Origin of the sequence: Lacticaseibacillus absianus (assembly GCF_013407595.1) — a bacterium.
GTDB classification, from domain to species: domain Bacteria; phylum Bacillota; class Bacilli; order Lactobacillales; family Lactobacillaceae; genus Lacticaseibacillus; species Lacticaseibacillus absianus.
In genome coordinates, this window is sequence record NZ_JABEKX010000001.1 from 1,014,477 (window position 1) to 1,072,147 (window position 57,671).

Sequence of the window (57,671 nt, forward strand, 5' to 3'; positions counted from 1 at the left end):
CCGTTTGGCGCAGCTCTCTTCAAGGAGACGGTATCGGCTCGTACAGGTAAACGTGCACCCCTTTTCGGACGCGAGGGGGTCGCTGCATGGAAACCATGTTTACTTTTAGGAGGAGGAATTTATGAGCGACAGTACAGCTGGGACGATGTTGTCAGATGGTGTTACCCTCAAAAGTGAGACAGTGAATCTAGTATAATGACATCAAAGTATGATTACTGGAGGATCTGTTATGGCTAAGAAGTACAACCAAGATTTCAAAGACATGCTCATCGAACTACACGCTGCCGGCAAAGGACCAGGCGAATTAAGTAAAGACTACGACGTTCCCATCGCAACTTTGGGCAAATGGTTCACTGAGCATAAACAAGCATCGACCAAGGATCCTTCAAGTGCAGAATATGCGAAGATGCGAGCCGAATACCTTCAAATGAAGCAGGAGAATGAGATCCTAAAAAAAGCCTTGGGCATCTTCGCGAAACAAAGCAAGTGACGAACCGCGATTTGTATGCCTTTATTGAAACTCACGACTTCCCGATCGTCACAGCCACCGATGCTTTATCCGTACCACGAGGTTCTTATTATCGCTACTGCAATCACGAAGAAACGCCAACCGAGAAGCGTCGGGAAGAAATACGAGCACAACTACACGTCGCCTATAAAGCCGCAAAAGGCCGATACGGCGCACCCAAGCTCACCTTTATGATCAACCAACAACGGGAGGACCACGTTGGTCAAAAATTGATCCAAAAGCTCATGCGTGAAGAAGGATTGCGTTCGATCACTCGCCGAAAATATCGCGCAGCACCAGCAGCAAATCCAGTAGCTGAGCGGAACAACCTATTGGCACAAGACTTTAGTACAACAGCTATCAATCAGAAATGGGCCGGTGATATTACTTACGTTCAAACGGCGAAAGATGGTTGGACTTATTTATGTACCTTCATGGACTTGTTTTCACGCCGTATCGTCGGTTTTGCGTACGGCCGCGATATGACCGAAACCTTAGTTATTAAAGCATTTAGTAACGCATTGATTGATCGTAACGTCTTTGAAGGATTGACCGTACACACAGATCTTGGCAGTCAGTTTACCGGCGTTGCCTTCGAAGAAATCCTGATTTCTGTCGGCGCTAAGCACTCGTATAGTCGTAAAGCAACGCCGTACGATAATGCAATCATCGAGTCATTTCATGCCTCATTCAAAAAAGAGGAACATTACGTTTTCCCAGAGAATTACCGCACTTTTGAACAAGCACGAACAAACATCTTCGAATATATCGAGAAGTGGTATAACCGCACTCGGATCCATTCTGGACTAGAAATGATGAGTCCAGTTCAATATGAAATAACTCACTGGCATGGTCATGCGCTGAATTGTAACGCCTGACTATAAACTCGGAACACACAAATCAAATAGATTCACTGTCTCGAAACTTGACTTAAATCCAAGACAACGATCCCGCACAAAAGAAACGGCATAAGAGACGTCAACAGTTTCGGAAGTCGATCCCACTTTTGTTAATGTTACTCCCGGCAGTCATCATCCTTTTCGTTTTTGCTTATCTGCCTATGTATGGGATTGTCATCGCATTTCAAAATTACTCACCAGCGTTAGGCGTCATGCATAGCCCCTGGGTCGGATTCGCGAACTTTAATGAGTTCCTGCATTCCTATCAGCTTTACCGGACTCTGAAGAACACGCTTGTCATCAGTTTTTACAGTCTGTTTGTCGGATTTCCCCTTCCGGTTATCCTAGCACTTCTGACACACCAACTGCGGACCGGGATGTTCAAGAAGACTTTCCAAGTCATCACGTACTTGCCACACTTTATTTCGACGATGATCATCTGTGGGATGCTTGTGATGTTCCTGTCGCCTAATTCTGGGCTGGTGGCGATGGTGGCGCACCTGTTCAAAGCGACCGCGCCGAACTACTTGGCGATGCCTAAACTGTTCAGTAGTATCGTTGTCTGGTCCGATGTTTGGCAGAACTTGGGCTGGGACAGTATCATCTACCTCGCGGCGCTTGCGGGGATCGATCCCACATTGTATGAGGCCGCGACCATCGACGGTGCGACCAAGTTTGACCAAATGCGGCATATCGATTATCCGCTGCTCATGCCAACGGTGATCACGCTATTGATCCTGCGGGCAGGTGGGATTCTAGGGGTCGGGCTAGAAAAAGTCTTGCTTCTGCAAAATAACTTGAACATTACGGCCAGTGAAGTGATCTCAACGTATGTGTATAAGATGGGGCTGCTGAATTCACAGTTCAGTCTGTCGACAGCGATTGGTCTGTTTAATGCGATCATCAACTTTGCACTTTTGCTCACGGTCAACAAGATCTCGAAACACTACACGGATACGAGTCTGTTTTAGGAGGAGACTATCATGCAACTTGTTAATCAGAAGACGCATAAGCCTCGCCTGAGACAGCGTCCGTTCAAAGAAGTCGCGTTTGACTGGGGGATCAAGATCCTATTCTCCTTGATCATTCTCGGCATCATATACCCCTTGTGGTTCATTATTATCGCTTCGTTCAGCACGCCGGCCGACATTATGTCAGGGAACAGCTTTCTCTGGCCTAAAGTGATCACGTTTGCAGGGTACAAGGAACTGTTCAGTGCCGAGCTGATCTGGCGTGGTTATCTGAATACGATCATCTATACGGTGGTCGGGACTTTCGTTCAGCTGGCGGTGAACCTGCCAGCTGGGTACGCTGTTTCCCGATCGGAGCTGGTCGGTAAAAAATGGATTTTCCTGTTTTTCACCATCCCAATGTTCATCGGTGGTGGCCTGATCCCGAGCTATTTAAATATTCGAAACCTCGGGTTACTGAATAATCCACTCGCATTGATCTTGCCTGGTGCGGTTTCAACCTACAACATATTGGTCATCAGAACATTTTTCAAAACCAGTATTCCCGAGTCGCTATGGGAAGCGTCAATCATGGACGGCTGCTCCTTGTTCCGTTACTTTATCCAGATCGCGTTACCATTGTCCAAGGCGATCATTGCGGTGATCGGATTGTGGGCAGCAGTCGGGATCTGGAACTCCTGGTTCGATGCGATGATCTACTTGGATAACGAGAACCTGCACCCACTTCAACTCGTCTTACGCCGAGTGTTGTTGTCGAATGAGTACCTCGGCCAAAGTGGGGCGAACAACCTGATCTCGCATACTGAACTGTTCAATCGCGCGCAGATGATGAAATACGCGGCGATGATCGTTTCGACGTTACCTATTATGTGCTCATATCCATTCTTACAGAAATACTTCAACCAGGGTGTCATGATTGGCTCCGTTAAGGAGTAAGGAGGAAAAAACATGAAAAAGGGAAAGCTTTTGGCCGCCGGTGTGGCTGCAATGTTACTGACCGTTGTCAGCGGGTGTGGGGGGTCCTCATCTGCAAAGAGCGACAACGACAGCAAGCAAAAAGACTTTGAGGTCTTAGTTGTTCGCTATCCAGATCAGACTGAGAAGTATCATACGGACGGGGTGGTTCCGGACACTGCCAAGGCCGCAGGAGTCAACATCAAGTTTCGTAAGATCGCCGCGCTTTCTTGGAGTGACAAGAAGAGTGTCATCATGGCAGGGAATAAGTTGCCGGATGCATTCATGGGCCTTAGTTCGTTGCAAGACGCCGATATCACGGCGAACAAAGCCTCACTGATCCCGTTGGAGAAGTACATCACCAAAAAGACGATGCCGAATCTCTACAAACTGATGAAAGAAGATAAAAAGCTTCGGGCGATCTCGACCGACGCAGATGGGCATATCTATTCCTTGCCGGCTAAATATCCGGACGCAATCGTGTATTCCGATCAGACGGTGATCAACAAGGCGTGGCTGGACAAGTTGAACATCAAGATGCCAACCACATATAAGGAATATCAGGATGCCATTGTCAAGATGGTCAATGGTGATCCGAACGGTAACGGCAAGAAGGATGAACTGGGGATCAGTGGCTGGTCCAACCTGGTCTTCCTGCCGTGGGGGCTCACGGCCAGCACCAGCCAGATCGGTGGGATGAGCTACGACGGTCACAAGTTGATTTTTGATCCAGTCACCAAAGACTACAAGAAGATCATCACACAACTACACAAGACGTTCCAGCAGGGTGGGATCGATCAGGAACTGTTCACCCAAGGGTTCACGGATATTATCAATAAGACCCAAAAGGGCACGAAGGTTGTCTCCACTGTTGCACAATTGCCAAATGGTGTCGGCGATGACTATGTTGCGACCCCTGCGATCACTGGCGTTGATGGTAAGAAGCATGCCCACAACAACAACCCGTCATACGCCCGTAATGAATTTGAAGTGACGACGGCTTGCAAGAACCCGGCTAAGTTACTGAACTGGATCGACCGCTTTTACGAACCAGAAAACTCTGTTCAAGCCGTCTTTGGTCCGATCGGTGACGAGTTTGTTAAGAAGAACGCCGATGGTTCCTACCAGCTTCTGCCAGATCCGACGCACAAGTTCAGCCAGGTCGACTACGAACTGAAGAACGCGTTCCGCACGTATGCGCCCGTTTACTTTGATGATGCGCTTAACGCCAAGATCAAGACGATCCCAACGGAAGGTGACGGGCTCAAGCAGAAGATCCAAGCACCAGTCGTTAAGTATCAAGATCCAGAATACCCGATCCTCAGCTACACGGACGCAGAGTCGAAAGAGCTGAGCAAGCTGAATACCGACATTAGTGGCCTCACGGGTCAAAAAGAAGCCGAATGGATCACTAAAGGCGGTGTCGACAAAGAGTGGGATGCTTATATTCAGCAGCTCAATGATATGGGACTGAAGCGTTTCATGGAGATTCAAAACAAGGCGCTTAAGCGCTACAACAAGACGCTCGGTAACGACTAAGGAGAGGAAACGTTGTGAAGGGACTATTTCGCTATGATAATCCGGTCATGCGCGCATTGGCGACCGGGGTGGATGTCTTTGTGTTGAATGTCTTGTTCATCTTGACCTCTTTGCCGCTGATCACCTTGCTGGGCAACATGATCGCGTTACGGATCTCTGTGCGGCAACTCAGGGCGCACGAGGGCCACTTGTACCGGCGATATCTGATGGCCTGCCGTCAGAACTTCGTGCTGGGGTTGAAGATGTTGGGCGTGTTTCTCCCGGTGTTGATCATTGGCTACTTTAGCTTCGTCTGGTCATTCAACATCACAGGGCTCCTGTCGCTCTACTCCAAGTTTAGCGTTTTGCTAGGAATGACGGTTTGGAGTGTCATCGTCAACGAGATGGTCGACTATTGCTCGCGCTATCAAAGCCCCTTTAAGCAATCCCTTTACAACGCATACAAAATCGGTGTCTTCAACATTCGTCCGGTGGTAGCAGGGATCATCGTGTTCTTGGTACTTATTCAAGTCTTCAATCCGGCTGGCCTGGTCACGTTGATCTACCTTGGTTCTTTCGGTGGATTCGCCTCACTTGCATGGCTGTTTGAGATCTGGCTTGCGCCGGTTTATGAGAAGTACACGGCATGATCTCTCCACAATAAAGAAGGACAACAAATGCAGATCTTATTTAATGGCGATAGTGTGACAGATGCAACTTGGCGCAACGACCCCGATCATCATTTAGGGTATGGGTATCCACTTTTTGTTAAAGCAATGCTGGGCGAGCGTTACCTCGACGAAGACGTTGAGGTGATCAACCGTGGTGTGAGCGGCGACACGATCGGTGGGCTTGAGGCACGGTTTACTAAGGATTGTGACGGGCTCGCACCTGACGTTGTGTCTATTCTGATCGGAATCAATGATACCGGTTACAACGAGGGCAAGCCGACCTTTGCGACACCTGAGGAGTTTGACCGGTTTGAGAAGTTGTATCGATCGATCCTGGACCAGGCGCGCGCGCTCAACATTCCCAATATCGTGGTGATGGAGCCCTTTGTCATCAACGATGGGGACGTCGATCGATTTCACTTACGGCGAGATCTGGATCCGAAGATCGAGATCATCCGGCGCCTAGCGATCGAATACCATGCGATCTATGTGAGCTTGGATGGTATGTTGAATCAGCTTACGATGGCGCATGGCTGGCAGCGTGTGATGCGTGACGGGGTTCACCCGGGTCCGGTCGGGATCAAATTAGTTGCCGAGCAATGGTGTAAAGCGGTCGTACCGCGACTTGATCAATGGCGGCGCAGCCGTTAGGGTGAGCCTGCATGGGAGGAGAATATGTATTTTACTAAGGAAAAGCTGGTGGCGCGAGTCGCCGAGCTTGCGCAGTATCGGTACCGCAAGAGGCAACCGATCACGGGATGGCAGATCTTTAAAGATGATAGCAAGTGCCTGAAGTATCCGCACGAGGTGGACGGCCAGTGGCGGCCGTTCGCACCTGGTGATAAGTGGGTGGGTCACGACGCTTATTACTGGTTCCAGACCGACTTTACTATTCCTGAGTTTACCGATGCGCATCAGTTGGTCTTACTGTTTGACTTTGGAAGCTCATTTCCCGGTGGACTGGGCGGGTCCGAAAGCTTGCTGTTCGTGGATGATCACCCGTATCAAGGCGTTGACGGCAACCACCATGAGACGTACTTTGATGCCACCAAGTTCGCAGGCAAGACGGTCACCCTCACATTGAAGGCCTGGACCGGTCGAGGCCTTCAGGATAGTGGGGCGGAGGTCGATCAGGAGTATACGTTCAGCTACGCAGATTTTGCTTACGTCGATCGCCCGACGTATGACTTCTACTACCTGAGCAATAACCTGATTCAGACCATTCAGGCGCTTGATGAGACCCATCCGGATGTGCCGCTGTACACACAGTGGCTGAATCACGCGATCAACTTGATCGACTTTGTTGAGCCAGGCAGTTCAGAATTCTACGCCAGCTTGGCGCAAGCGAACGACTACCTGCAAGCGAAGATCGATGCGATGCCGAAGCAGACGCCTGTCACGGTGTCGGCTGTTGGCCATACACACATTGACGTGGCGTGGCTCTGGCAGTTGAAGAATACCCGCGAGAAGATCGCGCGGTCCTTCTCGACGGTACTGCGTTTGATGGACGAATATCCAGATTACGTCTTCTTCCACAGCTCCCCGCAGATGTACCAGTACATCAAGGAAGACTATCCGGAGATCTACACGAAGATCAAGGAGCGTGTCAAGGAAGGACGCTGGGAAGTCGGCGGGGCCATGTGGTTAGAGGCCGACTGTAACATTCCGTCCGGTGAGGCGCTGACGCGTCAGATCCTCCTTGGCAAGGGCTTCTTCAAGCGGGAATTCGATCAAGACTCAACGGTACTGTGGTTGCCAGATGTGTTCGGCTACAGCTGGGCGTTACCGCAGATCTTGAAAAAGTCGGGCGTGGATACCTTCATCACGACCAAGATCAGCTGGAACGAGATCGATCGGATGCCGCATGACACCTTCATGTGGCGGGGGATGGATGGCACTGAGGTGCTGACTCATTTCATCACGACGCCTGAGCCTGGGCGACTGGGTGATCCGACGTTCTATCGTCGCTTCACGTACAATGGCTACCTGCAGCCGAACATCGTCAAGGGGATCTACGACGCCTATAAGGACAAGGAAGTTAACCAGGATCTGCTGTTAGCATACGGCTACGGCGATGGCGGCGGCGGGGTCAACCGGAACATGCTGGAGAACCGGCGTGAGATGGATCGTATCGACGGGCTGCCGTGGGTCAAGCCATCTCGGATCGACGACTATGTCGATCGCCTGCACCACACGGTCGACGACTCCGAGAGTTACGTGCAACACTGGGATGGCGAACTGTACCTCGAGTTCCACCGGGGGACCTACACGAACCAGGCCAACAACAAGCTGTACAACCGCAAGATGGAGCTGGCGCTGCGTAACGCCGAGATCACGAACACCATGCGGCTCGTCTTCGATCATAAGGCGTATCCGGCCGCGTCCCTGAATGAGCTGTGGATCACGCTGGCGCGTAACCAATTCCATGACATCATTCCAGGGTCTTCGATCAATGAGGTTTACCGGGATTCTGATCGAGAATACCAAGCAAGCCTTGATCGCCTGCAGGGATTGATCGAAGGGACTCAAGAGCCGGTCACTGCACAAGTTGCTATTCAGAATACATCCAGTTGGACACAGACGCAGTGGGTCAAACTGCCGCAAGCGCAACAGGCCCAGACGTTGGTCGATGCTGCGGGCGACCCGTTGCCATATGTCGATCTGGTCGATGGTCGATATGTTCAAGTCCCAGCAGTCGCCCCGACGGCTGTGCATCAGTATCCGGTCGCGACGGCGGCACACGTACCATCACCAGTTGAGCAGACCGACAGCGTTGAGACGACGTACTACCGGATCAAGTGGAACCAGTTTGGCCAGTTGCTGTCTGTCTACGACAAACTGGCTAAGCGTGAAGTGCTGGCGGCACAGTCACTGGGGAACCAGTTGCAGCTCTTTGAGGATAAGCCGCTCGACTTTAACGCCTGGAACATCGATCTGTTCTATAACGAGAAGAAGACCGATCTTCAGGCCGTCAAAGCAGAGGTGCTGACCCAGACTGAGGCTGCGACCGAAGTCCAGTTCACGTATGAATTCGGTCATTCCAAGATCGTTCAGGTGATGCGTATCTTCAGCGATGAACGACGCATCGACTTCATCACACACGTGGATTGGCACGAAAAGCAGCGGCTGATGAAGGTCGCTTTCCCAGTAGACATTCGCGCGTCCGAGGCCACTTATGACATCCAGTACGGGAACGTCAAGCGGCCAACGCATTGGAATACGAGTTGGGACCTGGCCAAATTCGAGACGGTCGGTCACCAGTGGGCGGACCTGTCCGAGACGGATTATGGGGTCAGCTTGTTGAACGATAGTAAGTATGGGTATGACATCAAGGATAACGTGATGCGACTCAGCTTGCTGCGCAGCTCCGTCTGGCCGGATCCGGTCGCTGACGAAGGCGAGCACACGTTCACTTACAGTCTGTATCCGCACATGGCGACGGTCAATGCCAGCGATACCCAACAAGCCGCGTGGGCATTGAACTCACCGTTCCTGGTCGGGACCACGGACGCCGAGGACCATCAGCTGTTTAGTTTTGCACCTGAGGCCAAGGTGGCGTTGGATGCGGTGAAGCTGGCCGAAGATGGTCAAGGCTTGATCGTCCGTCTGCATGATTACACCGGCGGCCGTCAGACGTTCGCGTTGACGCCACAGTTTGAGTTCGAAGGCGTGGAAGAAGATAACTTAATGGAAGAGCAGACGGGTGAAGTCGATCTGACTGCGCTGAGTTTCCGGCCGTATGAGATCAAGACACTTCGGTTTCGCTTGTGAAATGGGTGATCGCTAAATGCATCTAACTTTGAATGAAACGCGTCACGTGAGCCTGGATTACTTTGGCTTGGCGCATGCCAGCAAGTCCGCTGCGGTCTTGATCCTGCCCGGTGGTGGCTATGGGTTCATCAGTCCGAGGGAATCGGCCCCGATCGCGGAAGCCTTCAATCAACAGGGGTTTCAGTCACTGGTCTTGAACTACTCGGTGGCTGAGCACCGCGGGTACCAACACGCGTTGGATGATGTGCATGCGGCGTTCCAGGCGATCGCCGCGCATCAAGAGGACTGGCGGATCGACCCCCAAAAGGTGATCTTGATCGGGTTCTCTGCTGGGGGCCACCTCGCCGCGGCATACGCCAGCACCACGACGACTTACCGGCCGGCACTGGTCGTTCTCGGGTACGCCTGTATCTTAGCGTCGATGAATGACCTGTTGGCGATCGAAGGCCCATCACTGGACCGGTTGGTGACACCGGCCAACCCGCCGACGTTCCTGTTCGGCACGGCAGAAGACGACTTGGTCCCCGTGGACAACACCCTGGCGTTCATGGCTGCCTTGAGTCGAGCCAAGGTGCCGTTCGAGGGGCACATCTTTCAGTTCGGCCCGCATGGGCTATCATTGGGCACGTCCCGAACCGCGGACGGTGACCCTCGGCAGATCGATCCACACTACGCCACGTGGTTCCCGCGGTGTCTCGAGTGGATCGACCGGTCAGTAGACTAGGAGGTCATGATGGATTTACAAAAAGAAAAAGCGAAGCTGGAGGCGTCGTTTACGCCTTCAGATGCTGCGATCCTGCGTTTTATCGGGGTGGACGGGTATGACGTCTACAACTGCTCACAACCGTTCGTCTACCAGGGGCAGACCTATCTCTTTGGTCGGGTTGAACGCCGGGCCGAGTGGATGCGGTCATGGGCGCGACTGTTCAAGCGCACCGGCCAGGATGAGTGGACGCTGGTCCCAGACAGCATGATCTACACCATGGAAGACCCCTATATCAGCCTGATCCAAGGGGAGGTCGTCATGGGCGGGACCCACGTCAAAGTTGACCAGGGCAAGCTCGATACCTACTACACGGACCTGTACCGTGGTCCGCAGCTGGATGATCTGTACTACTTCACCTCAGGGCCGGATTACATGAAAGATATCCGGTTGGTGGAGTTGGCTGATGGGCGGATCGGGGTGTTCTCGCGGCCGCGAGACAAAGACGTGCTGGCGAAATATGGCAGCGAGTCAATGATCGGCTTTACGATCATCGATTCGCTCGACCAGCTCTCGGGCAAGGTGATCCAAGAGGCCGCCTACTTGCCTGGTCTGTTCAGCAATAACGAGTGGGGCGGGTGTAACCAGGCCTTCTTGCTCGAAGACGGTCAGATCGGCGTCCTCGGCCATGTCTCGTTTGGTGAGAATGGTAAGTCGGTGTACATGAACATGTCCTTCGTACTCGATCCCGTGACCCGAGACTACCATGACTACCACCTGATCGCGACGCGTGCATCATTCCCGGCCGGGCCAGCCAAGCAACCGTCACTGGTCGACTGCGCGTTCACGAGCGGCATGGTCGTTCGAGCCGATGGTCTGGTGGACCTGTACAGTAGGATCAATGACGTTCAAGAAGGGCGCACCGCGATCCCGTACCCATTCGAAGGACACGGGCAGATCGTCTGCGCCGGGTACCACGTCGGGCAGTGATGACAACGGCGGATCACCGCCAGAAGATACAGGAGACTTATCCGAATGCAGGTCAGTGAAATCGATACTCGGCAGGGGACGCACAACTCGCTTGAGTTATCACACGGCAATCGCTTCCCGGTCACCGGGCTTCCGTTCAGCATGAATTACTTTGCCGTCGAGAATCGGGAAGGGTCTTGGGACTTCGATCCGGATCTGCCCTACTTGACGGGGATCCGGTTGACGCACCGGGGTGGGCCGTGGGGCGAAGACTTCTGCGCGTTCGCGATGCTGCCGTTTGGCGTCGATGAGTCATTGCATATGGCGTCTTATGAGGTGCAACAGGCCGAGTTTCACCCGCATGAACTGAGATTACAGTCGCTGGCGGGGGGCTGGGACTTCCAGCTCGTGCCAACGCGCTATGGTGCGAAGGTCAAGCTGACGGGGGCCGGGACCCATAAAGGGCTGCGAATGCTATTGCGGTCCCCCGGCCACATTGAACAGCGTGACCCGACGACCATTGTCGGGATCACCACCAAGGCACACCCGTATCACAGCTATCCGATCAAGCAGTATGTTGAAATGCGCTTCTCGGAAGCGGTGCGGTTGGTCGCGGATGGTCAAGACTACAACGTGATCGCCGATCAGCCGGCACCGCTGATGATGGACCTGTCCACGTCGTTCATCAGCGCCAAAGGCGCGCACCGGAACCGCAGCGAGGACTCCTTGGCAGCGGCCTTGGCTGACGCAACGGCGATCTGGAATACGAAGTTGAACAGGATCGAGGTGACCGATTCAGACCCAAAGAAGGTCAGCGTTTTCTACCACAATCTTTGGCGGACGACGCTGTATCCGCAACAATGTTGGGAACCGAATGCGCATGGTGATCCAGTTCATTACGACGTCTACACGGATGAGGTGAAGCCAGGGTATCTGTACATGGACGTCGGGTTCTGGGATGCGTCGCGGACGCTGTTTCCACTACTCACCCTGATCGATCAACCCACGTTGCGGCAGATGATGGCCGGGTTCATCAATCACTATCGGGAGTCGGGGTATCTGCCTAAGTCTCCCGTACCTGAGGAAACCGGTGGCATGCCGGGCACGTTATTCGATTCGGTCGTGGCAGACGTTGCCGTCAAGGGGCTGTGCTTGGATCTGATGCCTGAGTTCCTTGAGGGCATGATCAAGTCGGCGGAAGTGAAAGGCCCGATCGAGAATTACGGCCGGGTCTTCGTCGAGAGTTATAAGCAGTATGGGTATGTCCCAACAACGCATAAAGAGGCGATCAACCATACGCTGGATTATAGCTACAGCGATTACTGCATCAGTCGCGTGGCCGAAGTGCTCGGGCAGGCAGACGTTCAGAAGAAGTACTGGGCGCGCTCGAAGAGTTACCGCCATGTGATCGACCCGCAACGTAACTTTGCCGTCGGGCGCGACGAGGCGGGACAGTTCCGGTCTGAATTCGATCCATTGCGGTGGGGCAGTGACTACACAGAAGGCAACGCCTGGCAGACCACGTACATGGTCTACCATGACATTGAAGGCTTGAGGCAGTCGTTCTCGTCTCCGCAAGCGTTTGATGACCAACTTGTCCGGTTGTGTAACCAGTTGCCACTTTACCGGGTCGGCAGTTATCAGGGCATCATTCATGAGATGCGGGAAGCAGAGGCGCTGAAATTCGGTCAGGTCAACATTGGCAATCAACCGTCTTTTCACATTCCCTACCTGTTTAGCTTCATCCATAAGGCCTACGCCATGCAGCCGATGTTGAAGCGGATGATGCTGGAGTGTTTCAGGGATGATGAGGATGCCTATCCTGGCGACGAAGACGGCGGGAGCATGGCCGCTTGGTACGTGTTCAATTCGCTCGGGTTCTACCCGTTTTGTCCAGGTTCTGGGCAGTATCTGCTTGGCATTCCGTTATTCGATCGGGCCTGCCTTCACCTCAGTGACGGCCAGACGTTGACGATCCGAGCCGAGCAGAACGATGCGCATCATCAATTCGTCGATTGCGTGGCGTGGGACGGCCAACCTTATCGTAAGTGCTTCCTCCCGCACGAACGATTGGCAGCGGGCGGCTCGATCGAGTTTACGCTCGGCGTCGTGCCGAATGAGCACTGTTATGATGACGACCTGCCATTCTCTGTCTGGCAGGTCGACAAGGCCGGGCCGGCCAGTGGTCGGGCTAACTAAAGCAGTCTTGACGACAAGCCGCGCGTCCTGAGTAACCGCCTCGTCGCGAAGGGTGCGTGCGTTGTTGGGCGCCAGGTGAGTGCGTTACTCGCCTGGCCCAACCTTGAAAAGATTCCACAAGTAGAGATGTCTAGAAGTTGATATCAGCGTCGTGACAACCGCGTGGGCCAAAACCTAGAGTATCGGGTTTTGGCCCACGCTGCGTTTGACCAACAATACGAGGTAAATTATGTATAACATTAACAATATCGATACCAGGCAAGGGACCCACAATACACCTGAGTTGTCTCACGGCAACTGCTTGCCACTAACGGGTCTACCCTTTGGAATGAATTATTTTGCGGTCGAGAACCAACCGACTTCTTGGTTCTTTGATCCGTCCGTCCCGTATCTCAAGGGGATCCGGCTGACCCATCAGGCCAGTCCGTGGATGCGTGATTTTTGTACGTTGCGCCTCTTGCCGTTTGGCGCAGAAAAGGCGTTGACGACTGCTTCATACGAACCGGATTCCGCCACCTTTAACCCACACCGGCTCGACTTGCAGTCTATCTCAGGCGAATGGCAACTGACGCTCGTGCCGACTGAGTATGGGGCGAAGCTTCGCTTAGACGGCCAGACCGCCACTAAGGGGCTTCGGCTGGGTGAGCTGATACATGGTCAAGTCGATCAGGTCGGTGCGCGCAAGATCGTGGGTGTGACGACGCAAGACCGGATCTACCATTGTCATCCGCTGAAGCTGTATTTTGAGCTCCGGTTCTCCCAGGATGTGACCATGAGTCGCGATGGGGATGACTTCCTTTTTGAGGTGGCAGGGGGCGACACCCTGTGGGTAGACCTCGGCACGTCCTTCATCAGCGCGGCTCAGGCGGCGGCGCACGTGCCAAGCATGGCGATGGCGACCGCCTTGGCCTTCGCCACGGCCCGCTGGCAAGAGAAGTTGGCCCGCATCGATGTGCAAGATCACGACGCGGCCAATGTCTCGACCTTCTATCACAACCTGTGGCGGACGAGCCTCTTTCCAATGCAATGTTGGGAACCCGATGAGGCCGGCCAGCCGGTCCACTACGACATGTATGCGGATACGATCCGTCCGGGTTATTTGTATATGAACACCGGGTTTTGGGATACCTCACGGACCCTTTACCCGCTACTGACGCTGATTGATCAGCCGGCGCTAGAGAAAATGATGGCTGGGTTCTTGAACAGCTATCGGGAGTCGGGTTACTTACCAAAATGGCTTGCCCCAGAGGAGACTGGTGGGATGCCAGGGACACTGTTTGATACGGTCGTGGCGGATTTAGCGGTCAAGGGGCTCTGCCTTGACGACATGCCGGAGTTCTTGAAGGCGATGATCCACTCTGCAGAGGACCAAAGCCCGATCGAGAACTACGGGCGTAACTATATCGATGACTATAAGCGTTATGGTTATGTCCCGACCGCCGACAAGGAATCGGTCAACCACACGTTAGATTACAGTTACAGCGACTTTAGCGTGAGTCAGGTCGCGCGAGTGCTCGGTGATGAAGCGACGGCCAAGAAGTACTGGGAACGCGCGAAGTCGTATCGCCACCTGGTCGATCCGAAGCGTAACTTTGTGGTGGGGCGTGATACCAAAGGCCAGTTCCGTGACCCGTTTGATCCACTGCGTTGGGGTGGCGATTACACCGAAGGCAACGCCTGGCAAGAGACCTACATGGTTTACCACGATATCGAAGGCTTGCGGCGCAGTTTCTCGTCACCTGACGCATTTGATGCGCAGCTGGTCGACTTGTGTAACCAAACGCCCCGTTATCGGGTCGGCAGTTATGGGTTTATCATCCATGAGATGCGCGAGACGGAAGCGTTGAAGTTTGGACAGGTCAACATCGGCAATCAGCCCGCCTTCCACCTGCCATACTTGTTCTCCTTCATCAACAAGACCTACGCGATGCAACCGATGCTGAAGCGGATGATGCTTGAAAAGTACAACTCAGGGTGGGATGCCTATCCAGGGGATGAAGACAATGGCAGCATGGCGGCGTGGTACGTGTTCAACTCGCTCGGGCTCTACCCATTCTGTCCAGGGACCAGTGAGTACCTGTTGGGCATTCCGTTATTCGATCAGGCCGTGATGCACTTGAGCAACGGCCAGGCGGTGACGATCTCTGCCGCTCAGAATGATCGCCACCACCAATTCGTGGATCAAGTCGATTGGAACGACGCCACGCACCAGCAATGCTTCATCACGCACCAGCAGTTGCGCACAGGAGGCCACTTAGCCTTTACGCTTGGTGTCGTGCCGAATGAGGCCTGCTACAACGCCGATGCGCCGTTCTCCATCACTGGTGCGGAAGACAAGATGAGCTAGGCGCTTCGATCGTGCGCGCGCAAGTGAGCGTTCGGTCAAGGTTGTGGGCGATCTGCGCGCCTGACTGAGATGCAGGGACGTGTGTTGGTGAGCCGACCTTGCACGAGGCGCGGTGTGGCACCAGCATGGGTCAGCACCGATCGTCTATTTGGCGTAAGGCGGTCAAGCGTCGATATAGGGAGGCAGTAACGGTATGCGAAAAGTTTTGTTGTTGGGTGATTCCATCCGTCAAGGGTACCAAGAGAACGTCAGACGGCTACTGGGACCAGAGTTTGAAGTCATCACACCCGTTGACAATGGGCGTGATTGTTCATATACCCTCTGGCAGGTCAATCAGATCTTTATACATGAAGCGAACTATTTCGATGTTATCCATTGGAACAACGGGTATTGGGACATGAACATTGAGGCGCCCATGCCGGATGCGTTTCATCCGCTGGATGACTACGTCCACGGGGTGATGCGTCTGACCGAGTTTTTGCAAGCGCATACGAATCATCTGATCTGGGCCAACAGTCTGCCTGTGGAGCGGGAAGGTGCAGGTCAGGACAACTCAGGGACGGGGGCGACGATCCATTACCAAAACGCGTGGGTCAAAGCCTATAACTTAGCTGCTGAAGCCGTGATGTCACTGGCACACGTGCCGATCGATGACCTCTACACGGTCTGCGAACAAGTGCCCGGGTATTATAAGTGCCCGGATCACTTGCACCTCAACGAGGCGGGCAACGAGGCCGTTGCGAAGCAGGTCGTGGCCGTCATTCAGGCATGCTACGCATGAGCGTGGCGGATAAAAATGGAGGGATAAAAATGGAGCGTGTCCCATCAGTACCTTTATTCGTACAAGATCCATACTTTTCGGTCTGGTCGCCCGCTGACAAGCTGACCGACGTCACAACAGAGAGTTGGACGGGGAAGCAGATGCCGGTGGAGATGACCTTGACGTTAGACGGCAAGCCTTACAACGTCATGGGCTGGCAACCAACGCTTGAGGCGCTGCCGCAAGTGGATCTTCAGATCGAACCAACGCGAACGCTCGCAGTATTTCAGACCGGCGAGATCGAGTTGACGCTGACGTTTGCGCAACACTTTGATCTACATGACATCGAAACAATCTCGGAGCCGGTGACCTATGTGGCAGCGACGCTGATCAGCCGTGATGGGGTGACACATCACGCACAGCTGACCGCACGCTTCGATGGTCACATCACCTACGAGGACCTTTCGGGCGATCGATTGATCGCCAAGTCCTTCGTGCAGCCGACCTGTACGGCAGCGATGATGGGTAAGGCCCGGCAGACGCCGCTTAATGGCTCGGGTGATCAGATCGACATCGACTGGGGTTACCTCTACCTGTGCGGTGACCCACGCCAAGGGGCGAAAGTCGGGTCATATGCGACGTGGAATCACCAGGGCCTACAGGTCACACTGACCCTGGATACCGACGCGACCCTCACCCGCTACTTCTTGGTGGCGTATGACGACGTGCACGCGATCGAGTATTTTGGCACGGTGCAAAATGCGTATTGGACGCATCGGCAGCCGTCGATGCTGGCGTTGCTCGCGGCGCGTTGTCCGGCGGTCGCTGAGTTGATCGCTGATTGTGTGCGGATCGATGCGCAGATCGACGCGGACGCGCGTGCGGTCGGGGGCGATGACTATCGGCTGATCTGTGCGACGGCCTACCGTCAGGCGATCGCTGCGCACAAACTGATCCAAGACGAACAAGGCCAGCTCGTCTTCTTGTCCAAGGAGTGCCAGTCGAATGGCTGCATTGGGACCGTGGACGTGAGCTACCCGTCCATTCCGCTGTTTCTCCTGTATGCACCCGAGCTCGTCGAAGCGATGATCCGCCCCGTTCTTCGGTTTGCGGCGATGCCGGTGTGGACTGCCGACTATGCGCCTCACGACGTTGGCCGTTATCCGTACGCGGTCGGGCAAGTGTATGGGATGCACAATCACTACCCGCAAGATGATGGCGCACTGTTTTTCCTCCACAACGACACGATCCCGCAACTCTACACGTGGCCTGCAAGTGAGCACGTCTATAATCACCGCGATCAGATGCCAATCGAAGAGTGTGGCAATATGTTGATCATGGCGGGACTGGTCGAGACGGCCTTACATGATGGATTCCTGGCCACGAATCTGCCGCAACTCAAGGCATGGGCGGATTACTTGGTGGCTTACGGTGAGGATCCGGATGAGCAGTTGTGCACCGATGATTTTGCGGGCCATCTGGCGCACAACGTTAACCTTGCGTTGAAGGCCGTTGCTTCCCTAGGTGTCTTCGGGCAAGCTTTGCAGTCGATCGATCCGGCGGCCGCAGAGAAGTATTCGACTGCAGCGAAAACGCTGGCGGTTCACTGGCAGCAGGCGGCCGCCAGTGAGACGGACACACGCCTCACGTTTGATCGCGATGAAGGGTGGTCGCTGAAGTACAACTTGATCTGGGACCGGGTGGCCGGCTTGGGCTTGTTTGCCCCAGAGGTCGGACAACGAGAGCTCGCACGCTACACCCGTGAACTGAATCGTTATGGGGCGCCGCTTGATAGTCGGGCCACTTACACCAAGGCGGATTGGTTGATGTGGGTGGCGGCGATGAGTGATACCGCTGAGCAGTTCGCGCCTTTGGCTCAAGCACTGGTGCGCTACTTACACGAAAGTCCAAGTCGGGTGCCGTTCTCAGATTGGTATGACACCGAGAATGGTCGGTCCGTGTCGTTCAAACACCGGTCGGTCATCGGTGGGGTGTTCATGCCCATGCTGAACGCGCGTACTCGGCAACAGGAGGGATGAGGAATGAATCCAATTATTGACGGCTACTATGCCGATCCAGAAATCCGCAGATACGGCGACGACTATTGGCTCTTTGCGACCACATCGTGTGCGCGCGGGCAGCAAGTTCATTTTGACGCGTTTCACAGTCGAGACCTCCGACAGTGGGTCAAGGTCAGTCACGTTTTGGACATCAGTGACTTCAGCTGGGTCCACCGGGCACTGTGGGCGCCAAGCCAGTTTGAATGGCACGGGCGTTACTTCGTCGTGTTTGCTTGCAACGACATTCAGTCTGACCAAGAACAAGGTGGTCTCGGGCTGGCCGTTGCAGACCGACCGGAGGGGCCATATCACGATTACCTTGGGCATCCGCTGATCGGCAACTTCATTAACGGGGCACAGCCCATCGACCCACACGTCTACGTTGAAAACGACCGCGTCTATCTCTACTACGGAGGTTGGCAACACTGTAACTTGGCCCAGTTCAACGATGACCTCACTGGGTTCGTGCCCATGGCAGACGGGTCGCTCTTCCGTGAGATCACGCCGGCGGGGTATGTCGAAGCGCCGTGCATGATCCATAAGGATGGCACGTATTACTTCATGTGGTCTGAAGGTGTGTGGTCCGCCGCAGGCTACCAGGTGGTCTACGCGAAGGCGCACGCGCTTGAAGGGCCATTCGTCGCTCAGGCGGTGATCTTGAAAGGCGACGAGCGTGTCGCTGAAGCGCCGGGCCACCATTGCGTCGTTCAGGATCCGCAGTCCGGTGAGTGGCAGATCATCTACCACCGGCGACCGGTGGGTGAGACGGATTCGACCAAGCGGATCCTCTGCATGGATCGATTGAGATTTGACCAAGACGGGAACATATTGCCGGTCGTGATGAGCTGATGATCGGGTGAGGGTGACGAGTAATGAATGAAATGATGCGCTATCAACAATGGGTCGATCATGCAACTGAGGACCCAGAAGTTGTGGCGGAATTGCGGGCAATGGCGGGGGATGACGCGCAGATCGAAGACGCGTTCTACCGCGACCTAGCGTTTGGGACCGGCGGCCTGCGTGGACTGCTTGGCGCCGGGACGAACCGCATGAACCGCTATACAGTCGCCAAGGCCTCGCAAGGCTTGGCGAACTACGTGGTCTCGCATTTTCCAGAGAAGAAGCGGCAGATCGTGATCTCGCGCGACTCGAGGCGCAATTCCGACGTGTTTGCGCAAGTGGCGGCAGAGGTCTTTGCGGCGAATGGGATCAAGGTCTGGCTATACCGTGAGATCATGCCGACGCCTTGTTTGAGCTTTGCGACCCGGACGCTACACTGCGCGGCCGGGATCATGATCACGGCGTCCCACAACCCGGCCCAGTACAATGGCTACAAGGTCTACAACGAAGCGGGGTGTCAGATCACCACCCAGGCCGCGGCGACGATCTTGGCAGAGATCGAGCGGGTCGATCCGTTCGCGGATGTTCATCGAGACGCGTTGGCGGCGGCCCGAGCGACCGGTCAGGTGGTCGATGTGCCGGATTCAGTGTATGACCGCTTTGTTGAGGCGGTCCACGGCGAATCGCTGCTCACGCCAGCTGATCACATCGATCGGGACGTTGCGATCGTCTACTCACCGTTGAACGGGACCGGGTTAAAACCGGTGACCCGGACACTGACCGAAGCCGGCTTCACGAATATTTTCGTGGTGCCGGAACAGGCGCAGCCAGACGGTCGCTTTTTGACTTGTCCGTTCCCCAACCCGGAAATGAAGGCCGCAATGGCACTTGGGATCGAGTACGCCACCAAGCGCGGCGCAGATCTGTTCCTGGCCAACGACCCGGATTGTGATCGGGTCGGGACCGCCATCCGCGACGCCAGCGGGGCGTACGTCCTGTTATCCGGCAATGAGATGGGCATGTTGCTGCTCGACTACATCTGCGCGCGGCGTCTGGCGACCGGTACGATGCCGCACGCACCGGAATTGGTGAAGACGATCGTCACGACCGATATGGCCGAACGGATCGCTACGCACTATGGCGTCAAGACCGTTAATCTGCTGACGGGATTCAAGTTTATCGGTGAAGAAATTGGCCGGTTGGAGGCACAGGGCCAAACGGCGTCGTATCTGTTCGGCTTTGAGGAGTCGTACGGCTATTTGTCCGGCACCTATGTCCGGGACAAGGACGGGGTCGATGCCGCGTTTTTGATCTGTGAGATGTTCGCGTACTACAAGACGCGTGGGCTCACGCTTCTGGATAAGCTCGCGGCGCTCTATTCACGATATGGGTATTACCTGAATACCCTGCACAGCTTCGAGTTCGACGGGGCCGCCGGCGTGGCGCGAATGAACGACATTATGGCGCGCCTGCGACAGACGGGACTCTCGCAGTTAGCGGGAAAGCCGTTCGTCGAATTGACGGATTATGCGGTGGGGATCGGCGATCTGCCGAAGGCGAATGTGTTGAAGTTCAGCTTCGCCGATCGGTGCACGGTCACGGTCCGGCCGAGTGGGACTGAGCCTAAGATCAAGCTCTACCTGTCCGTTGCGGCGGCCGACCGGGAAGAAGCGGCGCGCATTGAAGCGGCCATGATGGCTGAACTGGCGCAATTCTTCCGCTGAGACGCGCCCCTGCCGTCGCGCGTTCAGGAACTGACCAAAAAGGAGTGGATCAGTATGTTGCTCAATAAAAATGAGACGTTGTTGTTTACCGGAGATTCCGTGACCGATTGCGGGCGGGACCGAAACGGCTTGCCGGGGTTCTTAGGGGATGGGTACCCAAACATGGTCAGCGCTGCGCTGACCGCAATCTATCCTGAACTGACGATCAAGGTTCAAAACACCGGGGTCGGCGGTGACACCACCAATGAATTGCTTGCGCGATGGGACCGAGATGTGATCCAGCAACACCCTGACTACGTCTCGATCTTGATCGGGGTCAACGATGTCTGGCGGCACTTCGATGCGCCGTTCTACCACCCGACCGACCTCGTCACGCCGGACGGATATCGTGCCAACTATCAGGCGATGATTGATGCGACCCAAGACAAGGTCAAGCAGATCATCATCATCAGCCCGTTCTTTTTTGAGCCGGACCGGCACAACCCGATGCGGGCGATGGTGGATCAGTACCGCGCCATTGCTGAAGAACTGGCGACGACCAACGAGCTACGGTATGTTGATGTCCAAGCGGTCGTGGATCGTTATCTCACGTTGCACGCGAGTTACATCCTGACCGCGGATCGCGTTCACCCGAATTTTAAGGGGCATCTGTTGGTCACCAACACGTTCTTGCAGGCGATCGGATTTGACTGGCAGCATCAGTTCTGAGTGCGCACAAGACACCGTGCACCGGTGGTCGCACCAAGGGACCATCACGTGGACGAGGTAAGGCGGTTCGTCTCGTCAGGTCGGGGCCAGATTGCAGCCGGGCCTGGCGGTGGGTAGAAGCCGCGCAAGAAAGGGGAAACGATCATGACAGAACGACGACGACCTCAGGCCAGCGGCCAGCAGTTCGAGTGCCAGGACTGGCAACTTACCACGACGACGATCGCGACAGGCGGTCGCATGGTGGCACTTCAAGGCGACTTATCGATCACGCTCCCGCTGCAGTCGATCGAGATCCTCAGTCACGGGCGCGCGCCTCGAGTGATCGCGGTGCAGGTCTCGATGGACGCTCGAGATTGGGCGACGAAGTTCATCGCGCGTACCGATCGGCTCACGGTCGACCTGCATAACGCATCCACTCGGTACGTGCGGCTTATTTCTGATTGCCGTGACGACACGGCTGAGGCCCGGTCGTTCGAAGCCCCACAGTCATTTTTTCAAGCGCTTGGGATCGAACGAGTCAGCTTGGTGTCTGGCCGTGGGGTGCTGGCGATTCCCGCACCGGAGTGGTCAGAGGCGTTGCCGCAGGGTCAAGGGTGGACCGGCGGCGATGGCATTTATAGTTTTGACCTCGCCGCATTGGATGACCGGTCGCGGGTAGCTTTTGTTTTTGGGGACAGTTTTATCGGCTGTGTCGATCCGACGACCCGTCAACTCCACCATGATGTGATGATCAATAATTGCATGGCGGTGCTGGATGGGCACGCTCCAGAGGCGGCGAAGTTTCGTTTCTTCTATCCGCGGCAGCCCAATCAGACGCCGGTGAGTCTGTTCACCCCGGACGAGCAGTTAGGCCTGCGCAAGGACGCTTACTTTTGGATGCAAGACGGGGTGCTCATTGGGGCGCAGTTGCACTTTTTGCCGCTGATCGTCGTGCCGAATCCGCAGGGTCGAGAAGGGTTCGAGTTTGCCTTTGAGGGGACCGTCCACTTGACGGTCGGATTCAATGATGGCCAGGTCAATCTGGATTCTGTGACGCAGGCGCTTGCACCGATGCGGTATCGTGCCGGTAACGGTCGGGAGACGATCTTTGCTTCTGCTTATCTGCGCCGGGCGAACTACCCGCAAGAAGACGAGATGCTCTATGCGTACGGCGTACAGTCGTGGGAGACGCACCGGCCCGTCGCGGCGAGGGTGATCGCCAAAGACTTCGCCCGCTTTGATCGGTGGACGTATTGGGATGGTCGTGATTGGGTGGCAGACCCTAAAGCGGCAGTCCCGATCGCACCGGCAGTCTCCAGCGAGTTCAGTGTGAGCTATTGCGACGCGGGCTTTTACGCCGGTCAATACGTGCTGATCTGGCAACAGTGGGGCCCTGGCGGCAAGCTGGCGATGTACACGGCTGACCAGCCGGAAGGGCCATTCGAGTCCCACACCGAGCTGTATTACCCGCACGAGGCAGAGAACAGCGGCACGATATACGTTTATAACGCCAAGGCACATCTGCCCATCTCGGCGGCAGGTGAGTTGCTCGTCTCTTATAATGTCAACACGACGAGCTGGGCGGAGCACGAAACGAACGCAGACATCTACCACCCCCGGTTCGTGCGGTTGATCCAACTCCAGTAGGTGGACCAACTGGGCAGAGGGGCACCCGCCGCTGACGGGCCTTGTCAGTTGGGGGACTGGGTCACCTGTGCCTTGCGGTAGTTCAGTGGGGAGAGCCCCATGTGTTGTTTGAATTCGTGGTGGAAGGTCTTGACGCTCTGAAACCCGCAGGATTCAGCGATCTCCGGCATGGTCGCATCGCTGCCAACGAGGGTGAAGCTCGCCTTCATCAGCCGGTAGTCCAACAGAAAGTGGCCGAAGGTGCTGCCGGTGTTGCGCTTGAAGAAGCGAGCGAAGTACTGCGGGTTGAAATTCAGCAAGTCGGCGATATCCGTTAGCGTGATCGGTTGCCAGTAATGGGTATCGATGTAGTCGTAGACCATATTGAGCTGCGCCGTGATGGCCTCTGCCTGCAAGGTGGAGCGGTCCAGTTTTTCTAACGGTGGCCCGGCCATGTAGGGGAGCCGGTGGACGAAGCAATCGAGTAGCAGGTACAGATCACCAATCACGGTGGCACGCGCATTGGGCGCGTCGGCGGCCTTGAACAACCCCGCTAGGAGGCGGTGGACCTCTTTCGTCACGCTGCCGGGCCACGTGTGGCTCCATTGGGTGCGGTGCGCGAGAGCGGTGCTCATGGTGGTCAGACTGGTCTGCATCAGCTGAAAGTCGTAAAGCGATAGGTCGAACTGAAAGACCTTACGGATGCTGTTCGGCGTCGGTAAGAAGTAGTGCGGTTGACCGCTGGGGAAAAAGAAAATGTCGCCGGCGTTCAGCGTGTAGGTCTGCCCCGCGACGCCGATGCGCGTTTGATTCGTCACGGCCTCGATGATCTCGATCGCGCGGTGTCGGTGCGGGTAGACGGGGCCACTCCCGTCGTTATAAAAGGCACGAAACGGGAGTCGCTCGGGCCATGTCGGCAATTCAATGTAAGGGGTCATATGCGCTCCATAGTAGGTCAAGATACGGGACAATCAGGTCGCAAACTGGGGAAGAAAGGCGCTTCTCAGTTCATTATACTTAAGCCGTTCGAAAATGAAAGCGTGTACGAACATAGGAGGAGACTAAATGACAATCAAGATCGGGATCATCGGTTGTGGTGGGATCGCCAACGGCAAGCATTTACCTGCGTTGAGCAAACTAGCGGATGTCGCGTTAGTCGCGTTTTGTGACTTGATCCCCGAACGTGCCGAGACGGCCCGTGCACAATACGGGACCGCGGATGCGCACGTCTACACGGATTACCGTGAGATGCTGCAGGAGCCGCTGGATGTTGTGCATGTGCTGACGCCTAACGCCGCGCATGCCCCGCTGACCATCGCGGCGCTTGAGGCTGGCTGCGATGTGATGTGTGAAAAACCGATGGCCAAAACGGCAGCGGAGGCAACCGCAATGCTCGAGGCCGCCAAGCGGACCGGTAAGCTGTTGACGATCGGTTACCAGAACCGCTTCCGGCGTGATTCGCAGTACTTGCATGCCGTCTGCGAGGAAGGCGCGCTCGGGGAGATCTACTTTGCCAAGGCGCACGCGATCCGCCGCCGTGCCGTGCCGACATGGGGCGTATTTCTCGACCAAGAAGCACAAGGCGGCGGCCCGCTGATCGACATCGGGACACATGCGTTGGATCTCACGTTGTGGATGATGGACAACTACGAGCCCGCTTATGTCGTCGGTCAGACTTACCGGGCGCTGGGCGACAACCCGAATAGTGCAAACGCGTGGGGGCCGTGGGACCCGGCTAAGTTCACCGTGGAGGATTCGGCGTTTGGCTATGTGGTCATGAAGAATGGCGCTACGGTGTTCCTCGAATCCAGCTGGGCGCTAAACAGCTTGGACGTCAAGGAGGCCAAGACAACGCTGTGTGGTGCTAAAGGCGGTGCAGACATGGATCACGGGCTGACCCTCAACGGGGAAGATCACCAGACGCTGTGGCAAAAAGAAGTTGATCTGACCACTGGCGGAGTGGACTTCTTCGAAGGGGCGGGTGAGAATCCGGCCGATGTCGAAGCGCGTGCGTGGATCGATGCGGTCAAGACGCGGACGCAGCCAGTGGTCCGACCTGAACAGGCGTTAGTGGTGACGAAGATCCTCGAGGCGATCTATCAGTCTGCTCGAGAACATCGTCCGGTCAACTTTGAGGAGGTCGCACAATGATCAACGTTACCGTATGGAATGAGTTCCGACACGAACAAAGTGAGCCAGCCGTTCAGGCCGTATACCCGAATGGGATCCACGCTCAACTGGCCAGCTTCATCGAAGCGGGGGACGTCCACGTCCGCACGGCCACTTTAGATGAACCGGACAATGGGCTACCGCAAAGCGTGTTAGATGACACCGATGTCCTGCTGTGGTGGGGGCACGCTGCGCACAACGAGGTGGAAGACGCCACGGTGCAGCGGGTCTATGACCGGGTAATGGCGGGAATGGGGCTGATCGTTCTGCACTCGGGGCATTTTTCGAAGATCTTCCGTAAGCTGATGGGTACGACGTGTAACCTGAAGTGGCGTGAGGACGGGCACCACGCGCGTGTCTGGAACGTCAAGCCAAGCCACCCGATCGCGGCTGGGATCGGTGACCACATCGAACTGGCCCAAGAGGAGATGTACGGTGAGCAGTTCGATGTGACGACGCCGGATGACCTCATCTTTATCAGCTGGTTCCCCGGTGGTGAGGTCTTTCGCAGTGGCATGACTTACCACCGAGGCAACGGCAAGATCTTCTACTTCCAGCCGGGGCATGAGACGTACCGCAGTTACTATAACCCGGATGTCCAGCGCGTGATCCAAAACGCGGTGCGTTGGTGTGCGCCGGATCACCCGCGGCCACGACTGTTCGATCATTTCGACGCGCTCGAGCCACTCGAGCCCAAGGCGTGATGACTATGACGTTGAAAGCAGGCTTACAGCTTTACAGTGTCGGTGAGGCCATGTACCAAGCGCCTCTAGAAACGATCGCGGCGGTCGGGCAGATGGGCTATCAAGGCGTCGAGTTCGCCGGCTACCATGGGCAATCCGCGCATGACCTAGCCCAGGCGGTGCGCGATGCAGGTATGGTGACCTGCGGGAGTCACATCGGTCTGGATCAGCTGGTCAATGATCTGGCGGCGACCTTAGATTTCGAGGCCGCGTTGGGTAACCGACGCGTGATCGTGCCGGGGATACAGTGCGACACACCAGAGGCGTGGTACGCCAAAATGGCGACTCTTGACCAGCTGGCTGAAGCGTTGGCGGCGCGCGGGTTCCAGCTGATCTACCACAACCACGGCCATGAAGTCGCCACGTTTCCTGGGATCGACTTGCTCGACCAGATGACCAAGCGCACCCAGCACGTGCAGCTAGAAGTCGATACCTACTGGCTCGCATACGCCGGGATCGACGTGCTCGCATGGTTGACCGCTCACGCCGACCGGATCGCGATGTTGCACATCAAGGACATGGCGGTGACAGGAGACGAGAAGGAAAGTGTGATCCTTGAGACCGGGACCCTGCCGCTGACCGATTATCTCACCTTTGCGATGCACCACGGGGTGGACTGGTTGGTGGTCGAACAAGAGGCGTTCAGTCAGGCGGCGCCGGTGGCGGCAGCGCGGCAAAATGCGGTTGCCTTGAATCAACTCATTGGGAGGATCGAACAATGAAACTTGGTGTTTTCACCCCAGTATTCAATGCGTTAAGTTTTGACCAAATGTTGGATAAGGCGCAAGCGCTCGGCCTGCAGACCCTGGAGATCGGGACTGGCGGGAATCCCGGGACCGCGCACCTCGACCCGGATGCTTTGCTGGCGAGCAGCGACAAGCGCCGGGAGTATCTGGCCAAGCTGGCGGCACATGGTCTGACGATCTCTGCCTTCAGCTGTCATAACAACCCGATCGCGCCGGTGGCCGCGGTGGCGCAGAAGGCCGACGAGACCCTGCGCAAAACGATTAAGCTGGCCGCGCTGATGAACGTGCCGGTGGTCAACGAATTCTCGGGCGTTAGCGGGGGCAACGCGACCGATACGGCCTTGAACTGGCCGACGATCGCGTGGCCGACGGAGTATCGGGATAATTATCTCTTCCAGTGGGAGCGACGCTTGATCCCATACTGGCGCGACATCAACACGGTGGCGACCGCTGCTGGGGTCAAGATCGGGATTGAGCTGCACGGCGGGTTCCTCTGTCACACACCGTACACGATGCTGAAGCTGCGCGATGCGGCGGGCCCGGCTATCGGCTGTAACCTTGATCCGAGTCACATGTGGTGGCAGGGGATCGACCCGGTCGCAGCGGTCAAGATCCTCGGTAAGGCCGGGGCACTCGTTCATTTTCACGCGAAAGACACCTACCTCGATCCGGATAACATCAACATGCACGGGCTGACAGATATCCAGCCGTATGAGGACCTGACCGACCGCGCCTGGATCTTCCGGACGGTGGGGTATGGTCACGACCAGAAGACTTGGTCAGATATCATCTCAGCGCTGCGGCTATACGGTTACGACTATGTCGTGTCCATCGAGCACGAAGACGCGCTGATGTCGGTCGATGAAGGGCTGCATCAGGCGGTCAAAAACCTAAAGGCGGTGATGATCTCGGAGAGCCCTGGCGCGGCGTGGTGGACAGGCGATACGATCTAGTCCGCAGAACCGACCGGCTCGAGCCGGTCGGGACGTCTGCTGACATGGTCAAACAAGCATCTATTGGAGGGTAATGATGAAAGAGTTAATGATGGGGATCGTTGGGTATGGTGGCATGGGGGCGTACCATGCGCGTGAGTTGATCCCAGCTTCTGCCCATATTCGGCTGAAGGGCGCTTACGATATCGACCCGGAGCGGCGCAGTGTGATCGAAGCGGACGGGTTCATCGCGTATCCGTCTTATGAAGCGATGTTGGCCGATCCGGAGATCGATCTGGTGCTGGTCGCGACACCGAATGATCGTCACCGGCCGTTGAGCCTGCAGGCGCTTGCGGCCCACAAGCATGTGATCAGTGAAAAACCAGCGATGATGAACCCGGCAGAGCTTGAAGAAGTGCTCACGGCAGCTGCCGCAGCTGATCGGCAGTTCTTCGTGCACCAGAACCGGCGCTGGGATCCGGATTTTCGCGTGCTGACCCAGATCGTTCAGGCGCAGACCATCGGCGATGTGTTCCGCGTGGAGTCGCGAGTACACGGTGCCAATGGCATCCCGGGGGATTGGCGGCATTTTGCCCGATACGGTGGCGGGATGATCCGCGACTGGGGGGTGCACCTGCTTGATCAGCTGCTGGACTTACTGGACGGGCCGATCAGCCGGGTGACTGCGGAAACCAGTCAGATCCTCGGTGATGATTGCGACGACGGGTTCACCGTCCGACTGGACTTTAACAGCGGGGTCACTGCCGTGGTGGAGGTCGGGACGACCAACTATATCCCGCTGCCGCGCTGGTATGTCAAAGGCACACAGGGGACTGCCGAGATCCGTGACTGGGACTTACACGGTGAGCAGGTCATCGCGACGGGTGTTGATACTGTCGCCCCGACACCGGTGCGCGCCGGTGTCGGTCTGACCAAGACCATGGCTCCGCCGTCTGAAGCAGCGGTTCGCCACGCGTCGTTGCCGGCCGGGGTGCCGTTGTCGGTGAGCTTCTATGACAATGTGCATGACGTCATCTGCGATGGGGCCCCGCGTGTGGTCCAAAACAGCGAGGTCATGCGTGTCCTCAAGCTGATCGACGTGATCACTGCTTCGGCCGAGCAGCATCAGACGTTGCCATTCGAGTAACGGGCGCAGTGCACGGCACGGTCACGCAGATTGCTTTGGCCAAGTGTGTCGCGGCGCGATGTGACGCGCCACCAGTTGAACTGTTGATGTCACGGTCGGCCGGGTAGGCAGGACCAGCATATGGATTATATCGAGAGGTAAAGTCAAGCATGGCAGAGTTTGTGTTGTCGGCATTTGCCGACGAACTATCACCCGAACTAGAGACGCAGATCCAGGGGTTAGTCAATAACGGGATCCATCATATCGAAGTGCGCGGCGTTGACGGGATCAATGTCAGTGACCTGTCCCTCAGTCAGGCCCAGGCGGTCAAAGTGCGGCTAGACGCGGCGGGGATCCGGGTGTCCAGCATCGGGTCCCCGATCGGCAAGATCGGCGTGACGGATGATTTTGACGCCCACCTGATCAAGTTCCAGCACACACTAGACGTTGCGCAAGTCATGGGGAGCCCGTATGTGCGGCTATTCAGCTTCTATCCGCCGAAGGGCATGCCGGCTGCACAAGCACGCCCCGTGGTGATCGCGCGGCTGCAACGGATGCTGGCGGTGGCCAAGGCCTATCCGAGCATCACGTTATTACATGAAAACGAAAAAGAGATCTATGGGGATACAGCCGAACGCTGTCTGGATCTGATGCAGACACTCGCCGATCCGCAGCTGCGGGTGGCTTTTGATCCCGCTAATTTTGTGCAGTGCGGTGTTGACGTCTGGACGGCCTACGTGAAGCTAAAGCCATACATCGTCTACCTGCACGCCAAGGATGCCCTAGCGGACACCGGGACGGTGACTCCCGTTGGCCAAGGTGACGGGGACGTCGCCAAGGTTTTGGCGGCACTGGCACAAGATGGATTCAATGGGTATCTGTCCATCGAACCCCACCTGAGTGCGTTTCCTGGCTTTCGTCAGCTTGAGCGTGACCCGCAGTCGACTAGTAAGACGCGGGACGATCAAGCGGTGTTATTCAACATTGCCGCTGACGCGTTGATCACAACGCTGAGGCAGATCGGAGCGAATTGGCGATGACAGAGATCGTGAGGATCGGGATCATTGGCATTGGGAATATCGGCTCACGACACGCCGGCTACCTATCGCGCGGTGAGATCCAAGGCGCCCAGCTGGTCGCCGTCTGTGACATCGATCCGGCTAAGTTGAAAGACGCGGCGCGCTTCGGAACGTCGCTTCGGCAATACGCGACGGCAGCGGCGATGCTGGCAGATCCGGGCGTTGATGCGGTGATCATCGCGACCCCGCACTACGCCCACCCGACGCTCGCTGCGGCGGCGTTGCGGGCGGGCAAGCACGTGCTGAGTGAAAAACCGGTGGGTGTCTACACCCAGGCGGTGCATGAGCCGCTTGAAGTCGCGGCGCAACACCCTGAGCTGACCTATGCACTGATGTACAACCAGCGAATGAACCCGATGTACCAAAAAGCCCGTGCGCTCGTTCAAGACGGGACGATCGGGGAACTACGGCGCTCGAATTGGATCATCACGGACTGGTACCGGTCGCAAAGTTATTACGATTCGGGTGGGTGGCGCGCGACCTGGGCCGGTGAAGGTGGTGGGGTCTTGCTCAACCAAGATCCGCACCAGCTGGACCTGTGGCAGTGGATCTGCGGGATGCCTGCGCGCGTCATGGGCTTCGCGTATTGTGGTAAGCGGCGTGACGTCGAGGTCGAGACAGAGGCGACTGCCTATGTCGAGTACCCGAACGGGGCGACCGGCGTGTTCGTGACGACGACGACCGAGACGCCGGGGACGAATCGATTCGAGGTCGTGGGGTCCAAGGGTACGATGGTCATTGAGGATCAGCGGCTGCGGCTGCGCCTCAATCAAGTGGATGAGGCAACGTGGAACCGCACCTACACGGGCGGCTTCGGTCAGCCTGAGTCTCAAGAAGAACAACTCGACGTCGTGTTCGATGCGGATTCTGGCCACGCCAAGATCGTGCAGAACTTTGTCGATCATATCCGCACAGGGGCGCCGTTGATGGCCCCCGCCAGTGAAGGGCTTCGGGGACTATCGATTTCCAATGCGATCTACCTCTCCGCGTGGACTGGCGCCTGGGTCCCGTTGCCGATCGACGAGGCGCGCTTCTTGGCCGCGTTGAATGAACGTCGCGCACAGTCCGTGTTCAAGCCGACGCCGGGGCGGCGCTTGGACACCAGGGGGTCATACTGATGACACTGAAGTTTGGGATCATCGGGTGCGGAGCGATCGCACATGCCCACCTCGCGGCGATCCGGGCGCTGCCTGACGCCGAGCTGGTCGCTTGTTGTGATATCGATGCACGCAAAGGCGCGGCGTTCGCAGCCGAAGCGGGTCAGGTGGCCTTTTTCACCGACTACCGTGCGCTCTTGGCGACACCGGTAGACGTGGTGACGATCGCCACCCCGCACGTATGGCACGCCGAGATGACGATCGCGTCGCTTCAGTCGGGCAAGCATGTAATCTGTGAAAAACCGATGGCGCTCTCACCGCGTGAAGCGGCGGCGGTGGCCCAAGCGGCGACGGCGAGCCGCACACAATACGCCGTGTGCTTCCAAAACCGGTTCAACCCGACCTACGTTGCGGCGGCACACTTGCTACACAGTGGCGATCTAGGGCAGCTGCGCGGGGTCAAGGCAGAACTAACGTGGCGACGTGACGCGCAATACTATGCCGCGGCGGATTGGAAGGGGCGGTGGGCAACGGAAGGTGGCGGGGTGCTGGTCAACCAAGCAATCCACACGCTTGACGCCTTGTGCTGGCTTGCCGCGACCCCGACACGCGTGTGCGCGCGTATCATGACGAGCCGACTGTTGGGGGCGATCGAGGTCGAAGACGCGGCGATGGTGACTGCGGAGCTCCCCGGTCAAGTGCCCGCCGTGATCTTCGCCAGCAACAATTATTCGAGTGATCCAGCCCCCACGCTGACATTCGATTGCACGGGTGGTGTGTTGGCACTGTCGATGGACACCCTGCGCGTGAACGATCACGTCGTCGATCACCGCACACTAGGACCGATCGATGGGGGCAAACCGGCGTGGGGCAGTGGTCACAGCCGGTTGTTCGCAGCGTTCGCACACCGCATCCAAGGGGGCACGGACCCACTTGACGGTCACCTCGTGGGGTGCGCTGCGCAAAACACGGTGGCCTTGCTGGCGGCGATCTACCGAAGCAGTGCCAGCGGTGACTGGGTGGCGGTCTGAGCGGACGAAGACGCGAAACACCAAAGATGCGGGGCCAAGGTCAGGCGGCTCCGCATCTTTGGTGTGTTTGGGGACTGTTTCAGATCGCGTTGGTCAACTGGCGGCTTGATCAGTGAGCATCGTCAGTCGCACGCTGGAAACTCTGCGATCCGCAGTTTGGCCCCTCCATAAGGCACTAGGCGAACTTCTGTCGCGCCGGTTAACTCGGGATGGAAGGGCGGCTCCTCGGCTGAATTATGGCGGCGCCCCCACCCCGTGACTTTTTGACCAGTGGTCGTCAGATAAATGGGGGATCGATCGGCGTCGAACGCCTGGCCACTTTCATAAGGGGTCTCGTGTCGCTGGTAAGCCGCGTGGCGACTGAGTGCGACTGCCCAATCGTCCGTAGACGTGACCGCCCAGTCTTGGAGCGGGGCGGTGCCGCCGAGCAGCGTCCAGTGTTCCGTCAATGGTGCGGCGAACAATAGTGGCCCGTAGTGTACGGCTAAGGCATGAGCGGGTCGGTCATCGAACCGGACATCGGTGACCAGTGTCAGGGTGATCACTTGATCGCCTGTGCACTCGAGTGTCAAGTAGTCCGCGGTCCGGGCCACCGGAGCCGCGTGCCCGTTGCAGGCAAGCGTGACTGATGACGCCCATTGCGGGATCCGGATCTGGAGTTGAATGGGATGGGTGGTCTGTACGCTGATCGTGTTGGTGAGGCCGAAGGGGTAGTTGCCGTCGACTTTGATCTGGACGTCCGGTGTCTCTAAGGTACAAGGAACGAGACTTTGGCAGACGTAGGCGTTCTCTGTTTGCATCCAGGCCGCGGCCACGAACTTGGGCCAACCCTGATGCAAGTTGGCCGTGCAACAGCCGAAGTGAGGGGTCAGCCCGAACGTGTTCGCATCCGGACCGTTCTCCGTCCAGTCACGGGGAGCGACGGTGCAGCTGATTTGGTTGACTTGTTGGTCGTATTGATGTGACCTGAAATCCCGTGAGATCGACGCCGGTAATGCATTGAAGGCTGCTTCCTCCAAGAGGTCGCCGTAACGGGTGTCACCGGTGTAAGCCAAGCCGATTTCGGCCGAAAACATGAATTCGACAATGCCACATAGCTCGAGCCCCTGACTCGGTGAAGTGCCCGCTAGCCATTCGTCACCGGCTAGTAGCCCGTGTGCTTGTCCGTGGTACTGCCGTAGTTGCTGCCAGGCGGCGTGAAAGGCGGTCAGTTGCTTGGGGTCACCAGTCAGTCGATAATTGACGGCAAAGGCCTTGAGCCCCATCATCACGTTTACGATGTGGCTTTCAGGGTTGAACCGTGTGAGCGGGCGCGTGAAGGGCAGCGCCGCATAAAGTGCGCCCCAATCGGTGGACTGCGCGTAGAGCTGCTTCATCAACGGCGGAAGTGCGGCATCATGTGTGCGGTCGTATAACCACAAATAGGGCACGATATTATCGCAACCACGCGGCACCGCCCAGTCGGAGAGGGGCCGATGATCCAGCTCCTGGGCCTGGTACCGCGCATACTTGAGCATGAACGGGATCACGCGGGGATCACCCGTCGCTTCCTGGTATTGCGTGAGGCCCTTCAAGACGATCATCCTGCTCCACCAGTCGACGTTGCTGGTCGGGCCAAACCAGCCCGTCTCATCCTGACTGGCTAATATCCAGTCGATCCATTTTTGGGCCTTAGCGATCAGTGACGCGTCGTCAAGGGCGTAAGCGAGTGGAATCAAGCCGTCTAGGTAGTAAGGGCCGCGCTCCCAGCCGTCGCCAGTTCCGCCTAACCAGCCGTTATTGGGGCCGACGTCTGGCCAGACCGCTTCTAGGTTGCCGGTCAATCCAGCCGCTTGTAGCATCAGTTCTTCCTTCAACCAGCCCATCGGTTTAATGGTCCCCAAAGGAAATGTGGTGAAATGCGCAGGGCGAATCGTCTGTTCTTGTCTCATCAAAAAAACGCCTCCTCTTTTCACCCCTTATTATTAAGCGCTTTCGCCGCACCATCAATGTTATAATTCAACTGAAGATTTGTCATTTTAGGGACTGGAAGTGAGCCGTGTGCATTACTACCGATTCGCAACACCGCCGTATCCATACTATATTGAAGCAAGTGAGGCCACCTATGCCACTGGACAGCGGCACATCGACCGCCAGTTCTTTGAGTTTTTTGATCTGATCTTTGTGACGAAGGGGTGCCTGTTCTTGACCGAAGAGTCGACCGCCTACACGCTGACCGCGAACCATGGACTGATCCTCGCGCCGTACCTTCACCATTTTTCCCCGCGACCGGTCGCAACGGAAACGCACTTCTATTGGACACATTTTCTGTGCCCGACGCATTTTACGATCGCGCAATCGCCAAGTCGCTCGGCATTTGATCAAATCTCGCTGCCCAACACCTTCGTGGCGGCTGATCCGCAGGGGCTCATCTCGGACTTTGAATTTTTGTGCGCGACGGCGCAAGTGACGGGTGTCGATGAGGTCCTGGCGCGAGAACAGCACCTCTTGAATCTGTTCCGCGCCATTGCGCAGACCGCCCAGATCGGCGTATCGGCAGCCGTCTCTGCGGTCGCTCGTCGCGCCGTCACGCTGATGACAGAGCGATACATGGCGCCGGAGTTCAATATTAATCGACTTAAGGCCCAATTGAACTTTGACCCCACCTATGTGTCGAGGTGTGTCAAAAGCGTGTATGGGGTCACGGCTAAGCAATATCTGCTGGACCTGAGGCTCAACCAGGCGAAGTTGCTCCTCAGGTCGTCTAATTTACCGGTCGGTGTCATCGCTGAACGGGTGGGGTTTGGCGATCAAGCGCACTTCAGCAAGGTGTTTAAGCAACAGACCTTGACCACGCCGTCTGCGTTTCGCGATCAGTATCGGCGCTGAGCGGAGCAGCCGGTCGCGGTCTGGCAACGCCAGGGTCAAGGTCAGGGGACACGGCTGGCCGCGTCTGCGGGTGCGACGGCCATCATCGTGATCGGCGTCCGCCGACAAAAAAGTGGGGCTGTGCCATAACGCGGTTTTAGCCCAGAGTATAAGAGCGATCCCCTGAAAAACCCGAACTTAGGTTTTGCAGGGGATCGCTCTTATACGGCAAGGGCGTTGCGTTATGGCACGTAACGTTCTGGAATAGTCGTGCCACCAGAGGTGATGTCACAACCCCACTTTGATCTCGGTCAAGTTAACCAAGCCTAACCGATCGTGGTGCTGGTCACCTGTCCGGCAACAGCTGCAGCCGCGCAGCCAGCGTACCGCCAGCGGCCAGGGCGGCGTGGGCGATCGTGGTGCCGGTCGGTTGGCCGTTGAACGTGCGGCGCCGACGAATTGCAGGTGGTCATGATTCTTGGCTGTTGTTAGCGTCAGCAGCCGGCCGTTCGGCAGGTGTAACGTGACTTGGTCGAAGAACGGGATCCCCAGCACGTACTCACCGCTGCCGGGGGTGACCGGGTAGAAGCCGAGGCTGGAGAACAGGTACCAGCTGCTCATCGAACCGTTGTCTTCGTCGCCGGGGTAGCCGGCGGGACCGGCGTTGAACGCCGTCAGAAGCAGCTGCTTGACGGTCAACTCGGTGCCCGGCGCATCACCGGCCAGGGTGAACAGGTACGGCAGGTGGAAGCTCGGCTGGTTGGAGATCGCCAGTTGGCCAAAATCCAGCGCCGCCAGCTCACGCATCTCGTGGATGGTCTGGCCGTAGCCCCCGACCTGATAGCTCGGGGCCTGGTTGACCAGGTGGTGTAGGTGCTTGATGAAGGCTGGTTTGCCACCGGTCAAGTCGATCAACCCCGGCCAGTCTTGATACACTGCAAAACTGTTCTGCCAGGCGCTGCCTTCCGTGAAGCCGTTGCCCCAAGTGGTCGGGTTAAAGTCCGGCGTGAACGCACCGTTGCGGTCCTTGGGGTGCATCAATTTGACGGCCGGGTCGAACAGGTGGCGGTAGTTCTGGCTACGCGCGGCGTATTTCGCTTGCAGTTCGGTTTCGCCCAGGTGGGCCGCGACGACGCTGATCAGCCAGTCGGAGTAGGCGTAATCGAGGGTCTTGTTGACAGACTCGCCGATGTCAGCAGGCACATAGCCGAGCGCCAGGTACTCGGCCAGACCTTCACGCCCGTACTTGGGGTCGTCGCTGATCGTCTCGGCGCCGTGAATCATCGCCGTCAGGAAGGCGGGCATCAGATCGTCGGCCAGGCCCTTGACCGCCGCGTCGGCGATCACTGCGTCGACCATCGTGCCCGGCATCATGCCGCGCTCGTCAGGCGCCAGCCACCGCGGCAGGAAGCCGGCTTCGTGGTAGCTGGTGAGGAAGCCTTCCAGCATGTCGTGGTAAGTGTCCGGCTGCATCAGGCTGAGGAACGGAAACAGCGTTTTGTACGTATCCCAAAAGCCATTGTTGGTGTACAGCTTCCCGGGCTTCACCGCGCGCGCCGTCGTGTCGTAGTGGACGGGTTGGCCGGTCGCGTCGAGTTCATAGAAGCGCATCGGAAACAGGAGCGCCCGGTACAGGTTGTGGTAAAACGTGGCCACGCGCGCCGCGTGGTGGTCTGTGACGGCGACACGGTCGAGCTGGGCCTGCCAGGCCGCAGCGTGCGCGGCCTGCATGGCGTCGAAGTCGGCCTCGCCCAGGGCAGCCAGGTTGCGTTCGGCCTGCTCAGCCCCGATGAATGAGGTGGCAAAGCGCACCGTGGCGGCCTGCGTATTCAACGGCCACTCGAGGTCGCCACTGGCCAGCGCCTGCGCGTCGCCTGTACCGGTCGGCAAGGCGAGCGCTAACCACATCGCAAAGTCTGGGTCTTCGCATTCGGCGAAGTTCTGGAGCCGCACGATGGCGGTCTGCCCGCGCGTGGCCTCAAGCGTCGTCCGCGGTGGGCAGACCAGCCGTAGTCGTAACGGCGCGGCAGCCGTGGATAACCGCAGAGCGCCGCCGTAGCGGCCGTTGGTGGCCTCGATCTGGATCTGCTGGGCCTCATCGTACAGGCGGATGAGGTCCGGGCGGAAGCTGGCTTCAGTGGGGCGGTACATGCTTTCAGCCTGCGCCGCCGTACCGACGGTCAGCGGCATGAACGCGGCGTGCTGGAAGTCGCCGATCCACGGGCTGGCCTGGTGCGTCAGCCGAATGCCGGCAAACGTTGGCTGCGCTGGATCGAACCACCAGGTCGTATCGGCCAACGTGGTCTGCACGCTGAGGTAGTTCATCCCGAACGGGACCCCTGTCAGCGGCAGGGTGTTGCCATGGGAGAAAGTGTAAGTGCTGGCGGTCCCAATCCGGGTATCGATCGATTGACTGTTCATGTGAGGTGCCTCCTTGGAAGACAACAGCAGTGGGTCAAGCTCAGTGCCGGTCCAGGGCCTCTGCCTGCCGCAGCACCTTGGCCGGATTGCCGGCCACCAGCGTGTTGGCCGGGACGTCGTGGGTGACGACGCTACCAGCACCGATGATCGCGTTATCACCGATGGTGACACCGGGCAGGATCAAGGCGTTGGTGCAGATCCAGACATTGTTGCCGATGGTGATCGGATGGGCGTACTCCAGGTTGGCGTTGCGCTCTGCGGCGTTTTGCGGGTGGGTCTCAGTGATCAAGGCGACGTTGGGGGCAATGAAAACATTGTTGCCGATGGTGATCTTGGCGCTGTCCATCAGCTTGCCGTTGATGTTCATGTAGAAGTTGTCGCCAACGGTCACGTTGTACCCATAGGTGCAAAACAGTGGCTGCTCGATCATCGGACTTTGGCCGACGCTGCCCAGCAAATCGCGCAAGGCGGCCTCGCGCTTGTCGCGCTCGAGCGGGTAGAGGTGGTTGTAATCGTAGACCTTCTTGATCGTGATGTCGCGGTCAGCGACGAGGTCTGGTGCGTATGGCTGATAGAGCAGGCCAGCCGCGCATTTTTCACGTTCGGATCGTGTGGTCATAAGGGGCCTCCTTGAATGAGTTGGGGTCAAAAATCGTGGCGAGTGGTTCACGGGGTGTGCGTCGGGTCAGATGCGCTGCGGCTGCGAGCGAAGACGCCAAGCGCGTTGCACCGCACGGGGCGCAACGCGCTTGGCTGATCTAGCCGCTCCGCTAAACCCGGGAGTCCTCCGCTCTGGTTCGTCGAGCTGCGAAGCGCATACGGGTACGGTCTAAGTCGTCCCAACGGAAGGCCCAAACCCGGGGCCTCACGTTAGGACGATTTAGCCCAACCCGCATAACCGCGCTTCTCCGCTCTGGTTCCAGTTACAACGCCTGCAACATTCGCAGTTGGGCGTCGTACAGCTGGAAGTACTCGCCGTGGTGGGCCATCAGGCTGTCATGGTTGCCGGACTCGACGATCTCGCCGTGGTTGATCACGAGGATCTTGTCGGCGCGCTGGATGGTCGAGAGACGGTGGGCGACGATGAAGCTAGTTCGCCCGCGCAGTAGCTCTTGCAGGCCAGCCTGCAGCAGCTGTTCGGTGTGGGTATCGATCGCGGCAGCTGCCTCGTCGAGGATCAAGATCTTCGGGTCGGCGAGCAGGGTGCGGGCAAAGGCGATCAGCTGGCGCTGGCCGGCAGAGAGGCTGACGCCGCGCTCTTGGACGACGGTGTTGTAACCATCCTTGAGGGTCTTGATGAAGTCATCTGCGCGCGCGACTTTGGCGGCCGCGATCACCTCTGCCTCGGTCGCGTCGAGGCGACCATAGCGGATGTTGTCCATAATAGTGCCTGAGAAAATGAAGGTGTCTTGGAGCATGACGCCCATCTGCGAGCGCAGCGAGGCGATGGTGACGCGGTTGATGTCGACGCCGTCGATCAGGAGCTGGCCGCTGGTGACGTTGTAAAAGCGCGACAGCAGGTTGATGATGGTCGACTTGCCGGCCCCGGTTGGCCCGACTAAGGCGATGGTCTCGCCGGGTTCCGCGTGGAAGTTGATGTGGTGCAGGATCTCGGGTTCATCTGACGCATATTTGAAGGAGACGTCGTGGAACTGCACGTCCCCGTGGATCGGCGGCAAGGCGAAGGCGCCGGGCAGGTCCTGGACCTCGGGTTTTTCATCCAGGGTCTCGAAGATGCGCTCGAGGTAGGCGGTCGCGGTGATCAGCGAGTTGTAGAAGTTCCCGATGTTGATCACGGGGTTCCAGAAGTTGTTGATATAGCCGAGAAACGCGATCAGCGTCCCGGTCGATACCGCCACGCCGACGTGTTGCAGGCCGACGAAATAGATCAAGGCGGTGGTCAGGGGAGAGATCATCTGCACACCAGGCCACAGCAGGAACTGGATCTTGACGGCGTGCATCCAGCTGGTGCGATTCTCATCGGCGACGGCGTCGAAGGTCCCAATCGCGTTGGGCTCCTGCGCGAAGCCCTGGGTGACCTTGATCCCCGCGATGCTTTCATGGATGTAGGCGTTGAGGTTCGATTGCTTGTTGGACAGGTCGCGGTAGGCCTTGCGCTGCTGGACCTGGATCGCGTAGGTCCAGACGGCCAGCACCGGCACCAGCAGCAGGCTCCACAGGGTCAGCCGCCAGTTGATGACGAGCATGAAGATGAGGGTGACGATCAGCGAGATCAGATCGGAGATCAAGTTGATCAGCCCGTTGCTCAGAAGGTCCGATAGCGTGTTGATGTAGTTGACGACGCGGATCAGGATCTTCCCGTGCGGCCGCGAGTCGAAGTAGGAGAAGGGCAATTCTTGCAGGTGGGTAAAAATGTCCGTCCGCATGTCGCGCAGCAGGTTCTGGCCGATCTCGGTGATCGCCCAGATGCGGTAGCGCAGGCAGGCGAACGCGATGATCAGCGTCAAGAGGAACAGCCCGGAGATGCCCCACAGCTCGGGCATGTTGTGGTGAGGGATGGTCTCATCGATCGCCTGCTTGATCAGGTAGGGGCCGAGGATCGTTGCGATGTTGCCGAGTAGGATGGTGCCGAGCACGACGGCGAGGCGGCCGGCATACGGGCGCAGGTAGTGGCTGAGGCGCGCGTAATCGCGCCACTGGAAGTTCTCGGTCAGGTCTTCGTCGACGTTGGCGGTATTGCGTTTGGCCATCAGTGCTCACTCCCTTCTTCGGTGACAGCGCCTAGCTGGCGATCGTACGCGGCGGCGTACGCCCCGTGTTGAGCGAGCAGGCTTTCGTGCGTGCCGCGCTCGATGATGCGGCCGTGGTTCAAGACAATGATCTGATCGGCGTGGCGCAGGCTGGAGATGCGCGTGGCGATGATGAAGACCGTCTTGTCTTGCGTGACGGTGCGCAGCCGCTGCTGGATCGCCGCTTCGGTCTCCATGTCCAACGCGCTGGTGGTGTCATCGAGGATCAGGATCTTCGGATCGTTGACCAAGGCGCGGGTCAGGGAGATCCGCTGCTTTTGGCCCCCCGACAGGCCGACCCCGCGCTCGCCGACGACGGTGTCGTAGCCGTCGGGCATTGCCGCGATGAAGTCGTTCGCGTCGGCGACCTGGGCCATTTCGCGGATGAAGGTCGGCTTGGCGCCGTGGTTCCCGTAGCTAATGTTATCGCCGATGGTATCGGAGAATAAGAAGAGGTCTTGCATAACGATGGTGATCTGGGCGCGCAGGTCACGCACCGCCCAGTCCCGGATGTCCTTGCCGTCGATCGACACGGTCCCGCCGGTCGCGTCATAGAAGCGTGCGATCAGGTTCATCAGTGTCGACTTGCCGGAGCCGGTCTCGCCCAGGATCCCCAGGGTCTGGCCCGGTTGAACGTCGAAGCTGACGTCCTCGAGCACCTTGGTGTCGGGGTCGTCGGCGTAGGCGAAGCTGACGTGGTCGAACGTGACTGCGCCGTGGATCGCCGGGCGTTGGGCGCTGGCACCGGTTGGGATCGCCGGCTTGGCGGCGAGCATCTGGCGGATCTTGACCGTCGAGGCGGAGAAGCGCTGGATGTCGTTGATCAGCCAGCCGCTCATGCGCATCGGCTGGTTGAGCATCCACAAGAAACCGTTGAAGGTGACGAGGTCGCCCAGGGTCATGCGGCCGCTGATGACGAAGGCGCCGCCGATCAGGAGCACGAGCACTTGCAGCAACGACGCGAGAAAGTCCAGCGGTGGCAAGTAGCGCCGGGAGATGCCCGCGGAGTCCATGTTGCGCTGTTTATAGTCCTCGTTGAGCTTGGCGAACTTGTCGATCTCGAAGGCTTCACGCGCGAAGGCCTTGACGACGCGGTTGCCCGAGATGTTCTCTTCGACCATCGCGTTGAGGCGCGCGAAGCTCTGGCGAATCTCGAAGAAGACGGGGTGCGCCTGGCTGGACATTTTGATGGTCAGCACGCCGATCACTGGGGTGACGACGACCAGCGCCAGCATCAGCGGCCAGGAGATGGTGCTCATCACGATGATCGCCGCGGCGAACCACAGCACGTTTTCGATCACGGTATAGGAGACCCATGACAGCATGTGGCGGATCGCGTCGGTGTCCCCAGTCAGCCGGGCCATGATGTCCCCGGTGCGCACCGTGTTGAAAAAGTCAAAATCCAGCGACTGAAGCTTGACGAACAGATCGTGGCGGATGTCGTACAGCGCGTTTTGGCCCATCTGCTCAAACAGGATCTGATAGGCGTAGCGCACGACCACCCGCGCGGCGGTGACCGCGACCATCGTGACCAGCATCGGCGTCAGGCGCGCAATGTGGCCCTGCAAGATGACCTGGTCGACAATCATGCCCCCGAGCAGGGGCACGACGATGATCGCCGCCGAATTGATGAGGATCAAGGCGCTGGCAAAAAGGATCGCGGCGCGACTCTTTTTGGCGTACTGCCAGACCCAGGTATATGGATTCATAACAACCTCCGATAAAAATGAGTGTAAGCGATTGCGGCCAGTCGCGGTTCGCGGGATAATAAGATGATGGCAAGACGCACCGACGTCTGGTTACAAGAGCGTATTATGCGCCGATGGCACCGAAACCAAATGGACGAACCTGTTCGATTGCTTGGAGGATACTGTCTATGGAAAAAGCCGGCAGTGGGCTGCTCAATCTAAATAATTTTGCCCCCGATGTGCTGTATGTCTTCGCCTTTCGCAACGGCAAGGTCGGCACCGGCCTGTACCACGCGCACGACTTCCTCGAGATGTCGATCATGCTGGCGGGGTGCGCGGATTATCGCATCGAATCGGCCCACCGGCGGATCCACGCGGGGCAGGTGATGGTGTTCAACCCGGGGGTCCACCACCAGGACTCCCAGACGCAGGGCACCAACAGCTACCAGCTGCACATCGGGTTTCGCGGCATCACGCTGCCAGGGGTGGCCGCCGACCGCATGCCCTTCGCCGACAGCGTCGTCGACCTCGGCGAACAGCGCGAGGCGTTCTTCGAGACCGCTGGCCGCATCGCGGCGGAGAGCCAAGGCGCGACGCTGGTCGGGCGCGACCTCCTGCAGCAGGCGCGGGTGATCGAGCTGCTGTGCCTGCTGATGCGGGCGCTGCCGAACAACCAGGTCAGCGCCGATCACGTCTCTGCACAGGCCGCCGCCGAGACGCCGGATCGCTCCGCGCTAGCCGTTGCGGCGTCGTATTACCTGGAGGCGCACTACACCGAGCCGGTCACGCTGACGGACCTGGCGGACCACCTGCACGTCAGCACCGCCCACCTGTCGCACACCTTCAAGGCGGTCAACGGGGTGGGGCCGATGGGCTACATGACCTCGCTGCGCCTCAACCGGGCCCAGCAGCTACTCAAGGAGACGGCCTTGCCGATCAAGGCAGTCGCCAGCGCCGTCGGCTACCAGGATCCGTACTACTTCAGCCGCCTGTTCAAGCAGACATTCGGTCAGGCCCCGTCGCAGGTGCAAGAGCAGCGCGGCTCGGCGTGACCATGAGACACCAAAACGCGAGGACCACCTGTTGAGGGGGCCTCGCGTTTTTGTCGTCGCCGCACCGGCCGCTTGTTCGCAGTGGTGAGGGGCAGTGTCAAACCGGCGCGCACGTGGTTGACGGGTCGGTGACCCGACCTGTCGGTTTTGGCGCGCCTAGACACACCAAAGCCGCCCCAGGGAAGCCCCCAGCGCGCCTTTGGCTGACGTGACCCGCCGTTGCCAGGCGGAGCCGCAGGGCCGCGGCGGCTTGACACCGCGTGGGCCTTGCGTGGCCGGTGTGTCAGCACACCGGCCGGACTTGATTAGATGCCTGCCGGAGCAGGGGCAACCCGACTTTTCGCACGATCGATTCATCCACATACCACTGGCCTTTGCGTCCGTCAGTACGCGACGCTTCACTGCATATGCTCTGTGGGGGTTACTAGGCGAAAGCCTTGGATGATTTCACCAAGCCTGAAGGTCACCGGTGCCGGCAGCTGTCCGACATCACCTTAGACTCGAGCTCGACGTTACTGTAGCACGCCGTTGATTTTTTGGCAAGCGGTTACACTCGGGCCGGGCGCCGAGTCGAGTTGCTCTACAAATCCGCGGGGCGCGCGTACACTGTGGGCACATGGAGGTGATGATCATGAGTGAGTGGCGTCCCCGCTTGCGCGTGCGCGGGTGGGTCGTCGGGGCGGTGGTCCCGTATCGGTTGGATGAGGAATGGCGCCTAGTGCGCCCGGAGATGGTGGTGCTCGGGGTCGATGAGGTGTTCGCGCTGGATGGGACCGAGCTGGCGGTGCCGCCGATGACGGTGTTGGTCCCGTACGATGCACACTTTGCGGCGATGGCGGCCCGGTGCGCGTGGGGTTTCGCATTCAGCTCGAAGCTAGCGTCCAGGCGGTGCGCGACGTTGGGTCTGCGGTCGTGGCAACGCAGGTGATGGCGGGGGTCCAGAGCGGGCGCGACCGGGTGGCCCGCCGCGGCGAGTGCTGGCTCGAGCGAATGGCGGCCCGAGCGGCGACGGAGGCGAAGTTGCGCGGGTGGTTCAGCGGCCTGAGTGGCCCGATGCGCCGGCTGCAAGGCGAGATGCGCAGCGGGCGGCTCAGCTTCAGCGCCTTTCACGCCCGGCTGACGACGCTGTTGGCGGCGCACGGGCCCTTTTTGCAGCGGGCCGGTCAGCGGTTGATGGCCGACCAGCTGGCCGTGATGCGCCAAACCGACCGCCGCGTGGCGCCGTTAGTCACCGCGCATTATGGGCTATACGCGGTGCGGCACGTCAAGCTCGTGCGCCTGGTGCCGACGCAGGGCTGGCAGGCCCGGGTCAAAGCGGCGCCGGCGCGCGCCAGGCGCGTGACCTATCAGCGTGCACTGTTCGAAGATTTGCGCGCGAACCGTCAGTACTGGACGGCGCACCGGTTGCCGGTGGTCGGACCGGGGGCGGGGCGCACGCCGTGGACACCGGCGGTCCCGCTGGTGTGAGGAGGGGTCGACAATGAATCTGATGATCCGAAATACGCAGGCAGTGGCCGTTGTGGGCACAATCAGCGGTGGGGCGCGCGAGTGGATCCGCACGGCCGATGACCACCTAGCGGCTTATGACTTCGCTTGGCTGCCTAATGATGGGGCGTTGGTGGTGCAGGCGAGCGCGTCGGTCACGCTTGGCGGGGCCGCGGTCCGGCTACCGTTCGGGCCGGCGATCATGCGCGCAGGCGCGGCGATCGGGGACACGGTGGCGTTCACGGCCGTTGCCGGGGACTACGCGGCGGTCCCCGCAGCCGCGGTCGACGCCCTGCAGGCGCAGCGGCTTCTTTCGGCCGGCGGGGTTGACGGTGGATGGGCCGGGGCCGAACGCCTGGGGGCCGATCGACCCGCGGCAGGTGCCCACAGCGGCCAGGCAGCACGAGCTGTTTGGCCAGTGGCTGACCCCCAAGCCGACCGCCGGCCAGTTGCTTAATTAATATTTACATTCTCAATCAATTGCAAGCGCTTCCTTTTTCGGAGGTGAACAGGTATACTAGCGAAAAAGGAGGAGATCACGATGAAGGGACTTGAAACCGCGCTCGAGCGCTACCTTGCGCCGATCGCTAACTGGATGAACCAGAACCGCTTTTTCTCGACACTCGCGGCTGCCTTCATGCGCAGCCTGCCGGTCACGATCGGCGTCGCCTTGATCCTGGTCGTGTACGGGCTGCCGTTCCCGGCGTGGCAGGAATTGATCTGGCACAGTGACCTGAACGATCAGTTCACTGCGGCGCTCGGGGCGTCAATGAACGCCTTGAGCCTGTACATCGCCTTCAACTTCGCCTACTTATATGTCAAACAGGGCCAAGGCGATGGCCTGACGGCGGGGATGCTCGCGGTGATGAACCTGCTGATGCTGATGCCACAGACCGTGGCGGTGCCCCAGTTGCAGCACGCCGTCACGAAGGGGGCGGCAGTCGTCACCGGGGTGGAGAAGGTCAGCGCCTTTGCCACGACTTACACGGGTGGCGGGGGGCTGATCGTGGCCATCGCGGTGGCCTACCTGACGGCGCTGGGATACGGGTGGTTGAGCGGCGGTCGGCTGGCGATCAAAATGCCGGCCGGCGTCCCGCCGATGGTCCAGGCCGCCATGGCCCCGGCGCTGATCGCGGTGCTGCTGGCCAGTGCCTTCTTCGCCTTGCGCATCGCGCTGTGGTTGACGCCCGCCCGAGACGCGTTCAGCCTGGTCACGGCGGTGATCCAAGCGCCGCTGCAGCACCTGACGGGGCACCCGGTGTCGATCATCGTCTTGGCGACCGTGACGAACCTGTTTTGGTTCTTCGGGCTCCACCCGTCACTGATCGTCGGGGTCTCCAGCCCCTTGCTGCTCGCCCTGTTGGCGGATAACGCCAACGCCGTGGCAGCGGGGCGGCCACTGCCGTACCTGCTGGGCGGGCTGGTGTACTTGATGACGTCGAACATGTTCGGTGGCCAGGGTCAGACGATGGGGCTGGTGATCGCGATGAGCCGGGCCCGCTCGGCGCGCTTCAAGCAACTGTTCAAGCTGGAGGCGTTGCCGGCCTTGTTCAACGTCAACGAACCGCTGATCTTCGGCGCGCCGATCATGCTCAACCCGCTGTTTTTCTTCCCGATGCTGCTGGTCGCGCCGGTCAGCGGGCTGGCGACTTGGGGGTTGGTTCGGGTGCTGGGCATCACGAAGTACGCCGCAGGGGTGATGCTCCCGTGGACGTTGCCGGGGCCGGTGCAAGCGGTGATGTACGGCGGTGGGTCACTGCTGTTGGTGATGGCCGTCGTGTTAGGGCTGGTGACGCTGGTCTGGTGGCCGTTTTTCCGCCTGGCTGACGCGCGGGCGCTGAAAGAAGAGCAGGCAGGCGCCGTGGCGCCGACAAAGGAGGATGCATGATGAGTTTTGCAGACGGATTCTTGTGGGGCGCTAGTACCAGCGCCTACCAGTACGAAGGCGCAACAACGGTGGACGGCAAAGGGCCATCGGTCCAAGACACCGCGACGCTGGCCGGGGGCCTGAGCGATTTTGCCCAAGGCAGCGATGGCTACCACCGGATCGATGAAGACGTAGCCTTGTTCCAACAGATGGGGCTCAAGGCCTACCGGTTCTCGGTCGCCTGGACGCGGCTGTACCCGGACGGGGTACACTTCAACGCGGCCGGCCTGGATTGGTATTTGCACCTACTGGACCAGCTCCAGGCCGCGGGGATCGAGCCGCTGGTGACGCTGTATCACTTCGACTTACCGGCGGCGCTGGCGGCCAAGGGCGGCTGGGCGGACCGGGCGACGATCGACGCGTACCTGACGTACGTCCGCACGGTCTTTGACGCCTTCGGGCAGCGGGTGACCTACTACCAGACGGTCAACGAGCAGAACATGGTCCTGGCCGGTGCGCTGCAGCAGGTGCAGGCAGGGACGCTCAGCCTGCAAGACGCCGTGCAAGGTAACCACCACCTGTTCGTCGCCGGGGCGGCCGCGATCAACCTTGCCCACGCCCAGTACCCGCACATCAAGATCGGGCCAGCACCGAACCTCGTGGCGGTCTATCCGCTGACCCCGACACCGGTCGACGCGCTGGCGGCGGATACCTACGACGCGCTGCGCAACCTGATGTTTGGCGACATGGCGGCGTGGGGCCGCTACAACCAGACGGCCTTGGCGACGCTGGCCAGTGCCGGCGTGCACGTGACGATCACGCCGGACGATGCGGCCATGCTGGCCGCTGCGACGCCAGACTTGCTGTATTTCAACTACTACAACAGTGAAGTGGTGCAGGCCGCCACCAACGGCCCGCTGCCGTTCAAGAAGGTGCCGAACCCGACTGTACCGCAGACCGAATTCGGCTGGGACATCGACCCGCTGGGGTTCTACCTGACTCTGCGCCAGCTCTGGGACCGCTACCGCTTGCCGCTGATGGTGACGGAAAACGGCCTGGGCGCGCACGACACGGTGGTCGCAGGGCAAGTCGACGACCCCGCGCGCATCGCGTATCTGCGTGAGCATATCGCGGCCATGGCCCGGGCAGTGGCCGACGGGGTGACCGTTCTGGGCTACAATGTCTGGTCCGCCGTCGACGTGGTCTCGACGCACGAGGGCTTCGCCAAGCGCTATGGCTTGATCCATGTCGACCGCGACGAACAGGGTCAGGGGAGCTTCGATCGCCTGCCCAAGGCGAGCTTCGACTGGTACCGGCGGGTGATCGCCAGCAACGGGGCGACGCTCGACTGAGCCGCCGGCGACACATGGTCAGGAAGGCGCCGGACCTGATCCGATCAGGTCTCGGGGCCTTTTTGGGTGCGCGCGAATCTGCGCTCGGTGGCCGGCGGGGCCGCACGGTCAGGGGGACGAGGGGCAAAAACGCGCGTGGCGTCTCCTTGTCTTGTCATGGTGTGGTATATTGAGTTATCGCAACGAGACGGGAGACGAGAGAATTGACTTGGGGGCTTCGGGGCACGATATTTCTGACCAACAGCGCCGTGTTGATCGGCTACGCCTGCTTGTTCAACTGGCTGCAGACCGCCAAGTTCACACAGGCACGGGACCAGCGGCTGCGCATGGGGTATCTGATCGCGATCACGGTCGCGTTTTTGCTCCTATTTCACTACGCCTCGATCTTTCAGATGGCGGCCTTAGGCAACCGCCCGGGGTTCGGGTGGAACTATATCAACTTCCAGGTCGCCACGGTGCTGTATGCCTTGTTGTTGGCCCGCGAGCGGCCAGTGTTGCTCAGTCTCGCGGCGGTCTTGTTCGTGTGGTACTGGTGGCTGCCGAATGCGCCGCAGTGGACGCTGTATTGGACCCTCACACTGTTGATGATGATCTGCACGCAGGAGTGCGGGGCCGCGATCGGCCGGCGGTGGTGGTGCTATTACCCGTACTGCCTCGGGTTTGCCGCCCCGCTTTTGGCCCTCAACTTCGTCTCGGTGCACGGGATCGTGGTCGGGTGGCCGTGGCAGGTCGCCACATACCTGGTGATCTGCTGGATGTTGCGGACGGTGCAGGACACCTTCAAGCGCCAGCGCGAGCGCCAGGCGGGGCTGCTAGCCGCGGCCCAGCACGACGACCTGACCCACCTGTGGAATTTTCGCGTGTTCAGCGCGGCCCTGCAGACGGCCTACGACCGGGCACGGCGCACCGGGACCCCCTATGCCCTGTTCACCTTTGACATCGACGACTTCAAGCGAGTCAACGACCGGTACGGGCACCTGGTGGGGAATCAGGTGTTGCAAGGCGTCGCGACGCGGTTGGTCGAGCTGACTGCGGCGCTGGGGCCGGGGGTGCAGTCGTATCGCACCGGCGGCGAGGAGTTCAGTTTTATCCTGCCGGGCGCGGCGCCTGAGCCGACCCTGGCGCGGCAGATCGCCTGGCAGATCCACGATGAGCTGGGGCGGCTAAGCTTCACGGCCCCGGACGGGCGCCAGTTTGGCGTCACGGTGTCGCTGGGCGCGGACCACTCAGACGCGCGCGACCAGAACTACTTGGATGTCTATAAGCGTGCAGATCACGCCTTGTACCAGGCCAAGCGCAGCGGCCGCGACCGGGTGACCGTGGCGGGGGAGACACTGTGGCGCTGAAGGCCGGCTTGGGGGGGGCGGCCGACTCGGGCCAGGCGGATGTGGTATAATGCGTTCAGGCCCGGCCGCGAGACGGACCACGCTTACCGAGCCGCACAGCGGCGAATCGAGGGGCGTTGCCCCAATGAAGGAGACATTGAACCACATGACTGAGATCCCCGCTTTTACCCCGATCCTGTTAGGCAGCGACATGAACGTGTACGGCATGGCGCGCTCGTTGCACGAGCTGACCGGCCAGACCGTTGATGTGTACGCCCGCGAACAGCTGGCCCCGACGCGCTATTCGAAGATCGTCAACGTGCACCTGATCGACCACTTCGACACCGACCCGACCTTCTTCACGGCCATGCAGCAGATCGCCGCGGCCCACGCTGACGCACCAGGCAAGCTGCTGCTGATCGCGTGTGGCGACACTTACGCCGAGCTGATCGCCAAGCACAAGCCTGAGCTCGAGGCGGATTTTGTCTGCCCGTATGTCGACTACGCGCTGTTGCGTCAGCTGAACAACAAGGAGAATTTTTACCGGCTCTGCGATGAGTACCACCTGCCGTATCCGGCGACGAAGATCGTCACCCGGGCGATGTACGCCAGCGGTGTGGTCATCACCGCACCATTCGAGTTCCCGATGGCGCTCAAGCCAGCTGATTCGGTCGAGTGGCTCGACATCCACTTTGAGGGGCGCAAGAAGGCCTTCACCATCCACTCGCAAGTCGAACTGAACACGATCATCGCCAAGATCTATGACAACGGCTACACGAGCGACCTGATCTTGCAGGACTTCGTGCCGGGGGATGACTCCAACATGCGTGTGCTCAATGCCTATGTCGACCAGCACCACCACGTCAAGATGATGTGCTTGGGCCACCCACTGCTGGAGGATCCGACGCCGGCTGCGATCGGGAACTATGTCGCGATCCTGCCAGAGTATGATCAGCAGCTGTATGACCAGATGGCCGCGTTCCTAGAGGCGATCCAGTTCACCGGCTTCGCCAACTTCGACATGAAATACGACGTGCGCGACGATACCTTCAAGCTGTTTGAGATCAACATCCGTCAGGGCCGCAGCTCGTTTTTCGTCACCCTCAACGGGTATAACCTCGCGTCTTGGCCGGTGCTCGATTACATCACCGCCACGCTGGCCGACCAGCCACCGGTCTTTGCGAACCAAGACCCAGCGCAACACCAGCTGTGGCTCGGGGTGCCTAAGCGCGTCTTCAAGCAGTACGCCAAGGACAATCCGGCCAAGCAGCGGGCCCTCGAGCTGCTGGCTGCGGGGCGCGTGGGCACCACGGTGTTCTATGACCAAGACATGTCCCTGCGGCGCTGGGTGCTGATGACGTACATGTTCCATAACTATGTCGGGCGCTATAAGCAGTATTTTGCTGAAAATAAGGGCTAAAAGGCGTATAATTAGGTTAACCTAAATCAGGAGGTCTCATTATGGCTACAGAAGAAGAATTTGTCGTTCAGTCCATGCACTACGACCGCTTGTTGCTCGCCGTTGACGATGACGACGACGAGTCCTCACGCAGGGCGTTCAATTACGCCGCCACGCTGGCGAAGATCTACAATATCCCGCTGGGGATCGTCTCGGTCCTCGAGACCGGCGATTTGAACATCTATCAGTCCCTGTCACCAGATATCTTGAGCCAGCGCCGTAGCGAGATCGCCGCGCACCTCAACACCTATGTCGAAAAGGCGCAGGCGTTTGGCGCACAAGACGTTCAGCCCCTGATCGGCGAAGGCAAGCCTGCGCGGGTGATCCTCGAAGAGATCGTGCCCACCTTCAAGCCAGACCTGATCATCCTCGGGTCCCACACGCAGCACGGCCGCTCGCGGATCGGCCATGTCGCCGGTGAGATCGTGCGCGACGCGGAAGTGTCCGTGATCGTCGTCCGCTAGGCCAGCGGATCGTCGGGCCAAGGCCTGCTGAACGGTTCACGAGTGAATGACGACTAGTCCAGAATAGTCCGCGCCATCAAGCGACGCCCAATCCGTACCAGCACAGCCCCGTGTCAACCCTAAGTTCGGGGGTGACGCGGGGCTGTGCTGATACTCTGGGCTCAAAACCGCTGGACGGCTCAGTCTCGGTTGCGTTCGAAGCGACCAGCGCGACCCTAGTCGGCCGCCTCAGGAGGGGCATGCGATGAACAAGCGCCAGATGAAAAAGACACGCAAGCTGATCTGGGTGGTGATCCAGGAGCACCGCGACGCCCGGGCCGCCACCGAACTACCGCTGGTGCGCGTCTACACGCGCCAGTGCGTGGCCAAGCGTGAGTTCGACGCCACGGTGCGCCACCGTCAGTTGCGGGCAGTGGCGATCGACAGCGCCGGCACTGAATGGCAGGCGACTAGCCCCACGCTGCGGGTCAGCCTAAAGCGTGCGTTCTTCAATCTCGAATTCGCTGCGTTCATGACCCAACAGGAGGATGACGCATGAATTATGGCTCAGTGACGATCGGCACAGTGGTGGCGCGGGTCTCGCGCTTCACGGTGACGGTCACCGTGAACGGTGAAGTGGTCGCCGCCCACCTCAGCAATACGGGGCGCAACAAGGAACTTCTGGTCCCTGGGCACCCGGTCAGCATCCGGCGTGCGGCTAACTCGGCGCGCAAGACGCCGTACGACATCCTGGCCGTGCAGCGCGATGGTCGCTGGATCAATATCGACAGTCTCGCTCCCAACCGGGTGGTCAACGCGGCGTTGCAGGCGGGCACCCTGGCGCTGCCCGGCTGCCCTGGGCCGTACACCGTGCACCCCGAGACGACCTACCTGGATTCGCGACTGGACTTTGCCGGGACGGCGGCCGATGGGGGGCAGTGGTTCGCCGAGACCAAGGGCGTGACCCTCGCCAATGGGCCCCATGCCGCATTCCCCGACGCGCCGACGACGCGCGGGCTCAAACACGTGCACACGCTGACGCACGCGGTGGCGGCCGGCTACCGCGCCTATCTGCTGCTGGTGGTCCAGTTGCCGGGGATCGAGACGGTGACGATCTACAAGGACCGCTTCCCGGCGCTGGCCCCGGCGATCACGGCAGCCAAGGCGGCCGGCGTGCGGGTGATCGCCTTGACCTGCCAGACCGGGCCGGATTTTATCACGCTCGACCGCGCCGTTGCGTTCGACGAGACACTGCCGTTCACCGAAGTCTAGCGCGACTCAGAACACAAGGGTTGGCAAAAAATAACGTTGCGTTGTACAATAGGGACACGATAAGGAGGCGAGCGCATGGCAAAGCGTAAAAAGTCAAGCGTCAAGACTTGGGTGTGGCGCGTCTGCCTGACGCTGGGGCTGCTGATCGGTCTGGCGATGGTGTTCAACGAGCAGATCAAACTGTTTTTCGTTGACCGCATGAGCCAGTCGACGATGCAGACGGTGACCCAAAAAAGCGTCAAGGCCAACGAGAAGAAGAAGGCGACCTACGATTTTGACGCCGTGTCCGCGCTTGACCTCACCACGGTTTCCAAGGCGATGACCGACGCCAGCAAGGATGCGATCGGCATGCTCGCCGTGCCGTCGGTCAAGATCTACCTGCCGGTGCTTCAGGGCCTGTCCAACACGCACATGGCGACTGGGGCCGGCACCATGAAGCCGGGGCAGAAGATGGGCGAGGGCAACTACGCCTTGGCCGGTCACAGCATCATGAAGCGCACCGGGCCACTGATGTCGCCGCTGGATTACACGAAGGTCGGCGACATGGTCTACCTGACCGATATGACCCACGTCTACACCTACAAGATCACCGAGAAGAAGACGATCGACATGTCCCATGTCGAGGTGGTCGACGACGTGCCGGGCAAGAAGCTCGTCACGCTGATCACCTGTGAGGCCCTGACCAACTCGAACGCCGACCGCGTCTACGTGCGTGGCGAGCTGCAGAAGGTCGAGGCAGCGACCGACAAGACGATCAAGATCTTCGAGAAAAAATAACCGGCAAGGCGTCGCGACTCGGGTGAGTCGCGACGTTTTTTGGTGTAAGATAGGGGAGTTAACGGAGGACAACCATGACACGATACGAACGCTTCATCGCCAACGACCACTTGCGCCGCCCCGCCGTCCTCGCGTCGGTCTGCGTCGGCCTGTGGTTGGCGCGCAGCATCATGAGCACGATCTTGCTCACCTTCATCTTCGCCTTTCTCGTCACCCGGGTGATCAACCTCGTGCGGCGCCACGTCCGCGTGCGGCCAGCCCTCGTGGTCGCCCCGCTGTACATCCTGGTGGTGTTGGGGGTGCTGTACACCCTGATCCATTACGTGCCGATGATCGCCGATCAGACGGTCACCCTGTATAATTCGGTGCTGAAGTTCTACAACAGTCAGGCGTTCGCGGACAACCAAGCGATGCAGTGGGTGTTGCAGTCGGTCAACCAGATGAACCTCAAGGAGCAGCTGCAAGCTGGCATCACCACGCTTCTCGAGTACGCCGGCAATATCACCGCGATGGGCGTGACACTCGTCTTGTCGCTGCTGCTCAGCTTCTTTTTCACCATCGAGCTCGATGAGTTGCAGACATTCGGCCAGCGCTTCCTCGACTCGCCATTCGGCTGGTACTTCGCCGACCTCAAATACTTTGCGGTCAAGTTCATCAATACCTTCGGCGTGGTGATCGAGGCGCAGATCTTCATCGCCATCGTCAACACCGCGATCACGACGGTCACCCTGATCTTCCTCAAGATGACCAACGTCCCGAGCCTGGCGATCATGGTCTTTTTGCTGTCGATGATCCCAGTCGCCGGGGCGATCATCTCCGTGGTGCCGCTGGCGATCATCGCCTACACCGTCGACGGGCTGCAAGGCGTCGCGACCATCGTGATCATGATCCTGCTGATCCACATGCTCGAGGCCTATGTGCTGAACCCGAAGTTTATGAGCAGCCGCACCAAGCTGCCGGTGTTCTTCACCTTCGTCGTCTTGCTGGTCGGGGAAAAACTCTTCGGCACCTGGGGGCTGATCGTTGGCATCCCGGTGTTCACCTTCCTGCTGGACATCATCGGCGTCAAGAAGATCCCAGACGACCCGGTCGCACCGCCTGCGCCGCACGGCCTTGATCACACCGAGTGACCGCAAACAAATGGCCTTGCTCCCCTTTAGGTTGAGGGGCGCAAGGCCGTTTTGGTGCGCGTCGGGTTCAGGTGGGGTCGTCCGGGACGTATTCGAGCAAGTCGCCGGGCTGGCAGTCTAGGGCGCGGCACAGGGCGGTCAGCGTGGAGAAGCGGATCGCCTTGGCGCGGTCGTTTTTGAGGATGCTCAGGTTCGCTTCCGTCAGGCCGATCTGCGCGGCGAGGTCGACGCCACGGACCTGGCGCTGCGCCATCACCTCCGCCAGGTGTGAGCGGATCACACTAACCCCTCCGTTTCGTGCTGGAGCTGGACGCCGTAAGCGAACACGTAGCCCATAACCAGCGCCGCGCAACTGAGGGCCAGGCCGGTGAACGGGGCCAGGTCGATGCCGCCGGTGAGCTGCGTCGGCGTGAACGTGGTCAGAAGCCAGCGAATTAGATAGGGGCTGATCAGCTCGTGGTAAAGCGTCAGGCCGAGGCCGCAGTAGCCGAGCCAGAGCAGGCGCCGGGCGTTGATCGTGGTGAACACCGCCGCCGTGGCGATCGCCGCGAAGAACCGCGCGCCGAGCCAGAGCATGACGGCGACCACCAGTCGCACGAGCAGTTGGTCGGCGATCAGGATCACCTGTGCGCCCAGCGACACCGGCCCGATCAGCGTCGCCGATTCGGGCAGCGCCCCCGCTGAGAAGCCCTCGATGCTGTGACTCACCGTGGGCTGTGCGAGCGCCACATCGACATAGGTGTGCCCCGGTAGGATCACCTGGTTGACGCCGATCCGCCCGAACAGGGTGAGCAAGCCCGACAGCAGGACGATGAGCAGTGAAAGTTGAAGCATGACCTTGATGAACGTCGCCATCAGGGCCATCGTGCGTTGTGAGATCGCCATGGCCCACCTCCTTCGTTGACTTCATTATAGGCGGACTGGCGGCGGGTGGCAACCGATAATTATCGAAAAACAACAAGAAATTAGCGATTAACGATAAGCAAGCCGGGCTGCGCGAACGGCGGGTGGCGCGGGCCGGGGAGCGGGGCGGTGCTGATCGTAACGGATCTGACCCTGGTCGGCGTACACGCCGCCATTGTGGCGATGAGCTGGCGCGACGATGACTGGTACTGGTGAGCCAGCGCCTCGGGCCCGACGCGGGGCACTGGTCCAGCGGCCGCGCGACTGGGCCACACCAAAAAACGGAATCACGCCCACGCGTGGTCCCGTCTTTGGGGTCAACTCGACGTCGCCCACGCACAGAGGCATTGGCGTGGGCGACGTCGGCCGGGTCAATCCGGATCCGGCAGGGTGATGGCAAGGGCCAGGTAGACCCAAAACAAGATGCCACCCCCAAAAACAAACAGTAACCGGAGCCACAGGGCGTTGACGCCCAGCGTCTCGCCCAAGCCCCCACAGATGCCAGCGAAAACGCGATCGGTGGCAGATTTATGCAGATTCATGCCGTCGTCCTCCTAACGAGTCAGTTGATAAGGTCAGTATACGGGCTGACCGGTCAGACTGCCTCCACCGCAGGACCGATTTGGGCTCGACCCTAAGCCTAATCAGCGGTGCACGAGCCGGTAGACGGCACCGGCGATCAGCGCGAACCCGCCGCCGATCAGGCAGATATCCATCAGGCTGTGGAGCAGTGACAGGGCCGTTGAGCCGTTGACGGCGGTCTGCAAGGCCGGGCTGTTGACGTAGACGATAAAGTAGATGATGCTGGCGACCCAGAGCAGGGCGACCGTGAACCAGACTTTGATGCGCATAGTTGATCCCTCCCGTGCCATCATAGCAGAACCGGTGGCGTGAGGGTAGGCATTTGACGCACCGGGCGGGTTGGGGTACGCTGGCGCTATCACAATGAACGGAGGACGATGACGATGATGCCACAGACCACGATCGGTAAGACCGATGTCCGTACCAGCAAGCTGGGGATGGGGACGAACAAGGTCGGAAGTCAGAATTTCGACCCGCAATTGAAAGACGCAGACGGTTTGGCCGCGGTCCAGGCGGCGATCGACCACGGGGTGACCATGCTCGACACCGCCTACATGTATGGCCTCGGCCACTCTGAGGAAGTGATCGCCCAGGCGATCCGCCCGTACGATCGCCAGACGCTGACCCTTGCGACCAAGGCGGCGCACGTGCCGGGGAATCCGACCACCTACGATAACGCCCCGGCCTTCCTGCGCCAAGCGGTCGATGACGCCCTGATGCGGCTGGGCACCGATTACCTCGACGTGTTCTACATCCATTTTCCGGACGACCACACGGATAAAGCCGAGGCGGTCAACGCGCTGGCGGACATGCGCCGCGCCGGCAAATTGCGGGCGATCGGGGTGTCCAACTTCAGCCTCGCGCAGCTGCAAGAAGCCAACCAGGACGGGCAAGTCGACATCGTGGAGGACCATTACAGCCTGGTCCACCGCGAGGCCGAGCGCGAGCTGTTCCCGTACCTGCGTGCGAACCAGATCAGCTTCGTGCCGTACTTTCCGCTGGCGGCCGGGCTCTTGACCGGTAAGTACACCGTCGATCCTGGGGGCCGCTTCGCGCGGTTCGGCGACTTTGGGCACATCCAGTCTGGCTTGGCGACCGTTCGTCAGATCGCGACGACACATGCCGCCACGATCGCCCAGGTGCTGCTGGCGTGGTACATGGCCAACCCCGACATCACCGTGGTGATCCCGGGGGCGCGCAATGCGGCCCAGGCGATCCAAAACGCGGCGGCCCAAGACGTGGTGCTCAGTCAGGCGGAGTACCGGGTGATCGATCAGGCGTTTTGAACCCTAGCGTCGCTTTCTGAAATAGTGTATGATTAGGTGATGTAATCCGTCAGCGTGCTGACAAAAATAAAAAGCGAGGTAATCTCTAGATGGCAAAATTAGTGCTTATCCGTCACGGTCAAAGTGAATGGAACTTGTCCAACCAGTTCACCGGTTGGGTCGACGTTAACTTAAGCGAAAAAGGTGTGGAAGAAGCGAAGACGGCGGGTCGTAAGATCAAAGAAGCCGGGCTCGAATTCGACCAGGCGTACACCTCTGTTTTGACCCGCGCGATCAAGACGTTGCACTTTGCGCTGGAAGAATCCGGCCAGCTCTGGATCCCAGAAACCAAGACCTGGCGTCTGAACGAACGCCACTATGGCGCGCTGCAGGGCCAGAACAAGGCCGAAGCCGCTGAAAAGTGGGGTGACGATCAGGTCCACATCTGGCGTCGGTCCTACGACGTGCTGCCACCGCTTTTGAGCGCAGACGACGAAGGTTCCGCAGCCAACGACCGTCGTTACGCGAACCTGGACCCACGCATCGTGCCAGGTGGTGAAAACCTCAAGGTCACCCTCGACCGCGTGATCCCATTCTGGGAAGATCACATCGCCCCAGACCTGCTGGCCGGCAAGAACGTGATCATCGCGGCGCACGGTAACTCTCTGCGTGCCCTGACCAAGTACATCGAAAACATTTCCGACGAAGACATCATCGACGTCGAAATGGCCACCGGCGAACCAGTCGTTTACACCTTCAACGAGAAGTTGGAAGTGACCGACAAGACCAAGCTGGGCAAGTAATTAGCTCTTCCTCTAAGGCGACTGCGTGAGCGGCCGTCTTTTTTTGTTCCGTAGCGAAGCAATATTGACGGGAATTAATGAATGAGATGGTTTAGACCATATCGATAGGCCAACGGACGA

General features: G+C 58.9%; 52 protein-coding genes. 42 read left to right on the top strand and 10 right to left on the bottom strand.

Annotated features, from left to right (window positions below; all coding sequences use genetic code 11):
- The first annotated feature begins 229 nt into the window (after positions 1 to 229).
- From HII33_RS04260 to HII33_RS04345, 18 genes are all read left to right on the top strand, one after another.
- Positions 230 to 490, top strand: coding sequence for a transposase (locus tag HII33_RS04260; RefSeq protein ID WP_179394255.1), 261 nt, complete (start codon positions 230 to 232; stop codon positions 488 to 490).
- Positions 487 to 1,386: an IS3 family transposase gene (locus HII33_RS04265; RefSeq protein ID WP_179394254.1), complete on the top strand. Its 900-nt coding sequence runs from the start codon at positions 487 to 489 to the stop codon at positions 1,384 to 1,386. The genes HII33_RS04260 and HII33_RS04265 overlap by 4 nt, the downstream gene beginning before the upstream one ends.
- Before the next feature lie 134 nt (positions 1,387 to 1,520).
- A complete protein-coding gene (locus HII33_RS04270) occupies positions 1,521 to 2,378 on the top strand; it encodes an ABC transporter permease (protein ID WP_179394703.1) in 858 nt (285 codons plus the stop codon).
- Positions 2,379 to 2,390: 12 nt separating this feature from the next.
- Positions 2,391 to 3,314, top strand: a complete 924-nt coding sequence (locus tag HII33_RS04275; RefSeq protein ID WP_179394542.1) for a carbohydrate ABC transporter permease — start codon at positions 2,391 to 2,393, stop codon at positions 3,312 to 3,314.
- Positions 3,315 to 3,326: 12 nt separating this feature from the next.
- Positions 3,327 to 4,871, top strand: coding sequence for a type 2 periplasmic-binding domain-containing protein (locus HII33_RS04280; protein WP_179394543.1), 1,545 nt, complete (start codon positions 3,327 to 3,329; stop codon positions 4,869 to 4,871).
- Positions 4,872 to 4,885: 14 nt separating this feature from the next.
- Positions 4,886 to 5,500 (top strand): YesL family protein, encoded by a 615-nt coding sequence (locus HII33_RS04285; RefSeq protein WP_179394544.1) that lies wholly within the window; start codon positions 4,886 to 4,888, stop codon positions 5,498 to 5,500.
- Between the two features lie 27 nt (positions 5,501 to 5,527).
- Positions 5,528 to 6,172 carry an SGNH/GDSL hydrolase family protein gene (locus tag HII33_RS04290; protein ID WP_179394545.1) on the top strand — a complete coding sequence of 215 codons (645 nt, stop codon included), beginning with the start codon at positions 5,528 to 5,530 and terminating at the stop codon, positions 6,170 to 6,172.
- 24 nt (positions 6,173 to 6,196) lie between these two features.
- Positions 6,197 to 9,292: an alpha-mannosidase gene (locus HII33_RS04295; protein WP_179394546.1), complete on the top strand. Its 3,096-nt coding sequence runs from the start codon at positions 6,197 to 6,199 to the stop codon at positions 9,290 to 9,292.
- A gap of 16 nt (positions 9,293 to 9,308) precedes the next feature.
- Positions 9,309 to 10,016, top strand: coding sequence for an alpha/beta hydrolase (locus HII33_RS04300; RefSeq protein ID WP_179394547.1), 708 nt, complete (start codon positions 9,309 to 9,311; stop codon positions 10,014 to 10,016).
- A 9-nt stretch (positions 10,017 to 10,025) separates the two neighbouring features.
- On the top strand, positions 10,026 to 10,985 hold the full coding sequence (locus HII33_RS04305) for a DUF1861 family protein (protein ID WP_179394548.1): 960 nt from the start codon (positions 10,026 to 10,028) through the stop codon (positions 10,983 to 10,985).
- Positions 10,986 to 11,030: 45 nt separating this feature from the next.
- Entirely contained in the window at positions 11,031 to 13,163 is a 2,133-nt protein-coding gene (locus HII33_RS04310) for a GH92 family glycosyl hydrolase (protein ID WP_179394549.1), read from the top strand.
- A gap of 229 nt (positions 13,164 to 13,392) precedes the next feature.
- Positions 13,393 to 15,510 carry a GH92 family glycosyl hydrolase gene (locus tag HII33_RS04315; RefSeq protein ID WP_179394550.1) on the top strand — a complete coding sequence of 706 codons (2,118 nt, stop codon included), beginning with the start codon at positions 13,393 to 13,395 and terminating at the stop codon, positions 15,508 to 15,510.
- Positions 15,511 to 15,703: 193 nt separating this feature from the next.
- Positions 15,704 to 16,291 carry an SGNH/GDSL hydrolase family protein gene (locus tag HII33_RS04320; RefSeq protein ID WP_179394551.1) on the top strand — a complete coding sequence of 196 codons (588 nt, stop codon included), beginning with the start codon at positions 15,704 to 15,706 and terminating at the stop codon, positions 16,289 to 16,291.
- 29 nt (positions 16,292 to 16,320) lie between these two features.
- Positions 16,321 to 18,309 (top strand): glutaminase domain-containing protein, encoded by a 1,989-nt coding sequence (locus HII33_RS04325; protein ID WP_179394552.1) that lies wholly within the window; start codon positions 16,321 to 16,323, stop codon positions 18,307 to 18,309.
- 3 nt (positions 18,310 to 18,312) lie between these two features.
- Positions 18,313 to 19,179 carry a glycoside hydrolase family 43 protein gene (locus HII33_RS04330; RefSeq protein WP_179394553.1) on the top strand — a complete coding sequence of 289 codons (867 nt, stop codon included), beginning with the start codon at positions 18,313 to 18,315 and terminating at the stop codon, positions 19,177 to 19,179.
- Between the two features lie 23 nt (positions 19,180 to 19,202).
- Complete coding sequence (locus tag HII33_RS04335) at positions 19,203 to 20,894, top strand: phospho-sugar mutase (RefSeq protein WP_179394554.1); 1,692 nt, start codon at positions 19,203 to 19,205, stop codon at positions 20,892 to 20,894.
- 54 nt (positions 20,895 to 20,948) lie between these two features.
- Complete coding sequence (locus HII33_RS04340; RefSeq protein ID WP_179394555.1) at positions 20,949 to 21,602, top strand: SGNH/GDSL hydrolase family protein; 654 nt, start codon at positions 20,949 to 20,951, stop codon at positions 21,600 to 21,602.
- 144 nt (positions 21,603 to 21,746) lie between these two features.
- Positions 21,747 to 23,228, top strand: a complete 1,482-nt coding sequence (locus HII33_RS04345; protein WP_179394556.1) for a DUF4185 domain-containing protein — start codon at positions 21,747 to 21,749, stop codon at positions 23,226 to 23,228.
- A 44-nt stretch (positions 23,229 to 23,272) separates the two neighbouring features.
- Here the strand turns inward: HII33_RS04345 and HII33_RS04350 are convergent, their stop codons facing one another.
- The gene (locus HII33_RS04350; RefSeq protein WP_179394557.1) at positions 23,273 to 24,145 is read right to left on the bottom strand and encodes a helix-turn-helix transcriptional regulator; all 873 of its coding nucleotides are present in this window, start codon (positions 24,143 to 24,145) and stop codon (positions 23,273 to 23,275) included.
- Between the two features lie 127 nt (positions 24,146 to 24,272).
- On the opposite strand from HII33_RS04350, the gene HII33_RS04355 reads away from it, so the two are divergent.
- The 8 genes from HII33_RS04355 (at position 24,273) to HII33_RS04390 (ending at position 32,130) form a co-directional block, all read left to right on the top strand.
- Positions 24,273 to 25,358, top strand: coding sequence for a Gfo/Idh/MocA family protein (locus HII33_RS04355; protein WP_179394558.1), 1,086 nt, complete (start codon positions 24,273 to 24,275; stop codon positions 25,356 to 25,358).
- Positions 25,355 to 26,080 (top strand): ThuA domain-containing protein, encoded by a 726-nt coding sequence (locus tag HII33_RS04360; protein WP_179394559.1) that lies wholly within the window; start codon positions 25,355 to 25,357, stop codon positions 26,078 to 26,080. Before HII33_RS04355 ends, HII33_RS04360 begins: the two co-directional genes overlap by 4 nt.
- Before the next feature lie 5 nt (positions 26,081 to 26,085).
- Positions 26,086 to 26,841, top strand: coding sequence for a sugar phosphate isomerase/epimerase family protein (locus tag HII33_RS04365; RefSeq protein WP_179394560.1), 756 nt, complete (start codon positions 26,086 to 26,088; stop codon positions 26,839 to 26,841).
- The gene (locus tag HII33_RS04370) at positions 26,838 to 27,818 is read left to right on the top strand and encodes a sugar phosphate isomerase/epimerase family protein (protein ID WP_179394561.1); all 981 of its coding nucleotides are present in this window, start codon (positions 26,838 to 26,840) and stop codon (positions 27,816 to 27,818) included. The genes HII33_RS04365 and HII33_RS04370 overlap by 4 nt, the downstream gene beginning before the upstream one ends.
- A gap of 76 nt (positions 27,819 to 27,894) precedes the next feature.
- Positions 27,895 to 28,944: a Gfo/Idh/MocA family protein gene (locus HII33_RS04375; RefSeq protein ID WP_179394562.1), complete on the top strand. Its 1,050-nt coding sequence runs from the start codon at positions 27,895 to 27,897 to the stop codon at positions 28,942 to 28,944.
- 149 nt (positions 28,945 to 29,093) lie between these two features.
- The gene (locus tag HII33_RS04380) at positions 29,094 to 29,963 is read left to right on the top strand and encodes a sugar phosphate isomerase/epimerase family protein (RefSeq protein ID WP_179394563.1); all 870 of its coding nucleotides are present in this window, start codon (positions 29,094 to 29,096) and stop codon (positions 29,961 to 29,963) included.
- On the top strand, positions 29,960 to 31,120 hold the full coding sequence (locus tag HII33_RS04385; protein ID WP_179394564.1) for a Gfo/Idh/MocA family protein: 1,161 nt from the start codon (positions 29,960 to 29,962) through the stop codon (positions 31,118 to 31,120). The genes HII33_RS04380 and HII33_RS04385 overlap by 4 nt, the downstream gene beginning before the upstream one ends.
- Positions 31,120 to 32,130, top strand: coding sequence for a Gfo/Idh/MocA family protein (locus HII33_RS04390; RefSeq protein ID WP_179394565.1), 1,011 nt, complete (start codon positions 31,120 to 31,122; stop codon positions 32,128 to 32,130). The genes HII33_RS04385 and HII33_RS04390 overlap by 1 nt, the downstream gene beginning before the upstream one ends.
- A 122-nt stretch (positions 32,131 to 32,252) precedes the next feature.
- Here the strand turns inward: HII33_RS04390 and HII33_RS04395 are convergent, their stop codons facing one another.
- The gene (locus HII33_RS04395; RefSeq protein ID WP_179394704.1) at positions 32,253 to 34,061 is read right to left on the bottom strand and encodes a beta-L-arabinofuranosidase domain-containing protein; all 1,809 of its coding nucleotides are present in this window, start codon (positions 34,059 to 34,061) and stop codon (positions 32,253 to 32,255) included.
- 109 nt (positions 34,062 to 34,170) lie between these two features.
- Here HII33_RS04395 and HII33_RS13960 point away from each other — a divergent pair, with 109 nt between their 5' ends.
- Entirely contained in the window at positions 34,171 to 34,998 is an 828-nt protein-coding gene (locus HII33_RS13960; RefSeq protein WP_179394566.1) for a helix-turn-helix domain-containing protein, read from the top strand.
- A gap of 267 nt (positions 34,999 to 35,265) precedes the next feature.
- Here HII33_RS13960 and HII33_RS04405 read toward each other — a convergent pair whose 3' ends face one another.
- The 4 genes from HII33_RS04405 to HII33_RS04420 all read right to left on the bottom strand — a co-directional run bounded on the left by HII33_RS04405 (position 35,266) and on the right by HII33_RS04420 (position 41,857).
- Complete coding sequence (locus HII33_RS04405; RefSeq protein ID WP_246287264.1) at positions 35,266 to 37,398, bottom strand: GH92 family glycosyl hydrolase; 2,133 nt, start codon at positions 37,396 to 37,398, stop codon at positions 35,266 to 35,268.
- 40 nt (positions 37,399 to 37,438) lie between these two features.
- On the bottom strand, positions 37,439 to 38,017 hold the full coding sequence (locus HII33_RS04410; RefSeq protein WP_179394567.1) for a sugar O-acetyltransferase: 579 nt from the start codon (positions 38,015 to 38,017) through the stop codon (positions 37,439 to 37,441).
- A 304-nt stretch (positions 38,018 to 38,321) separates the two neighbouring features.
- Positions 38,322 to 40,109 carry an ABC transporter ATP-binding protein gene (locus tag HII33_RS04415; RefSeq protein ID WP_179394568.1) on the bottom strand — a complete coding sequence of 596 codons (1,788 nt, stop codon included), beginning with the start codon at positions 40,107 to 40,109 and terminating at the stop codon, positions 38,322 to 38,324.
- Positions 40,109 to 41,857 (bottom strand): ABC transporter ATP-binding protein, encoded by a 1,749-nt coding sequence (locus HII33_RS04420; RefSeq protein ID WP_179394569.1) that lies wholly within the window; start codon positions 41,855 to 41,857, stop codon positions 40,109 to 40,111. Before HII33_RS04420 ends, HII33_RS04415 begins: the two co-directional genes overlap by 1 nt.
- A gap of 167 nt (positions 41,858 to 42,024) precedes the next feature.
- On the opposite strand from HII33_RS04420, the gene HII33_RS04425 reads away from it, so the two are divergent.
- The 13 genes from HII33_RS04425 to HII33_RS04485 all read left to right on the top strand — a co-directional run bounded on the left by HII33_RS04425 (position 42,025) and on the right by HII33_RS04485 (position 53,998).
- Positions 42,025 to 42,888, top strand: a complete 864-nt coding sequence (locus HII33_RS04425) for a helix-turn-helix transcriptional regulator (protein ID WP_246287265.1) — start codon at positions 42,025 to 42,027, stop codon at positions 42,886 to 42,888.
- Positions 42,889 to 43,519: 631 nt separating this feature from the next.
- Positions 43,520 to 43,816, top strand: coding sequence for a hypothetical protein (locus HII33_RS04430; protein ID WP_179394570.1), 297 nt, complete (start codon positions 43,520 to 43,522; stop codon positions 43,814 to 43,816).
- A complete protein-coding gene (locus tag HII33_RS04435) occupies positions 43,738 to 44,355 on the top strand; it encodes a hypothetical protein (RefSeq protein WP_179394571.1) in 618 nt (205 codons plus the stop codon). The genes HII33_RS04430 and HII33_RS04435 overlap by 79 nt, the downstream gene beginning before the upstream one ends.
- A 13-nt stretch (positions 44,356 to 44,368) precedes the next feature.
- Complete coding sequence (locus HII33_RS04440; protein ID WP_179394572.1) at positions 44,369 to 44,830, top strand: hypothetical protein; 462 nt, start codon at positions 44,369 to 44,371, stop codon at positions 44,828 to 44,830.
- 84 nt (positions 44,831 to 44,914) lie between these two features.
- On the top strand, positions 44,915 to 46,261 hold the full coding sequence (locus tag HII33_RS04445; protein WP_179394573.1) for a PTS sugar transporter subunit IIC: 1,347 nt from the start codon (positions 44,915 to 44,917) through the stop codon (positions 46,259 to 46,261).
- Positions 46,261 to 47,592, top strand: coding sequence for a glycoside hydrolase family 1 protein (locus HII33_RS04450; protein ID WP_246287266.1), 1,332 nt, complete (start codon positions 46,261 to 46,263; stop codon positions 47,590 to 47,592). Before HII33_RS04445 ends, HII33_RS04450 begins: the two co-directional genes overlap by 1 nt.
- Before the next feature lie 203 nt (positions 47,593 to 47,795).
- Positions 47,796 to 48,938 carry a GGDEF domain-containing protein gene (locus tag HII33_RS04455; protein WP_179394575.1) on the top strand — a complete coding sequence of 381 codons (1,143 nt, stop codon included), beginning with the start codon at positions 47,796 to 47,798 and terminating at the stop codon, positions 48,936 to 48,938.
- Between the two features lie 145 nt (positions 48,939 to 49,083).
- Complete coding sequence (locus HII33_RS04460; protein WP_179394706.1) at positions 49,084 to 50,337, top strand: carboxylate--amine ligase; 1,254 nt, start codon at positions 49,084 to 49,086, stop codon at positions 50,335 to 50,337.
- Between the two features lie 41 nt (positions 50,338 to 50,378).
- Positions 50,379 to 50,840: a universal stress protein gene (locus HII33_RS04465; protein WP_179394576.1), complete on the top strand. Its 462-nt coding sequence runs from the start codon at positions 50,379 to 50,381 to the stop codon at positions 50,838 to 50,840.
- A 244-nt stretch (positions 50,841 to 51,084) separates the two neighbouring features.
- Complete coding sequence (locus HII33_RS04470) at positions 51,085 to 51,378, top strand: hypothetical protein (protein ID WP_179394577.1); 294 nt, start codon at positions 51,085 to 51,087, stop codon at positions 51,376 to 51,378.
- Entirely contained in the window at positions 51,375 to 52,091 is a 717-nt protein-coding gene (sfsA, locus tag HII33_RS04475) for a DNA/RNA nuclease SfsA (protein ID WP_179394578.1), read from the top strand. The genes HII33_RS04470 and sfsA overlap by 4 nt, the downstream gene beginning before the upstream one ends.
- A 75-nt stretch (positions 52,092 to 52,166) precedes the next feature.
- Positions 52,167 to 52,868, top strand: a complete 702-nt coding sequence (locus tag HII33_RS04480) for a class A sortase (RefSeq protein ID WP_179394579.1) — start codon at positions 52,167 to 52,169, stop codon at positions 52,866 to 52,868.
- 74 nt (positions 52,869 to 52,942) lie between these two features.
- A complete protein-coding gene (locus HII33_RS04485; protein WP_179394580.1) occupies positions 52,943 to 53,998 on the top strand; it encodes an AI-2E family transporter in 1,056 nt (351 codons plus the stop codon).
- A 67-nt stretch (positions 53,999 to 54,065) separates the two neighbouring features.
- Here the strand turns inward: HII33_RS04485 and HII33_RS04490 are convergent, their stop codons facing one another.
- From HII33_RS04490 to HII33_RS04505, 4 genes are all read right to left on the bottom strand, one after another.
- Positions 54,066 to 54,278, bottom strand: a complete 213-nt coding sequence (locus tag HII33_RS04490; RefSeq protein ID WP_179394581.1) for a helix-turn-helix domain-containing protein — start codon at positions 54,276 to 54,278, stop codon at positions 54,066 to 54,068.
- On the bottom strand, positions 54,275 to 54,883 hold the full coding sequence (locus tag HII33_RS04495) for a DUF2975 domain-containing protein (protein ID WP_179394582.1): 609 nt from the start codon (positions 54,881 to 54,883) through the stop codon (positions 54,275 to 54,277). Before HII33_RS04495 ends, HII33_RS04490 begins: the two co-directional genes overlap by 4 nt.
- A 389-nt stretch (positions 54,884 to 55,272) precedes the next feature.
- Positions 55,273 to 55,443, bottom strand: coding sequence for a PspC domain-containing protein (locus tag HII33_RS04500; RefSeq protein ID WP_179394583.1), 171 nt, complete (start codon positions 55,441 to 55,443; stop codon positions 55,273 to 55,275).
- 102 nt (positions 55,444 to 55,545) lie between these two features.
- The gene (locus HII33_RS04505; RefSeq protein WP_179394584.1) at positions 55,546 to 55,752 is read right to left on the bottom strand and encodes a hypothetical protein; all 207 of its coding nucleotides are present in this window, start codon (positions 55,750 to 55,752) and stop codon (positions 55,546 to 55,548) included.
- 114 nt (positions 55,753 to 55,866) lie between these two features.
- On the opposite strand from HII33_RS04505, the gene HII33_RS04510 reads away from it, so the two are divergent.
- Together HII33_RS04510 and HII33_RS04515 are read left to right on the top strand one after the other, a co-directional pair.
- Positions 55,867 to 56,769: an aldo/keto reductase gene (locus HII33_RS04510; RefSeq protein ID WP_179394585.1), complete on the top strand. Its 903-nt coding sequence runs from the start codon at positions 55,867 to 55,869 to the stop codon at positions 56,767 to 56,769.
- A gap of 89 nt (positions 56,770 to 56,858) precedes the next feature.
- Positions 56,859 to 57,551, top strand: coding sequence for a 2,3-diphosphoglycerate-dependent phosphoglycerate mutase (locus HII33_RS04515; protein WP_179394586.1), 693 nt, complete (start codon positions 56,859 to 56,861; stop codon positions 57,549 to 57,551).
- Positions 57,552 to 57,671 lie beyond the last annotated feature (120 nt).

Excerpts from the sequence above, each read along its gene's own strand:
- HII33_RS04350 (WP_179394557.1), bottom strand. The coding sequence starts at position 24,145 with ATGACCCCTTACATTGAATTGCCGACATGGCCCGAGCGACTCCCGTTT.
- HII33_RS04340 (WP_179394555.1), top strand. The coding sequence starts at position 20,949 with ATGTTGCTCAATAAAAATGAGACGTTGTTGTTTACCGGAGATTCCGTG.
- HII33_RS04485 (WP_179394580.1), top strand. The coding sequence starts at position 52,943 with ATGACACGATACGAACGCTTCATCGCCAACGACCACTTGCGCCGCCCC.
- HII33_RS04480 (WP_179394579.1), top strand. The coding sequence starts at position 52,167 with ATGGCAAAGCGTAAAAAGTCAAGCGTCAAGACTTGGGTGTGGCGCGTC.
- HII33_RS04315 (WP_179394550.1), top strand. The coding sequence starts at position 13,393 with ATGTATAACATTAACAATATCGATACCAGGCAAGGGACCCACAATACA.
- HII33_RS04295 (WP_179394546.1), top strand. The coding sequence starts at position 6,197 with ATGTATTTTACTAAGGAAAAGCTGGTGGCGCGAGTCGCCGAGCTTGCG.
- HII33_RS04440 (WP_179394572.1), top strand. The coding sequence starts at position 44,369 with ATGAATCTGATGATCCGAAATACGCAGGCAGTGGCCGTTGTGGGCACA.
- HII33_RS04280 (WP_179394543.1), top strand. The coding sequence starts at position 3,327 with ATGAAAAAGGGAAAGCTTTTGGCCGCCGGTGTGGCTGCAATGTTACTG.
- HII33_RS04385 (WP_179394564.1), top strand. The coding sequence starts at position 29,960 with ATGACAGAGATCGTGAGGATCGGGATCATTGGCATTGGGAATATCGGC.
- HII33_RS04345 (WP_179394556.1), top strand. The coding sequence starts at position 21,747 with ATGACAGAACGACGACGACCTCAGGCCAGCGGCCAGCAGTTCGAGTGC.
- HII33_RS04290 (WP_179394545.1), top strand. The coding sequence starts at position 5,528 with ATGCAGATCTTATTTAATGGCGATAGTGTGACAGATGCAACTTGGCGC.
- HII33_RS04500 (WP_179394583.1), bottom strand. The coding sequence starts at position 55,443 with ATGAATCTGCATAAATCTGCCACCGATCGCGTTTTCGCTGGCATCTGT.
- HII33_RS04330 (WP_179394553.1), top strand. The coding sequence starts at position 18,313 with ATGAATCCAATTATTGACGGCTACTATGCCGATCCAGAAATCCGCAGA.
- HII33_RS04420 (WP_179394569.1), bottom strand. The coding sequence starts at position 41,857 with ATGAATCCATATACCTGGGTCTGGCAGTACGCCAAAAAGAGTCGCGCC.
- HII33_RS04505 (WP_179394584.1), bottom strand. The coding sequence starts at position 55,752 with ATGCGCATCAAAGTCTGGTTCACGGTCGCCCTGCTCTGGGTCGCCAGC.
- HII33_RS04415 (WP_179394568.1), bottom strand. The coding sequence starts at position 40,109 with ATGGCCAAACGCAATACCGCCAACGTCGACGAAGACCTGACCGAGAAC.
- HII33_RS04275 (WP_179394542.1), top strand. The coding sequence starts at position 2,391 with ATGCAACTTGTTAATCAGAAGACGCATAAGCCTCGCCTGAGACAGCGT.
- HII33_RS04365 (WP_179394560.1), top strand. The coding sequence starts at position 26,086 with ATGACGTTGAAAGCAGGCTTACAGCTTTACAGTGTCGGTGAGGCCATG.
- HII33_RS04260 (WP_179394255.1), top strand. The coding sequence starts at position 230 with ATGGCTAAGAAGTACAACCAAGATTTCAAAGACATGCTCATCGAACTA.
- HII33_RS04310 (WP_179394549.1), top strand. The coding sequence starts at position 11,031 with ATGCAGGTCAGTGAAATCGATACTCGGCAGGGGACGCACAACTCGCTT.
- HII33_RS04355 (WP_179394558.1), top strand. The coding sequence starts at position 24,273 with ATGACAATCAAGATCGGGATCATCGGTTGTGGTGGGATCGCCAACGGC.
- sfsA (WP_179394578.1), top strand. The coding sequence starts at position 51,375 with ATGAATTATGGCTCAGTGACGATCGGCACAGTGGTGGCGCGGGTCTCG.
- HII33_RS04445 (WP_179394573.1), top strand. The coding sequence starts at position 44,915 with ATGAAGGGACTTGAAACCGCGCTCGAGCGCTACCTTGCGCCGATCGCT.
- HII33_RS04380 (WP_179394563.1), top strand. The coding sequence starts at position 29,094 with ATGGCAGAGTTTGTGTTGTCGGCATTTGCCGACGAACTATCACCCGAA.
- HII33_RS04360 (WP_179394559.1), top strand. The coding sequence starts at position 25,355 with ATGATCAACGTTACCGTATGGAATGAGTTCCGACACGAACAAAGTGAG.
- HII33_RS04375 (WP_179394562.1), top strand. The coding sequence starts at position 27,895 with ATGAAAGAGTTAATGATGGGGATCGTTGGGTATGGTGGCATGGGGGCG.
- HII33_RS04425 (WP_246287265.1), top strand. The coding sequence starts at position 42,025 with ATGGAAAAAGCCGGCAGTGGGCTGCTCAATCTAAATAATTTTGCCCCC.
- HII33_RS04470 (WP_179394577.1), top strand. The coding sequence starts at position 51,085 with ATGAACAAGCGCCAGATGAAAAAGACACGCAAGCTGATCTGGGTGGTG.
- HII33_RS04430 (WP_179394570.1), top strand. The coding sequence starts at position 43,520 with ATGAGTGAGTGGCGTCCCCGCTTGCGCGTGCGCGGGTGGGTCGTCGGG.
- HII33_RS04410 (WP_179394567.1), bottom strand. The coding sequence starts at position 38,017 with ATGACCACACGATCCGAACGTGAAAAATGCGCGGCTGGCCTGCTCTAT.
- HII33_RS04515 (WP_179394586.1), top strand. The coding sequence starts at position 56,859 with ATGGCAAAATTAGTGCTTATCCGTCACGGTCAAAGTGAATGGAACTTG.
- HII33_RS04305 (WP_179394548.1), top strand. The coding sequence starts at position 10,026 with ATGGATTTACAAAAAGAAAAAGCGAAGCTGGAGGCGTCGTTTACGCCT.
- HII33_RS04395 (WP_179394704.1), bottom strand. The coding sequence starts at position 34,061 with ATGAGACAAGAACAGACGATTCGCCCTGCGCATTTCACCACATTTCCT.
- HII33_RS04450 (WP_246287266.1), top strand. The coding sequence starts at position 46,261 with ATGAGTTTTGCAGACGGATTCTTGTGGGGCGCTAGTACCAGCGCCTAC.
- HII33_RS04510 (WP_179394585.1), top strand. The coding sequence starts at position 55,867 with ATGATGCCACAGACCACGATCGGTAAGACCGATGTCCGTACCAGCAAG.
- HII33_RS04465 (WP_179394576.1), top strand. The coding sequence starts at position 50,379 with ATGGCTACAGAAGAAGAATTTGTCGTTCAGTCCATGCACTACGACCGC.
- HII33_RS04370 (WP_179394561.1), top strand. The coding sequence starts at position 26,838 with ATGAAACTTGGTGTTTTCACCCCAGTATTCAATGCGTTAAGTTTTGAC.
- HII33_RS04390 (WP_179394565.1), top strand. The coding sequence starts at position 31,120 with ATGACACTGAAGTTTGGGATCATCGGGTGCGGAGCGATCGCACATGCC.
- HII33_RS04320 (WP_179394551.1), top strand. The coding sequence starts at position 15,704 with ATGCGAAAAGTTTTGTTGTTGGGTGATTCCATCCGTCAAGGGTACCAA.
- HII33_RS04270 (WP_179394703.1), top strand. The coding sequence starts at position 1,521 with ATGTTACTCCCGGCAGTCATCATCCTTTTCGTTTTTGCTTATCTGCCT.
- HII33_RS04300 (WP_179394547.1), top strand. The coding sequence starts at position 9,309 with ATGCATCTAACTTTGAATGAAACGCGTCACGTGAGCCTGGATTACTTT.
- HII33_RS04335 (WP_179394554.1), top strand. The coding sequence starts at position 19,203 with ATGAATGAAATGATGCGCTATCAACAATGGGTCGATCATGCAACTGAG.
- HII33_RS04460 (WP_179394706.1), top strand. The coding sequence starts at position 49,084 with ATGACTGAGATCCCCGCTTTTACCCCGATCCTGTTAGGCAGCGACATG.
- HII33_RS04405 (WP_246287264.1), bottom strand. The coding sequence starts at position 37,398 with ATGAACAGTCAATCGATCGATACCCGGATTGGGACCGCCAGCACTTAC.
- HII33_RS04495 (WP_179394582.1), bottom strand. The coding sequence starts at position 54,883 with ATGGCGATCTCACAACGCACGATGGCCCTGATGGCGACGTTCATCAAG.
- HII33_RS04325 (WP_179394552.1), top strand. The coding sequence starts at position 16,321 with ATGGAGCGTGTCCCATCAGTACCTTTATTCGTACAAGATCCATACTTT.